This window comes from Streptomyces sp. NPDC031670 (genome assembly GCF_055580545.1).
The window spans coordinates 1-57,671 of record NZ_JBVILC010000023.1 but is presented as its reverse complement, the minus strand read 5'-3'; the positions used below and the strand labels follow the sequence as shown (position 1 = coordinate 57,671).

The window sequence follows — 57,671 nt, the reverse complement described above, 5'->3', positions numbered from 1 at the left end:
TGAAGGGGTAGAGCGAGAACGGCAGGTAGTACGGGTACTTGCCCGGGTAGGTCCAGCCCGCGATGCCCTGCTTCTTCGCCTTCGCGCACAGGGCGAGCATCTCGTCCCAGGTCTCGGGGTACTTCGCGTCGAGCTTGTCGAGCGCGGTCTGCGAGTACCAGACGCCGTACACCGTGTACGCGTAGTAGAAGACCCAGCACTGGTCGCCGTCGAACTGGCCCATCTCGACGATGCCCGGCCGCAGCGTGTCGCGGACCTTCTTGTTCGGGTCATCGATGGAGGGCGCGTCCAGGAGCGGGGTCAGATCGGTGAGCTGGCTCTTTCCGACCAGGACACCCATGTCCATCTGCTCGGCGCCCGAGTTGTCGATCAGGTCCGGCGGGGTGCCGCCGTTGAACTTCGGCTGGAGCTCCGACTGGATCTTCTGTGTCTTGTGGAAACTGATCTTCGCCTTCGGGAACGCCTTCTGGTAGACGGCGTTCGCGTCGGTGGCGTACTTGGTGCCGAAACCGCCGTCGAAGATGACGACGTCGAGAGGGGCCGACTCATTCACCGCGAGCGGGTTCTTGTCGGATTTGGTGCCCTTCTCTACCTTCTTGTCGCCGCCGCTGTCACCGCTCGCGCAGGCGGACAGGAAGCCCATCGCCGGAACGGTGATCAGACCGAGCGCCGCGGAACGCTTGATCAGATCGCGACGGCCCAGGCCCTCATTGCTCTCGTGGGCGGAGGTGGATCCCATGCTCAAGTCCTCGCCTTCTCCAGGACTCAGGCGGTGTACCGGTCGCCCGTACCGAATCGCCTGCCGGCGAAGGGCCCCGCCACCGCGGTCAGTTGTGCTGAAGCTTGGGTAGTGCAGGGTACGCAGCGGATACGCCGGATGTGCGGAGGATGACGTGCCGTTGCTTCCCCGACGTCCCCCGTCCCCGAGCACGCCGGTTTCCCGGCGGAGCGGACGCCGACAGGTATAGTCCACTTTCCGTCAACTGAGCAAGATCGAAAGCATGGTTGGACGGCATCCTTTCCCGAGTTGAGACCTCTTGGATATCTGATGGCGGAGCGCGGTGGGCCGGACCCCCGCGAGCCTCTCGCGGCGTCCCGAAACGCCCGGGCCATTTGCCCTCAACGCCCTTGACAGCACCGTCGACTTGCCTTCCTACTGGATCCTGCATTTTCCGTCTGACAACGTTGTCCAGATCGTATGACCGATGTCCGCCCGGCCCCCGCCGGGCGTCGCTCTGTCATGCGCCCGCCAATGGAAAGGCCCCGTATGCTGCCCAGATCCCGGCTCCGCCAAGGGCCCGCGGTCGCCCTCGCGGCGGCCTCCCTCCTCCTCGTGGTCACCGCCCAGGGGGCCGCGACGGCCCAGCCCGCCGCCGCCCGGCCCCCGGGAGCGGGCCAGGAGTTCCGTACCTCGTTCGAGACCGGCCAGCCGCAGCCCGACTGGCGCGACACCGTGGACCGGGGGCCGGACGGGAGCAAGCGCGCCTCGGGCGTCGACGGCGGCTTCGCCGCCGGTATACCGGGCGGCGTCACCGACCGGGTGACGACCGTGCGGGCGAGCGCCGAGAACGACGGCTCCGGCGAGGTGAAGGAGAACCTCGTCGACGGCCAGCCGAGCACCAAATGGCTCGCCTTCCAGCCCACCGCCTGGCTGGAGTTCGACCTCGACAGCCCGGTCAAGGTCGTCACCTACGCGCTGACCTCGGCCAATGACGCGGCCCCGCGCGACCCGCGGGACTGGACGCTGAAGGGCTCGGCGGACGGCGCCACCTGGACCACGCTGGACACTCGCTCGGGTGAGACGTTCGCCTCGCGCTTCCAGACCAAGGCGTACGACTTCACCAACTCCACGGCGTACGCGCACTACCGCCTGGAGATCACCCACAACAGCGGCGCCGACCTCACCCAGCTGGCCGACGTGCAGTTCTCCGACGGCGACACCGGCACCCCGGTCCCCCCGGACATGCGGACGCTGCCGGACCGCGGCCCCGGCGGCTCCCCCACCGCCAAGGCCAACGCCGGATTCACCGGAAAGAGGGCCCTGCGTTACGCCGGTACGCACAAGGCGCGGGGCCGGGCCTACTCGTACAACAAGATCTTCGACGTGGACACCCGGATCGGCCGGGACACCGTGCTCGACTACAAGATCTTCCCGTCGATGCCGGAGACCGACCTCGGCTACCCCGCCACCAACGTGTCGGTGGACCTCGCCTTCACCGACGGCACCTGTCTGAGTGACCTCAAGGCCCTCGACGCGCAGGGCGGACAGCTCACCCCCCAGGGCCAGGGCGCGGCGAAGACGCTCTACGTCAACCAGTGGAACGAGGTGTCCTCGCGCATCGGCGCGGTGGCCGCAGGCAGGACCGTGGACCGGATCCTGGTGGCGTACGACTCGCCCACGGGTCCGGCGAAGTTCCAGGGCTGGATCGACGACCTCTCGATCGCCCCGAAGAAGCCGGAGAAGCGCCTCGCACACCTCTCCGACTACGCGCTGACCACCCGGGGCACCAACTCCAGCGGCTCCTTCTCGCGCGGCAACACCTTCCCGGCCACGGCCGTACCCAACGGGTTCAACTTCTGGACCCCGGTGACCAACGCGGCTTCGCAGGACTGGCTGTACGACTACGCGCGGCGCAACAACGCCGACAACCTGCCCACCCTCCAGGCGTTCTCCGCCAGCCACGAACCGAGTCCGTGGATGGGCGACCGGCAGACCTTCCAGCTGATGCCGTCGGCGGCGGCCGGGACCCCGGACGCCTCGCGGACCGCGCGCGCCCTGCCGTTCCGGCACGAGAACGAGAGCGCCAAGCCGTACTACTACGGCGTCACCTTCGAGAACGGCCTCAAGGCCGAGATGGCGCCCACCGACCACGCGGCGGTCATGCGGTTCACCTATCCCGGTGACGACGCGAGCGTGCTCCTCGACAACGTCAACAACAACGGCGGTCTCACCCTCGACCCGTCGACCTCGTCCTTCACCGGCTACTCCGACGTCAGGAGCGGCCTCTCCCAGGGCGCCACCCGGCTCTTCGTGTACGGCGTCTTCGACGTACCGGCCACCGCCGGCGGCAAGCTGCCCGGGGGTGGCGGCGCCGATGTCACCGGCTATCTGCGGCTGAAGCCCGGCGAGGACCGCACGGTCACCCTGCGCCTGGCGACCTCGCTCATCAGCGTGGACCAGGCGAAGGCGAACCTGGCCGCGGAGATCCCGGCGGGCTCGTCCTTCGACCGGGTGAAGCGGCAGGCCCAGCGCGCCTGGGACCGGATCCTGGGCCGGGTCGAGGTCGAGGGCGCGAGCCACGACCAGCTGACCACCCTCTACTCCTCGCTCTACCGGCTCTACCTCTACCCGAACTCCGGCTTCGAGAAGGTGGGATCGAAGGACGTCTACGCCAGCCCCTTCTCCCCCGGCACCGGCCAGGACACCCCCACCCGCACCGGCGCGAAGATCGTCGACGGGAAGGTGTACGTCAACAACGGCTTCTGGGACACCTACCGCACGACCTGGCCCGCGTACTCGCTGCTCACCCCGGGGCGGGCGGGCGAGATGGTCGACGGGTTCGTCCAGCAGTACAAGGACGGCGGCTGGATCTCGCGCTGGTCCTCGCCCGGCTACGCGGACCTGATGACCGGGACCAGCTCGGACGTGGCCTTCGCCGACGCGTATGTGAAGGGCGTGAAGTTCGACGGCGAGGCCGCCTACGAGGCCGCGCTCAAGAACGCCACCGTCGCCCCGCCGTCCGCGGGGGTCGGCCGCAAGGGCATGGACACCTCGCCCTTCCTCGGCTACACCCCGACCTCCACGCACGAGGGCCTGTCGTGGTCGCTGGAGGGCTACCTCAACGACTACGGCCTCGCCAGGATGGGCCAGGCGCTGTACGACCGGACCCACAAGTCCCGCTACAAGGAGGAGGCGGCGTACTTCCTGGGCCGGGCCCGCAACTACGTGAAGCTCTTCGACCCCGAGGCGGCGAGCGCCGGCGCGGGCGCGCCCGGCTTCTTCCAGGGCCGGGACACCAAGGGCCAGTGGCGCGTGCCCAGCACCTCCTACGACCCGCGGGTCTGGGGCTACGACTACACCGAGACCAACGGCTGGGGTTACGCGTTCACCGCCCCGCAGGACTCACGGGGCCTGGCCAACCTCTACGGCGGGCGCGCGGGCCTGGCGAAGAAGCTCGACGCGTTCTTCGCGACCCCGGAGACGGCCTCCCCCGACCTCGCCGGTTCGTACGGCTCCGTCATCCACGAGATGACCGAGGCCCGTGACGTCCGGATGGGCATGTACGGCCACTCCAACCAGGTCGCCCACCATGTGACGTACATGTACGACGCTGCCGGGCAGCCCTGGAAGACGCAGGAGAAGGTCCGCGAGGTGATGAACCGCCTCTACACGGGCAGCGCCATCGGGCAGGGCTACCACGGCGACGAGGACAACGGCGAGCAGTCGGCCTGGTACCTGTTCTCCGCGCTCGGGTTCTACCCGCTGGTCATGGGCAGCGGCGAGTACGCCGTCGGATCGCCCCAGTTCACCAAGGCGACCGTGCACCTGGAGAACGGCCGCGACCTGGTGGTCAGGGCTCCCCGGAACAGCTCGCGCAACCTCTACGTCCAGTCGCTGAAGGTCGACGGCAAGGCGTGGACGTCCACGGCGCTCCCGCATTCCCTGCTGGCCCGGGGCGGCACGCTGGACTTCGCGATGGGGCCGCGTCCGTCGGCCTGGGGCACGGGTGAGAAGGCGGCGCCGGTGTCGATCACGCACGACGAGAAGGTGCCGGTGCCGCCCGCCGACGCGGTCGCGGGCAGCGGTCCGCTCTTCGACGACACCTCGGCGACGTCCGCCTCCTTCGACTCGGTCGAACTGCCGGTGAAGTCGGCCACGCGCGCGGTGCAGTACACCCTGACGTCCGCCGACCGGGCCAAGGCCCCCAAGGGGTGGGTCCTCCAGGGCTCTTCGGACGGGACGAAGTGGGTCGATCTGGACAGGCGCTCGGGCGAGTCGTTCACCTGGGACCAGCAGACCCGGGTGTTCACGGTGGCCCGGCCCGGCGCCTACGGGCACTACCGGCTGGTGCCGGCGGGCGGACCGGCGACGCTGGCCGAGATCGAGTTGCTGCGCTGACGGCCTCATCGGGGCGGCGCGCGTATCGAGTTGGCTGCTTTTACCTCAAGCCGATTGACATGTAAAGGAGTCATGGCAGGATTCCGGTGAAACCCGTGGCGCGTCTCGTCTGCTGAGGCGCGCCACGTCGCATCTGAGCCTCATGGATCATGGAGAACTACGTGGCCGAGAATCTGGCCAAGGATTCCGGGACTCCCGGGACTTCCGGCAGCAAGCGCGGCCGGATAGCCGCGCGGCTCGGCGCCGCCGTGGCCGCCGCCGCCCTCGTCGGCGCCGGTGCGACGGCAGCCGTGGCGGTCGACCCGCCGAAGCCGTTCAAGGCCGCCCCGAAGCCGTCCGCGCCGTCACTCACGCGCTCCGGCGCGATGACCGCCGCGCCCAGCCCCGAGGCCCCCCAGTTCGACCTGTTCGCCGCGGACCGCGCCAACACGCTCTACGGCTACATCCGCGACGGCGGCGGCGCCCTCAGCCCGCGGGCGAGGATCGACACGGGCTGGGACCCCATCAAGTGGTCGGCCCAGGTCGACCACGACGCCGACGGCTACGCCGACGGCTGGTGGGAGTGGGACAAGAACGGCACGATGTACTTCGCCGCGGACGACTCCGAGACCCCGTGGACCGTCGGCGGCGGCTGGAACACCTACAACCTGGTGCTCTCCCCCGGCAACCTGGGCGGCGCCGCCGCGGGCGACCTGCTCGCCCGCGACACCACCGGCACGCTGTACCTGTACCTGGGCTACGGCAACGGCAAGGTGGCGAGCCGCTACAAGGTCGGCGGCGGCTGGAACACCTACAACCAGATCGCCGGCAACGGCGACCTGACCGGCGACGGCAAGAACGACCTCGTCGCGCGCGACGCCTCGGGCACGCTGTGGCTCTACAAGGGCACCGGCGACTACAAGGCCCCGTTCGAGGGCCGCACCCGGATCGGCGGCGGCTGGAACGCGTACAACGCGCTGTTCTCGATGGGCGACCTGGACCTGGACGGCACGACCGACCTCATCGCACGCGGCACCGACGGCTCCCTGTGGCGCTACTCGGGCACGGGCAACGCGGCGGCGCCGTTCGCGGGGCGCAAGAACATCGGGACGAGCGGCTGGAACACGTACCGGCTGTTCTTCTGATCCGCCTCGGCGGATGACCCGACGGGTCCGGGGCCGCACTCCCGCAAGGGGGTGCGGCCCTTTCGTCTCCGCAGTCAAACAGGTTGACACGTAAGGGAGTTGTGTAAGGATCTCGCTGATCACGTGACGTGTTCGGCGCACGGTTCCACAGGGGTGCCCGGTGCCGCGTCATGGCTCATCGACCCCATGGAGAGACACGTGGCCAAGTCTTCAGGCCGTACGCCCGGGCGGACGGCTTCCCGTCTCGCCGCCGCGGCCGTCGCCGCCGCCCTCGTCGGCACCGGCGCAACCGCCTTCGCGGCCGACGGGGCGACCCCCTCGCCCAAGGCCGCGGTGAAGGCCGGCGCCGCGCGGGCCACCGCGCACGCGCACGCCGCCCAGGGCGCCGGGCACGGTGTCACCAAGTCCGGTGACCCCAACGGCGCCTACCCGGTCTTCCCGCTGATCGGCGTGGACCGCTCCGGTGACAGCTACTCCTATCTGCCGGACTACGAGGGCGCCTTCGCCCCCAAGGTGCACTTCGAGGAGGGCCAGGGCGGTGTGAAGAACGGCGCCCAGGTCGACAACGACGCCGACGGCGTCGCGGACGGCATCTGGAAGTGGGACACCAACGGGACGATGACGTACGAGCCGTACCTCGAGCTCGAGACGACCACCGTCGGCGGCGGCTGGAACATCTACAACACCCTGCTCTCCCCGGGCAACCTCGGCGGCGCGGACGGCGGCGACCTGCTGGGCCGCGATGCCTCGGGCACGCTCTATCTGTACCTGGGCTACGGCAACGGCAAGCTGACCTCGCGTTACAAGGTGGGCGGCGGCTGGGGCCAGTACACCGCGCTGGCCGGCAACGGCGACCTGACCGGGGACGGCAAGGCCGACATCGTGGCGCGCGGCGCCGACGGCACCCTGTGGCTCTACAAGGGCACCGGCGACTACAAGGCACCCTTCGAGCCGCGCACGAAGATAGGCGGCGGCTGGAACATCTTCAACGCCATCGTCTCCTCCGGCGACGTGGACCTCGACGGCACCACGGACCTGCTCGGCCGCGACGCGGCGGGAGCGCTGTGGCTCTACAAGGGCACCGGCGACGCCGCGGACCCGTACAAGTCGCGCGTGAAGATCGGGAACGGCGGCTGGAACACGTACCGGCTGCTGTTCTGACGCCGTCCCGGCGGCTTCGAGCCACGCACGATAACCGGAGGGCCGCATTCCTGTAGGGGAATTGCGGCCCTTTTGGGCGTTTTCGGGATACGCGTGGTGAACGAGAGGCGAGAAATAGCTGTTGTCTTGATCCCCTTTGTCGCCAAGCGGGTTGACAGGTAAAGGAGTCGTGAAACGATTCCGCTGAACTCGTGACGCGACTCGACACCCGAGTCGCACCACGTCTCATTCACGACCAATGGAGACATACGTGGCCAATATCTCTGGCCGTAAGCGTGGACGCATAGCTTCGCGTCTCGCTGCCGCGGCGGTCACCGCCGCCCTCGTCGGCACCGGCGCCACCGCCTTCGCCGCCGACAACCCCTCGGCGAAGCCGTTCAAGGCTCCGACGGCGAAGCCGGCCAAGCGCGCGCTGACCGGCGCCCAGGCGTCGAACCCGGGCGACGCGCCGATGTTCGGCCTCTACGGCATCGACAAGTCGAACACCGTCTACTACTACGCCCCGGACGGCAACGGCGGCCTCGAGTCGCGTTCGGGCTTCGAGGGCAACACCGGCTGGAACTTCAAGTGGGTCGGCCAGGTCGACCAGAACGCCGACAACCTCGTGGACGGCGTCTGGGAGGCCGACTACAACGGCAACCTGTACTACGCGCCGGGCGACGGCTCCAACCCGGTCACCATCGGGGGCGGCTGGAACACGTACAACGCCATGCTCTCCCCGGGCAACCTGGGCGGCGCCGGCGCCGGTGACCTCCTGGGCCGCGACTCCTCGGGCACGCTGTACCTGTACCTGGGGTACGGCACCGGCCAGATGACGTCCCGCTACACCGTCGGTGGCGGCTGGGGCCAGTACACGGCCCTCGCCGGCAACGGCGACCTGACCGGGGACGGCAAGGCCGACATCGTGGCGCGCGGCGGCGACGGCACCCTGTGGCTCTACAAGGGCACCGGCAACTACAAGGCGCCCTTCGAGGGCCGCACGAAGATCGGCGGTGGGTGGAACACCTACAACGCCATCTTCGCGCCGGGCGACATCGACCTCGACGGCAAGGCCGACCTCGTCGGCCGTGACGCCTCGGGCGCGCTGTACCTGTACAAGGGCACCGGCAACGCCGCGGACCCGTACAAGTCCCGCGTGCAGATCGGCACGGCCGGCTGGAACACCTACCGGCTGTTCTTCTGATCCGACCCGGTCTGATCCGACCTGACGGAGGGCCGTACCGCTTCGGCGGTACGGCCCTTCGGCGTTGCGGGGGCCGGGCCAAGCGGTCGTGACGATTCCCGCACATATCTGTTTGGAGGATGTGAGAAAGCCGTGAAACGATCTCACTGAACCTATGGCGAGCCCCCCCTGGTGGGGCGCGCCATGTCTCAACAACTCCATGGAGAAATACGTGGCCAACACTTCTGGCCGTAAGGGCGGGCGCATAGCCGCCCGTCTCGCCGCCGCGGCGATCACCGCGGCGCTCGTCGCGACCGGCGCGTCCGCGGTCGCGGCGGAGCACCCCGCCAAGAGCTCCAAGACCGCGTCCGCGTCCAGCAAGGCGCACGCCCCGGCTGGTCTGCGCTCGTCCGCCGTCGCGGAGGCGAACCGGTTCGCGCTGTACGGCTTCGCCGGCAACGGCTACCTCTACAGCTACTCGCCGGACGGCAAGGGTGGTCTTGACTCCCGTGTGAAGTCCGGTGAGAACTGGAGCAACGAAAAGGACCTCACCCAGGTCGACCACAACGGTGACGGCCACTCGGAAGGCATCTGGTACCGCAGCACGGACGGCTACCTGCGTTACTTCATGTGGGACGTCGGCGAGTTCACCGTCGGTGGCGGCTGGAACACCTACAACCACATCTGGTCCGTGGGCGACCTCGGCGGCGCCGGTGCGGGCGACCTGCTCGCCCGTGACGGCAGCGGCAACCTGTACATCTACCTCGGTTACGGCGACGGCAAGCTGACGTCCCGCTACAAGGTCGGCGCCGGCTGGGGCCAGTACACGCAGATCGCCGGCAACGGCGACCTGACCGGTGACGGAAAGAACGACATCGTCGCCCGCGACGGTTCCGGCAACCTGTGGCTCTACAAGGGCACCGGCAACTACAAGGCCCCCTTCGAGGGCCGCACGAAGATCGGCGGTGGGTGGAACACCTACAACACCCTGATCTCCACGGGCGACCTCGACTTCGACGGCAAGACCGACCTGGTCGCGCGCGGCAACGACGGCACCCTGTGGCGCTACTCGGGCACGGGCAACGCCTCGTCCCCGTACAAGTCCCGCGTCCAGATCGGCAGCGGCGGCTGGAACACGTACCGCCTGCTCTTCTGATCTTCGGGATTCCTGAAGTCCTGAGCACGTGATTGGGCCGCACTCATGACGAGAGTGCGGCCCAATTTACTGTCTTGGCGAGGATTCAGAGGTCAGGAAGTCTGCGGCCACAGAGAGACACCTTCAGCGAAAGCTGACTTGCCGCTCCCCTTATACATCCTCAGCGCCTGCGAACCGGTCCACAGACCTACCAGGTCGAACTTGCCGTCGCCACTCACATCTCCACTGAGAAGTGCGTTCGTATTGCTCCACGATTTGTCGCCCCACAAGGAGACACCGTCATCGAACAGCCCTTGAGCGTTTCCATGATAGCCCTTCAATCCGCCGTCTCCAGAGATGGCAGCGATGTCGTCGCGACCGTCACCGTTGAAGTCTCCGGCAGTGATCTGCTTCATTGGCTTCCAAGTACTGTCACGCCACATCTGTCGCCTCTGCCCGAGGACACCTTCCGAATTAGTGGAGTACGAGTACAGTGAGCCGTCCCCCCAGACCGCGAGCAAACCGTCTCGGCTGGATTTGTCCGCCTTGTACCGGGCGACGTGCAGCATGGTCTTCCAGGAGTTATCCGACCACATCTGCTTACCGTCGGCGAGACTGCCGTCCCGCTTTCCAAGGTACAGACGCAGGCTCCCGTCACTGGCAACAGCTGCGATGTCCGTCAGACCATCGCCATTGTAATCACCGGCGATAATCTTCTTCATGGACCTCCAGGAGTCGTCATACGCCCAGAGAAGGCGGCCGTACTGGAGCGCCCCATCCCCGTTGGCGTAGAACACGTTCAGAGAACCGTCTGCAAGCACAGCCGCTACGTCCGCATGACCGTCGCGATTGAAGTCAGCCACCGTCGAGAGCTCGCTGAGAGCCGGAGGTTTAAGGGGCAGACGCGTCTTCTGTATCCAGCCATTCAAGTCATCGACGCGCGTCTCCTGCGCACCAGTGCGAGTCTCATCCTCACCGAAGCAACCTCCCTGCCAGGAGCGGCTGTTGATACCTATGAGCTCGACCTTGCCGTCCCTCTCCCGGAAGGTAGGTGCGCCTGCATCTCCCTTACACAAGCTAGCATTGGATTCGGATTTCCGATCGATGGCGAAGGTTTCGTCCCCAACGGAACCAACAGCGAAATCTCCTGTGTGGGGATTCTCCGGCACCCACTCGTCCTGAGTGCGACCAAATCCCACAACTCGGAGACTCTCACCGCCACTTGGCGGCGTGGTGGCAATCTGGATAGGCACGGCCGGCACCGGTGACCGGAACGCGGGCTCCACCCCCGTCGGCACATAATGGGTACCGTTGGTAAACCCGCTCTCAATCTTGGCCATCACGAGATCGCGCCCCTTGGCGGGAACCAGCCACGTAACCGATCGGTTTTTAGAAAAGGGAACAGGGGTAGCATCCAAGCTGCCCCCTGGCGTCACCAGTGCCTTCATCTTTGGTGTGCCAGTGGGGATATCAAACCCCTGCTGAGGATTGTCGGCGAAGCAACTCGCAGCAGTCAGGACCCACTGCGGATCTACCAGCGCACCCGAGCAAGTCCGGTCACCATCTCCGATATGAATCTTCACGGCGAACGAGTACGCGCCTTCATCGACCGAGGCCCCAACCACCGCCTCTGCTTGCGGGGCCATGACCGTCCCGGCAAAAACAACGGCACTGGACAGGCCGGTTACCCAAGCCCAGCGCGAACGTCTGTCAGTCATCTTCGTCTTTCTCATCGAACGCTCACTCCTGCTGCCCGCAGCTACCAGTAGGCTCACGGACGAGTTCAGCCAACCCGAACCCGCCCACGGACTGGGCGCAGGACTCTGCCATGTCAGCCGGTCACTCGCAGCTCAAGGAGAGCCGTGGGTTCAGAACCGGCCCCTTCGCCCACGGACTTGAAGTGTCCGGGCTCTACATCGACGGTCTGATGTGTCTTACCGCCGTCCGCCGTCAGGTCGGCCGTGACGGAGCGATCCTTCGTCTCCACGGCCCAGACCTCGGCTATCTTCATGGTCAGGTAGCCGCTCTTTCCGATGACGCGGAAACAGACATCCTTGTTGCCATTGGCGCGCGTCCATACCTTGATCTGCTGCGGCGAACCGTCACAGAAATCGGACAGCACAATATGGCCGTCCCCCTTGATCAACGTGATTTTCCTGTCCGCCTCGATCCCCGCCGCGCCAGGGTAAGCGAAGTCCTCGACCCCGGAAGGCGGAACATCGTTTGCACTGACCGTCACCGCGGAAGCAGTGGAGGAATCAGCTGCGGCCAGGGCCAGAACGCCGATAACGGCCCCCAGCGCAATGGCGCTTCCAGTCAAAATCACCTTACGAATGAGAGAAATCACCGACATCCTTCCCGGCACGGGTGACTGCGAGTCGCATCCCTATGCACAGCCAATCAAGCCAGTCTCCAGGCCTCGATTTCGACGCCCAGCACAGGCCGTCAACGTACTGGCTTCACAAGGAGTTCACAAGTTGACAGTCGCGCCAATTACCGGAAGATGACGCTCCGCCCGGCGTGACGCAGCATCCCCTGGAATTCAAGCCAATCTGGTTCCGCATTCCGCCAAGGCGTAGCACTTGGCGAAGGCGGTGAGGAATCGACAGCTACACTCCCGAGGCCGAAATGCGGCAACTGGCGAGGTCAGTAATCGAGATGAGTGTCGCTTTGAGACGAAGAGCAGGCTGGAAAACTATAAGGCGGAGGGCATCCGGCGTGGCACGCACGCTGGGACTGAGCCTGTTGCCGACAGTGCTGATGACCGGCCTCCTGGGATCACCCGAATCGGCCGCAGCAGCAGAACCGGCAGTCGCTGCCACAGAGACCGGGGTTGTCGCTCCCACGGCACGCGGACAGGTTCTGGAGCTGTGGAAGGCCGGCGGTACCGGCACGAAGGCCGCAGCGGAAGCTGCGCTGCTCGGTAGCGACGCCGAGGTCAAGTACTTCCTTGAACAAGTCAAGGACAAAGAAGAGTTCGGTGACAACCGAGTCGCAGCAGGTCAGCTCATCAACGTGGGCGGGCGAGGAGTTCAGGAGGCAGCCCTCAAGGCCCTCGGGGGCACTCCAGAGGAACTCAAGTCCTTCCTGAAGGATGGCTGGAAGGCTCCGTTGGAGCAGGACCAGCGGGTCCGGGTTGCCCAGGTCATCAACGCGGGTGGCCGTGGGGTCCAAGAAGCCGGTCGCAAGGCACTCAATGGCACGCCGGAGGACGTCAACGCCTTCCTGGAGCAAGGTCAGTACTCCCAGCGTGATCAGGACGACCGCGTAGAGCTGGCGCAGATTCTGAGTACCGGCGGCACCAACGTCGTGGCCGCAGGCCGAATCGCCTTGAACGGATCACCGGAGGACATCCGGGAGTTCCTCCAGGTCGGCCAGTACGTGGCACGATCGCGTGACCAGGAGTTCGCGACGGTTGCCCAACTCGCGGCCCAGGCACGCGAGGCGGGCCGTCAGGCCGCAGCGGAGACGGAGGCCGCCAAGGACGCGTCGGCGCGTGCTGTCACCGCTTCGAAGCAGGCCAAGAAGGACGCCGAGAAGGCGGCGGCCGAGACCGCGCTTGCCAAGAACGACGCCGACACAGCGGCTGCGAAGGCCAAGGAGGCGGCTACGGCCGCCAATCAGGCTGCGACTGCGGCGCAGCAGGCGATCGACGCGGCCCGTGCGGCCAACAACTCGGCGCGCATCGCAGCCAACGCCGCTTCCCAGGCCGCCGCTGCCGCCGCCGGCGCTGCCCAGGCGGCGTCCCGCGCACAGAGTGCGTCCGCCGCTGCCGCCCTGGACAAGAACAAGGCGTCGGCGGCACGGCAGGCAGCCGAAGGGGCGCGGACCGCTGCCAAGGGTGCTCATCTGGCCGCGGACGCCGCCGGCCAGGCCAGTGTCGCGGCATCCGCCGCGGGAGACGCCGCGCTCGCTGCCTTGAGTGCCGGGGGTAATGCGAACGCCGCCGCTGCGGCTGCTGAGGAGGCCAGCACCTACGTCGACCAGGCAGACGGTCGCGCCGCCGAGGCCCGCGAGGCCGCAGCCGCAGCTCGCAGACACGCGAGGGAAGCGAACCGCGCGGCTCTCGCGGCCGAAGCCCTGGCCCGGAAGGCGGCGACCGCCGCAGGTCAATCCCGGGATGCGGCCAATTCCGCCGCGGGACACGCGGAGAAGGCAGCCGAGGCCGCCGACAACGCAGCCGCCCATGCGGGTGAGGCCGATACCGCCGCGACCCAGTCCGAAGCCCGCGCCAAGGCCGCCACCGAGGCGGCAGACGCGGCGAGCAGTGCTGCTGCCAAGGCTCAGTCCACCCATGACCTGGCCCGCCAGGTCGAGGCGGAAGCCCTCACCACTCGTACGAACGAGAGCATCGCGCGCGCTCAGGACCTGAAAGCCAAGGACGAGCTCGACCAGAGGAACAAGGCCAAGGCGGCCCAGCAGACCAAGGACCTCCAGGCCGAGGCCGAACGCCTGGCCACCGAGGTGTCCCAGCCCGGCTCGGATCCCGCTGCTGTCGATGCCAAGGGCCGCAAGCTTGCCCTGCTGACCCTCAAGACAGGTCCGCCGTGGAGCCAGGCCGCCGCCGAGTCAGCGCTCGCCGGCACGAGCCAGGCAGTCGCCGACTACGTGCGCAGTGGCCGGGTGGAAGCCGCCCGGCAGGATGACCGCGACCGTGTCGAGGAACTTGCCTCGGAGAGTCCTTCGAGCTTGGTACGCACTGCCGCGGAGGCAGCCCTTAAGGGGGATGCCGCGCAGATCACCGCATTCTTGGCCAACGGCCAGTACGAGGCGTCAGCCCCGGACCTGCGTGTCCACATCGCCCAGATCATCGACAAGGGCGGCCGCGGCGTGGTGGAGGCAGGCCGAGCCGCACTCGATTCGGCGAGTGTCGACAGGTACCGGGAATTCATCGGCGTCACTCAGTACACGGCCCGGACCGAGGACGAACGCGTCCGCGCCGCCCAGCTGTTCGACAGCGGGGGCCCCCAGCTCAAGGCGGAGGCCCGGATCGCTCTGGAAGGCCCGGCCCGACAGCTGCACGCGTTTATCGAGGTCGGTCAGTACAAAGCACAGCAGCAGGACCTCCTCGCCGCGACGCATGTATCGCAAGTTCAGCAGGTGATCGCCGAGGCCGCCAAGGTCGCCGCTACCGCGCAGCAGAACGCCGCAGAGGCGCGTTACGCCGCCTTCTGGGCACGCCACGCATCCAACGAGGCCCAGCAAGCAGCCGCAGAAGCCGAGGCAAAGAAACGCGAAGCCCAGTACCACGCCGCCCGAGCCGACCAATCCGCCCGGGAAGCCGAGGCTTCCGCGGCCCAGGCCGCAGCTTCCGCCAAGGTTGCCCGCAACGCCGCCAACAACGCCCAGGCGGCAGCCAACGAGGCGTCTGCTTCGGCCGATCAGGCACAGCTGTCGGCGGCATCGGCGCACTTCTCCGCGTCAGCCGCGTGGGCCGCCGCCGATGACGCCCGGGCCTCCGCCACTGCCGCGGGTAAGGACGCGGACACGGCGGCCAAGGCGGCCAAGGACGCCTTCAACGCGGCCGTGACCAAGATGAGGGCAGAAGAGGAAGCGCGGAGGAAGGCCGCCCAGGATCCGGGGGCCGAGGCCCGCGAGCGGTACCGATGCGGGTTCGCCGGCTGCCAGGAAGCACGCGACAACCCTGCCCGATGGTGCCAGCACAACGAAATCGCCTGCGACATCCTCTCCATGGCGCCCGCCTTCGAGGCCGCCATGAACAAGCTGTACGGGTACATGAATTACGCCCTGCACATGAGCTCGCTGGTTAGCTGCGCGGACTACGACCTCTGGGCCTGCGGGGACTTGGCACAGCAGCTCGCGTTCAAGAATAAAGTGATGCTTTTCGCCCAGCTTCTACGCGCGGTCGACGATGCCGAGGGGAGCCCGAACGACAAGGGGAGAGATCCGAATTGCAAGGTTTTCTCCATAGTCGGCAACAGCGGCCTGTTTGGGAGAAGTCTTGCAAATCCTGACCGCCATGCCGCCTCCAGCCGGACCACGACGGCCGCCGTTCGCCTCGTCCAGCGTGGAGACTGTGGACCCGAATTCAACTCGGCGCGTTCTGCACTGAACCACTGGCTGAAGCACACGTTTGGCATCGACCTCAACAAAAATGGAAACTACAAGTTCCCCAAGGACGGGAACGCCCCGCCAAGGCCGGACATGCCCGAGTTCAACGGACATAATGGATTCAACGAGTACAAAAAAGCGGCGCGTGATTTCCTCGCCGGCCCCCCGAGGTCCGGCGATTACGTTACGGAGGCGGGCAGCCTCTTCCGTTTTGACCCCAAGACCGGATACTTCGGCATCAGGAACAGTAGCGGGACCATTTCCACATTCTTTCGCCCCGATAACGGTCCAGAATATTGGCGAAAGCAGATGGCTGACTGGCCAGGAAAACTGATCCCATAGCCTGTGGCGGTTTACCGTACCGCCGTCTAGCATCAGACGTTCCGGGTGGACGCCACTGAGATCATGGTGGCGTCCACCCGGCAACCAACGGAGAGAGTAAATTGAGCCTCAGTCGACAGTTCCTGGACAGGTACGTGGAGATCCAGCTCGAATGCGCAAGGACGAGAGTTCATCAAGCCGCAGTAGATCTCGGCCTCTGGCGTACGTTTGTCGCAACGTGCGAGAACGGCTACGACGACTCCCTGTATGAGTATTTTTATGACCTGCAGGTCAGGGATGCCCTGGAGATCGCGCTCAACGACAGGGAGCTTTCTCGGCTCGACGGGTACGCCCATTTCCGCGATAAGGTAACCGCCATTGATGGCGACTTCCGCCGAATCGCGACCCTGCCTCTCCCGGTCAAAGACCCAACTGGCAGCGATTGGTGGCACCTGATCATTCCTGACAAAGGCTCTCAAGAATTCGCAACCGACCTACGAGAAGAATTTGGCGTGATCGTCGCGGTCACACCCGAGGTCGATTAGTTGGATTTTTGAAAACCAGAAGGGGCCGCCTCCGTTTCCGGAGAGCAGCCCCTTCCGCGTACTGGCGAAGCCAGATCCCTAGCCGCGGATCAGGTTCCGCAGCACGTACTGCATGATGCCGCCGTTGCGGTAGTAGTCCGCCTCACCGGGGGTGTCGATGCGGACCACCGCGTCGAACTCCACGCCTGTGTCGGTGGTGACCTTCACCGTGCGCGGGGTCGTGCCGTTGTTCAGCTCGGTGACGCCCGTGATGGAGAAGGTCTCCTCGCCGGTCAGGCCCAGGGAGGCGGCCGTGGTGCCCTCCGGGAACTGGAGCGGCAGGACGCCCATGCCGATGAGGTTCGAGCGGTGGATGCGCTCGTAGGACTCGGCGACGACGGCCTTGACGCCGAGCAGCGCCGTGCCCTTGGCGGCCCAGTCGCGGGACGAGCCCGAGCCGTACTCCTTGCCCGCCAGGATGACCAGCGGGATGCCGGCGGCCTGGTAGTTCTGCGAGGCGTCGTAGATGAAGGAGACGGGGGCGTCGGCCTGGGTGAAGTCGCGGGTGAAGCCGCCCTCGGTGCCCGGCGCGATCTGGTTGCGCAGGCGGATGTTGGCGAACGTACCGCGGATCATGACCTCGTGGTTGCCACGGCGCGAGCCGTAGGAGTTGAAGTCGCGGCGGTTCACGCCGTGCTCCGTGAGGTACTTGCCGGCCGGGGTGTCGGCCTTGATCGCACCGGCCGGGGAGATGTGGTCGGTGGTGACCGAGTCGCCCAGCTTGGCCAGGACGCGCGCGTCCGTGATGTCGGCGACCGGGGTCGTCTCCATCTGCATGCCCTCGAAGTAGGGGGGCTTGCGGACGTAGGTGGACTGCGGGTCCCACTCGAAGGTGTTGCCGGTCGGGATCGGCAGCGCCTGCCACTGGGCGTCGCCCGCGAAGACGTCCTGGTAGGACTTGTTGAACATGTCCTCGCCGATGGCGTTGGCCACGACGTCGTTGACCTCGGCCTCGGTCGGCCAGATGTCCTTCAGGAAGACCGGGTTGCCGTCGGCGTCGGTGGCGATGGCGTCCCGCGTGATGTCGACCTTCATCGAGCCCGCGATGGCGTACGCGACGACCAGCGGCGGGGACGCCAGGTAGTTCATCTTGACGTCGGGGTTGATCCGGCCCTCGAAGTTGCGGTTGCCGGAGAGCACCGAGGTGACGGCGAGGTCGTGCTCGTTGACCGCCTTCGAGATCTCCTCGTCGAGGGGGCCCGAGTTGCCGATGCAGGTGGTGCAGCCGTACCCGACGAGGTTGAAGCCCATCTTGTCGAGGTAGGGCGTCAGACCGGCCTTGTCGAAGTAGTCCGTGACGACCTTCGAGCCCGGGGCGAGGGTGGTCTTGACCCACGGCTTGCGGGTCAGACCCTTCTCCACGGCCTTCTTCGCGACGAGCGCCGCGGCGACCATCACGTACGGGTTCGAGGTGTTGGTGCAGGAGGTGATCGCGGCGACGGTGACGGCGCCGTGGTCGATCTCGTAGGTCGAGCCGTCGGCGGCGGTGACCGTGACCGGGTTCGACGGGACCGCGGCACCGGTGCCCTCGGCGTGCTGCGGGGCGCCCGCGCCGTTCTCCTGGCTGCCGTAGGCCGGGGCGTCGGAGGCCGGGAAGGACTCGTCGCTCGCCTCGTCCACCGGGGAGGCGGCGGTGCCGGCCTCGGTGGTGGGCGCCTCGACGTAGTTGAGGATGTCCTTGGCGAACTGCTCGGCGGCGTTGGCGAGGACGATGCGGTCCTGCGGGCGCTTGGGGCCGGCGATGGAGGGGACGACCGTGGAGAGGTCGAGCTCCAGCTTCTCGGAGAAGTCGGGCTCGGCGGCCGGGTCGAGCCAGAGGCCCTGCTCCTTGGCGTACGCCTCGACGAGCGCGACCTGCTGCTCGGAGCGGCCGGTCAGACGGAGGTACTTCAGCGTCTCGCCGTCGATCGGGAAGATCGCGGCGGTGGAGCCGAACTCCGGCGACATGTTGCCGATGGTGGCGCGGTTGGCGAGCGAGGTGGCGGCGACGCCCTCACCGTAGAACTCGACGAACTTGCCGACGACGCCGTGCTTGCGCAGCATCTCGGTGATCGTGAGGACCAGGTCGGTGGCGGTGGTGCCGGGGTTCAGCTCGCCGGTCAGCTTGAAGCCGACGACACGCGGGATGAGCATCGAGACCGGCTGGCCGAGCATCGCGGCCTCGGCCTCGATGCCGCCGACGCCCCAGCCCAGCACACCGAGGCCGTTGACCATGGTGGTGTGCGAGTCGGTGCCGACGAGGGTGTCGGGGTACGCCTGGCCACCCCGGACCATGACGGTGCGGGCCAGGTGCTCGATGTTGACCTGGTGGACGATGCCGGTGCCCGGGGGGACGACCTTGAACTCGTCGAAGGCGGTCTGGCCCCAGCGCAGGAACTGGTAGCGCTCCTTGTTTCGGCCGTACTCCAGCTCGACGTTCTGCGCGAAGGAGTCCTTCGTGCCGAACTTGTCGGCGATCACCGAGTGGTCGATGACCAGCTCGGCGGGGGCCAGCGGGTTGATCTTCGCCGGGTCGCCGCCGAGCTCCTTGACGGCCTCACGCATGGTGGCGAGGTCGACGACACAGGGCACGCCGGTGAAGTCCTGCATGATCACGCGGGCCGGCGTGAACTGGATCTCCTGGCTGGGCTGCGCCTGGGAGTCCCAGCCGCCGAGCGCCCGGATGTGGTCGGCGGTGATGTTCGCGCCGTCCTCGGTACGGAGCAGGTTCTCCAGCAGCACCTTCAGGCTGTAAGGGAGGCGCGCGGAGCCCTCGACCTTGTCCAGCCGGAAGATCTCGTACGACTCGTCGCCCACCTGCAGCGTGCTGCGGGCGTCGAAGCTGTTCGCCGACACGACAGTCTCCTTCATATATGTGCGCGTTCCACCGCATCCTGCCGCCACACTGGATAGCCAATCCGCTAAGGTAAGGCTAAGTTAGGTCACCCTTACCGCCGCAGGGGCGATATGCGTACGGCCGCGGTGCGCCTCGGCAGATATCTCGATGTCGAGATAACTCTAGTACATGGGCGAGCGCTGGTCATGTGTGGGCACGCGGTCCGGCATGCCCCGGACAGCCGGGGCGCGCCTCCACGTGCGCCGGGACTCGGCCGGCCTCGTGGGCGATGGTGACAGCCGTCCGGCACTACTGACCGGCATCGCGACGAACATCACGTACGGACAGATGGCGCAGAGCGGGATGAGCGCGGCGAACCGGACCGGCTTCCGTACAGGAAGGGCCGGACCTGCGGCTCCACGCGCGTGACGCGGGCGCGCGTCACCTGCGGACTGGGTCGCGTGAACATGGGTACCCGCACCCGGGTGGAGTCGGACGCGCGCCCTCCGGTTGCCGGACAGCGGCTCGCGCCGCAGCATCGGAACTGACGGCGTTTCACCGGGGTCGCCCACGGGGTCTTCACTTCAGCCCCACCCGTACGGCGCACCCCAACAGCACTCTCATCTCATATGTGAGATAACCTGGCGCCATGTCAGACGACTACCTCGTACGCATCGGCAAGCTCATCCGTGACGCCCGGCAGCATCGGGGCTGGACACAGACGCAGTTGGCCGAGGCTCTGGGCACGAGCCAGAGCGCCGTGAACCGTATCGAGCGCGGCAACCAGAACATCAGCCTTGAGATGATCGCCCGCATCGGTGAAGCACTCGACAGCGAGATCGTCTCACTCGGCTACGCCGGGCCCATGCATCTGCGGGTCGTCGGCCGGCGCCGGCTCTCCGGCTCCATCGACGTCAAGACGAGCAAGAACGCGTGTGTGGCGCTGCTCTGCGGCTCGCTCCTCAACAAGGGCCGTACGGTCCTGCGCCGGGTGGCGCGTATCGAGGAGGTCTTCCGGCTCCTGGAGGTCCTCAACTCCATCGGGGTGCGCACCCGCTGGATCAACGACGGCGTCGACCTGGAGATCGTGCCCCCGGCCGACCTCGACATGGACGGCATGGACGCCGAGGCCGCCCGCCGGACCCGGTCCATCATCATGTTCCTCGGCCCGCTGCTGCACCGTATGGACCACTTCCGGCTGCCGTACGCGGGCGGCTGCGACCTCGGTACGCGCACCATCGAGCCGCACATGATCGCCCTGCGCCGCTTCGGCCTGGACATCACGGCCACCGAGGGCATCTACCACGCCGAGGTGACGCGGACCGCCCCGGACCGCCCGATCGTCCTGACCGAGCGCGGCGACACGGTGACCGAGAACGCGCTGCTGGCCGCCGCCCGCCACGACGGCGTCACGGTCATCCGCAACGCCTCCTCCAACTACATGGTCCAGGACCTCTGCTTCTTCCTGGAGGCGCTGGGCGTACGGGTCGACGGCGTCGGCACCACCACGCTGACCGTGCACGGCGTGCCGAACATCGACGTCGACGTGGACTACTCGCCGTCCGAGGACCCGGTCGAGGCGATGAGCCTGCTCGCCGCCGCCGTGGTCACCGAGTCGGAGCTGACGATCCGTCGGGTGCCGATCGAGTTCCTGGAGATCGAGCTCGCGGTCCTGGAGGAGATGGGCCTGGACCACGACCGCTCGGCGGAGTACGCCGCCGACAACGGCCACACCCGGCTGATCGACCTCACGGTCCGCCCCTCCAAGCTGGAGGCGCCGATCGACAAGATCCACCCGATGCCGTTCCCCGGGCTCAACATCGACAACGTGCCGTTCTTCGCGGCGATCGCGGCGGTGGCCCAGGGCAAGACGCTCATCCACGACTGGGTCTACGACAACCGCGCGATCTACCTCACGGACCTCAACCGCCTCGGTGGCCGCCTCCAGCTGCTCGACCCGCACCGGGTGCTCGTCGAGGGCCCCACGCGCTGGCGCGCGGCCGAGATGATGTGCCCGCCGGCCCTGCGTCCGGCGGTGGTGGTCCTGCTCGCGATGATGGCGGCCGAGGGCACGTCCGTCCTGCGCAATGTGTACGTGATCAACCGCGGCTACGAGGACCTGGCGGAGCGCCTCAACTCGGTGGGCGCGCAGATCGAGATCTTCCGGGACATCTAGGAACAGCTCCGGCACATGGTCCCCGGTCCCTGAGCCCGTCCCCGCCGGGCGGCCTCAGGGGCCGGGGGTCGTTCCGCCCTGGAGGCGTTCCAGGTCCGCCGGGCGGACCTGGATGGCCAGCAGGGCGATCACCGCCGCCGCGATCGCGAAGACCGCGGCCACGATGAAGGCGGTGGAGACCCCGGAGGCGAGCACCTGGTCGCTCCAGGGGCGCGGGAGGTTGCCGGTGCGCCGGAACGCCAGCCGCTGGGCGGGGTCGGCCTGCCGCAGGAACTTCGGCACCTGGGAGCTCGCCTCGTTGTGGCTCGCCGTGCCGAAGACCGTGACCAGGATCGACAGCCCGAGCGAGCCGCCCACCTGCTGGGTGGCGTTGAGCATGCCGGAGGCGGCGCCGGTCTCGTGCACGGGCACACCGGAGACGGCCATCAGCGTCAGCGACACGAAGTTCAGGCCCATGCCGAGGCTGAAGACGAGCATCGGGCCCAGGATGCTGCCCGCGTACGTGGAGTGGATGTCGGTGAGCGTCAGCCAGGACAGGCCGGCCGCGGCCAGCACCGAGCCCGTCACCATGAACGGCTTGGGCCCGTACTTCGGCAGCAGTTGGGAGGCGATGCCCGCGCCCACCGCGATGACGGCGCTGACGGGCAGGAAGGCGAGCCCGGCCCGCAGCGGGCTGAAGCCCAGCACGTTCTGCACGAACAGGGTGAGGAAGAAGAACATGCCGAAGATCGCGGCGGCCAGGCTCAGCATGATGCCGTAGGTGCCCGCCCGGTTGCGGTCGGCGAACATGTGCAGCGGTGTGATGGGCCGCTCCGAGCGCCGCTCCACCAGGACGAACGTGAGGAGCAGCAGCACGGCGGCGCCGAACGAGCCCAGCGTGTACGGGTCGCGCCAGCCCTCCTGGGCGGCCCGGATGAAGCCGTAGACCAGCGCGCTCATGCCGAGGGTGGAGGTGAGCGCGCCCAGGAGGTCGAAGTGGCCGGGGTGGCGCTCGGACTCCTTGATGTGCCGGGGCGTGGCGAGCACGATCAGCGCCGCGATCGGCACGTTGACGAAGAACACCCAGCGCCAGTCGAGCCATTCGACGAGGATGCCGCCCATGAGCAGGCCGATCGCGCCGCCGCCCGCGGAGACCGCCGCGAAGACGCCGAACGCCCGGTTGCGCGCGGGCCCTTCGGTGAACGTGGTGGTGATCAGTGCCAGCGCGGTCGGCGAGGCGATGGCGCCGCCAACACCCTGGAAGGCGCGCGCGGCCAGCAACTGGCCGGAGTTCTGGGAGAGTCCGCCCAGCAGCGAGGCGACGGCGAAGATCACGACGCCGGCGAGGAAGACGCGGCGCCGGCCGAGGATGTCGCCGGTCCGGCCGCCGAGCAGCAGCAGCCCGCCGAAGGTGAGGGTGTAGGCGCTGACCACCCAGGCCAGGCCGGTCGTGGAGAAGTCCAGGGCCCGCTGGATGTGCGGGAGGGCGATGTTCACGATGGTGATGTCCAGCACCACCATCAACTGGCAGGAGGCGATGACCAGGAGCGCGATCCCGTTTCCGCCGCCCGTGCGGCCGTGGGCGGCGGTGTCGGTCGTGGGTGTCGGCTGCGAACTCGTCATGGCAGGCCTTGCCCTCGTACGAGGGACCCCTCGGAAAAGGGGCGGTGGACGGTCCCGTCCACTTTTCGACCGTAAACCCGGCGCTGGGCCGTCACCAGTCGATCAAGACCGCCGCGGGGTCGGCCGCGCGGGGGTCAAGGAGCGGTGCGGGCGCGGGCCTTCACCCCGGCGGAGCCGCTGCGTACGGCGTCACCGGGGCCTCGTCACCGTACGGACGTCACCGGTTGCCCAGCGTGCGCTTGGGGCGGGGCTCGACCGGCTCGTCGCGGGCCTGGGCCCACAGCGAGCGGACGTGGCCGAGGTGGCGGGCCATGCAGTCCTCGGCGCCGCGTTCGTCGCCGGCCACCATCAGGTCGAGGAGTTCGATGTGCTCCTCGGCGGAGGAGATGAGCTGGCCGCGCTCGTCGAGGCGGGTCAGGCCGTAGAGCCGGGAGCGCTTGCGCAGGTCGCCGACGGTCTCCACGAGCCGTTCGTTGCCCGCGAGGCCGAGGAGCTGGAGGTGGAAGCGGCGGTCGGCGTCGAGGTAGCCGATGAGGTTGTGCTCGCGCGCATGGGCGACGATCTCCTCCGCGACCGGCCGCAGGGCCTCCAGCTGCTCCACGCTCGCCAGCCGCGTCACCCTGCCCACGGTGGGCACCTCGATCATCGCCCGGAGTTCGGTGTACTGGTCGAGGTCGCGCTCGCTGACCTCGGTGATGCGAAAGCCCTTGTTGCGTACGGGTTCGACGAGCCCCTCGCGGGCCAGGTCCAGCATCGCCTCACGGACCGGGGTGGCCGAGATGCCGAAGTCGGCGGCCAGCCCCGGGGCGGAGTAGATGGCGCCGGGGCGCAGTTCACCGGCGACCAGGGCGGCGCGCAGGGCGTGGGCGACCTGGTCGCGCAGCCGTTCCTGGGCCGTGATGAGATTGCGCTGCTTCAGGTCGCCCATGGCACTTCCTCCGTGAATCCGCGGAGGCTCAGCGTACAATGTCACGTTGCCCGGCCGGGTTGCCCCGTGCGCGGTGCAGCGCCGCCGCCACGGCCAGATCCTCCCAGGCCATACCCACGCTTTTGAAGAGGCGGGGACGGTCGAAGGGGACGGTGACCCGCCCGTGGACGAGTTCGGCGAGGGTGCCGGCGATCCGGCCGGGCCCGATCACCCCCTCGTTCAGCGGGATCAGCAGGTCCCCCGCCTCGCGCAGCGCCGCCGCCCGTGACTCCACGTACACCGCCGAGCGCCGCACCAGCGCCGAGTCGGTCTCGCGGGCGTCCGGTTCGTGCGAGCCGACCGCGACGACGGTGGCCCCGTCCGGGACGAGCCGGCCGTCGAACAGCGGCTCGCGGGCGGTGGTGCAGCAGATGACGAGATCGGCGTCGCGGACGTCGTCGGCGGTGCCCGCGCACGCGTCCACGCCCAGCGTGCGGGCGTACGCCACCAGCGCCGCGCGCGCCTGGGGAGCGCGGGCGACCACGGTGACGGTCTTCACCTCGGCCACGGCCAGCGCCGCCCGCAGATGGCCGTACGCCTGCGGGCCCGCGCCGAACAGGACGAGGCGGCTCGCGTCCGGCGCCGTCAGGTGGGCGAGCGCGACGGCGGAAACGGCCGGGGTGCGCAGGGTCGTCAGGGCCGCGCCGTCCAGCAGGGCGAGGGGCAGCAGCGTCGCGCCGTCCAGGAGCAGATAGCTGCCGGTGATCCGGGGCAGGCCGTGCGCGGGGTTGGCCGGTGCCACCCCCGCGATCTTCACCCCCGCGTACGCCCCGGAGGCGGCGGGCATGAGCAGCAGCTCGCCCGCCGCGACCGGCAGGTTGACGCGCGGCGGGGCCGACTCGGGGTCGAAGCCGTCGCGCAGCGCGCCCGCCACCGCCTCGGCGGCGGCGGCGGGTGTGAGCAGCCGCGCGATCTCGTCGGCGCCGACGAGGGCGGGGGTCTCGGGTGGTGCGCCGGTCACAGCAGGAAGCCCGCCGGGAAGGGGTCGGACGGGTCCAGGAAGTACTGGGCCGTGCCGGTGATCCAGGCGCGGCCGGTCACCGTGGGCACCACCGCGGGCAGACCGCCGACCGTCGTCTCGTCGACGAGTCTGCCGGTGAACTCCGTACCGATGAAGGACTCGTTGACGAAGTCGCGGTGGAGCGGCAGTTCGCCCCGGGCGTGCAGCTGTGCCATCCGGGCGGAGGTGCCGGTGCCGCACGGGGAGCGGTCGAACCAGCCCGGGTGGATCGCCATCGCGTGCCGGGAGCGGACCGCGTCCGAGCCGGGCGCGGCGAGGTAGACGTGCTTGACCCCGCCGATCTCCGGGTTCTCCGGGTGCACCGGCCGGTCGGTGGCGTTGACGGCGTCCATGACGGCGAGCCCGGCGGCGAGCAGGTCGTCCTTGCGCGCCCGGTCGAAGGGCAGCCCCAGGTCGTCGAGGTGGACGAACGCGTAGAAGTTCCCGCCGTAGGCGATGTCGTAGGTGACCGTGCCGTATCCGGGCACCTCCACCTTGCGGTCGAGCCCGAGGCAGAAGGAGGGCACGTTGGTGAGGGTGACGGACTTCGCCTCGCCGTCCTCCACCCGTACGTCGACGCTCACCAGCCCGGCCGGGGTGTCGAGACGGACCGTGGTGACCGGTTCGCTCACCTCCACCATGCCGGTCTCGACCAGCACGGTGGCCACGCCGATCGTCCCGTGGCCGCACATCGGCAGCAGCCCGGACACCTCGATGTAGAGGACGCCGTAGTCGGCGTCGGGGCGGGTGGGGGGCTGGAGGATGGCGCCGCTCATGGAGGCGTGGCCGCGCGGCTCGTACATCAGCAGGGTGCGCAGGTCGTCGAGGTGGTCGAGGAAGTGGAGCCGCTTCTCGGCCATGGTGGCGCCGGGGACGATGCCGACGCCGCCGGTGATGACCCGGGTCGGCATGCCCTCGGTGTGCGAGTCGACCGCGTGGTAGACGTGACGGGTGCGCATGGTCAGCGGAGTCCTTCCGCGAGGGCCTTCTCGGTGGCGGCGCGGACGGCGGACTCCTGGTCCCCGAGGAGCGCCGCGCGCGGCGGGCGGACCGGGCCGCCGGGGCGGCCGGCGATGTCCATGGACAACTTGATGGCCTGGACGAACTCGGTCTTGGAGTCCCAGCGCAGCAGCGGGTGCAGCGACTTGTAGAGCGGCAGCGCGCTCTCCACGTCCCCGGCGACGGCCGCGCGGTAGAGCTCGGCGCAGGCGGCGGGCAGCGCGTTGGGGTATCCGGCGACCCAGCCGACCGCGCCCGCGAGGGCGAGTTCCAGCAGGACGTCGTCGGCACCGATCAGCAGGTCGAGTTCGGGGGCGAGTTCGGCGATCTCGTAGGCGCGGCGCACGTCCCCGCTGAACTCCTTGACGGCGACGATGCTCCCGTCGCGGTGGAGCCGGGCCAGCAGGCCGGGGGTGAGGTCGACCTTGGTGTCGATCGGGTTGTTGTACGCGACGACCGGCAGCCCGGCCCGGGCGACCTCGGCGTAGTGGGCGCGCACGGCGCTCTCGTCGGCGCGGTAGGCGTTGGGCGGCAGCAGCAGGACCGAGCCCGCGCCCGCTTCGGCGGCCTGTTCGGTCCAGCGGCGCGACTCGGCGCTGCCGTACGCGGCGACGCCCGGCATCACGCGGGCGCCGTCGCCGGCGGCCTCGACCGCGACTTCGACGACCCGGGCGCGCTCGTCGTCGGTGAGGGTCTGGTACTCGCCGAGGGAGCCGTTGGGCACGACCCCGTCGCAGCCGTTGTCGATCAGCCAGCGCACATGCGCGGCGAAGGCGTCGTAGTCGACGGACAGATCCTCGCGCAGGGGCAGGGCGGTGGCGACCATGATGCCGCGCCAGGGCTGCCGGACGGTGGCGGAGGGGGCGGACTCGGCGGTCTGGGCAGACGTCATCGGGGACTCCCTAGTGTGGTGTGTGACATTTTACTGAAAGACGTACGACGGCCACAAGAGCACGCGCACGGATCGGACGGTGGGCGTTGCGGGAGGGGCTGCGGTCAGCCCTCGGACGGGGGCAGTGCGGCCAGTTGGCCGAGCTCCACCGGGCAGGACAGCGGGCGCCGGTCCTCGCCGGGCCCGCCGCCCGCGAGGCAGGCCACGGCCTGGCCGCACATCCGGCCCTGGCACCAGCCCATCCCGGCCCTGGTCAGCAGTTTCACGGTCCGGGCGTCCTTCGCGCCGAACTCCGCCACGGCCTCCTTGATCCTGCCCGCCGGGACCTCCTCGCAGCGGCAGACCAGGGTCGCGTCGTCGAGCCACCCGCTCCAGCCGTCGCCGGGCCGGTGCGCGACCGCCATCGCCTCCGCGAACCGGCGCAGCCGCGCCCGCCTGCGCACCAGCGCGGCGGTTCCGGCCGGGCGCGGGACTCCCTTGAGCTCGTAGGCGATCGCCGCCGCCGCCAGTTCGCCTTCGGCGAGGGCCAGTTGGGCGCCGCCGATCCCGCCGGTCTCCCCCGCCGCCCAGATACCGGGGACGGAGGTGCGCTGCGCGGGATCGAGTTCCAGGGCGAGGGTGTCGTCGGCGGTGCGCCGGGTGGCGCAGCCGAGGCCCGTGGCCAGCTCCAGTTGGGGGACGAGCCCGTGGCCGACCGCCAGCGCGTCGCACGGCATCCGGCGTTCGCTGCCCGGGACGGGCCGCCAGTCGCGGTCGAGCCGGGAGACCGTCACGGCCTCGACGCGGTCGGTGCCGTGCGCGGCCGTCACCGCGTGCCGGGTCAGCAGCCGCACCCGGTGCCGCAGCAGCCCGCCGCCGTACAGCGCGCCCTCGCCCAGCTTGCCGGGATTGCTGACCAGCGCGGGCAGGCGCGTCGCGTACGAGGTGTACGAGGACGCCTCGACCACGGCCGGGACGGCGGCGCCGGCCGCCGCCAGCGAGGCGGCGACGGCGAGCAGCAGCGGACCGCTGCCCGCCACCACGACCCGCCGGCCCGGCAGCACCAGACCGGCCTTGAGCATGGCCTGCGCCCCGCCCGCGCCGACGACACCCGGCAAGGTCCAGCCGGGGAAGGGCAGTTGCCGCTCGTAGGCGCCGGTCGCCAGCAGCACGGCCCGCGCCCGGACCAGGGCCGGAGCCTCCTCGCCGCCGGGGCCGCTCGCCACGGCGTGCAGCAGCCACTCCCCCGAGGCCGCGTCCCGGACGACCGTCCAGACGTGGTGGGAGGCCAGGTGGGTGACACGGCCGGCGCGGCGGTGGGCGTCGAGACGGGACGCGCGCGTGGCGAACGCCTGCCAGTCGTGGTGCAGCGCCTCCGGCCGGGCGGCACGCAGACCGGGGGCGGGATGACGGTAGAACTGTCCGCCGGGACGCTCCCCGGCGTCCAGGAGCGTGACGCTCAGACCGAGGTCGGCGGCCAGCACGGCGGCGGCGAGCCCGGCGGGCCCGGCACCGACGACGGCGAGATCGCAGGGAGCGGAGGAGGCGGAGGGCGCCGAGGGTTCCGGCATCCGGGAAGACTCGGCCGGCCCGGAAGGCTCGACCGGTTCGCCGAACTCCGAGGGCTCAGAGGGTGAGGTCGGCATGGCCCGTGCCCTCCTGGGTGGTGATCACGTCGCCGGGGCGCGCCGCGACGAGGCAGGCGCGCTGGTTGGGGCGGCCGTTGACGGTGGCGAGGCAGTCGTAGCAGGCGCCGATCCCGCAGAAGGCGCCGCGCGGTTCGCCCTGTGCGCGGGTGGTGCGCCAGGAGAGGATCCCGGCGGCCCAGAGCGCCGCGGCGATGCTCTGCCCGGGCAGCGCGGTGAGCCCGCGGCCGTCGAAGGTGAGCGCGAAGGCCGGGTCGGGCGTCGCCCGGACCAGGCCGGCGGGCGAGGGGGCGGTCCGGCTCCGGGAGTCGCCTGCGGATGGGGCGCGCCCTGCCGGGTCGCGCGGGGCGGCCCCGGTGAACCTGCTCCACCGGCTTCGACGGGACGCGCCGGAACCCCCGGCCTCGTCCTGCGTTCCGTGCATCGCGCTCATCGGGCGCCTCCCCGCTCGTTCTCGTGCTGGTGCTCGTCCTCGCCCGGGTGCCGTCCGGTCGCGAACCGGTCGGGCCGGAAGGGCCGCAGGTCCAGGGCGGTCCGCTCGCCCCGCAGCGCCGAGGCGACGAGGAGGCCGGTGACCGGGGCGAGACCGATGCCGGCGCCCTCGTGCCCGCAGGCGTGCAGCAGGCCCGGCACCCGGGGATCGGGGCCGATCGCGGGCAGGTGGTCGGGGAGGTAGGGGCGGAAGCCCGCGTACGTACGGATCGCGCGGACACCCGCGAGGACCGGGAAGAGCGCGGCGGCCTGGGCGGCGAGACGGCGCAGCGCCTCGATGGACAGGGAGCGGTCGAAGCCGACCCGCTCGCGTGTCGCGCCGATCAGGACCGGGCCGGAGGGCGTCCCCTCGACCACCGCGGAGGACTGGAGCGCGGCCGAGCCGCTGGCGACGTCCGCGATGTAGTCGGCGGCGTACACCTTGTGCCGCACCAGGCGCGGCAGCGGCTCGGTGACCAGGACGAAACCGCGGCGGGGCAGCACCGGCAGGGTGGTACCCGCGAGGGCGGCGATCTCGCCGCCCCAGGTCCCCGCGGCGTTGACGACGGCCGGGGCCGACAGCTCGCCCTCCGGGGTACGGACGCCCCTGATGCGGCCGTCCGGCGCGGTGAGGACCTCGCGGACCTCCTGCTCCAGATGGACCTCGGCGCCGAACTGGCGGGCCGCGCGCAGCAGTTGGGCCGCCGCCTGGGCGGGCTGGACCTGGGCGTCCTGGGGGTAGTGGAAGCCGCCGGGGAGGCCGGGGGCGAGATGGGGCTCCAGCTCGTACAGCCGGTCGGCGGTGATCTCCCGCGCCTGGACGCCGGCCTTGCGCTGCCCCTCGGCGAAGGCGCGCAGCGCCGTCAGAGCGGTCTCGTCGGGCGCCACGACGAGACCGCCCTTGGGCTCGTACTCGATCTCCGGTGGGAGGACGTGGGCGAGGTCGCGCCAGAGTCGGGTGGACAGCAGCGCGAGGTCGAGCTCGGGGCCCGCCTCCTTGTCGGAGACGAGCAGATTGCCTTCCCCCGCACCCGTGGTGCCGCCCGCGACGGGACCGCGGTCGACCACCGCGACGCGGAGTCCGGCGCGCCCCGCGTAGTACGCGCAGGCCGCGCCGACGACTCCGGCGCCGACGATCACAGCGTCCAGGGGGTGTCTCTTGGGCACCACAGTAATATGTCACATTCTTCTAGAGGGGCCAAGGGCCGGACGGGGCGCCATGGGCTGGAAGTTGCCGGAGGGCTGGAAGTTGCCAGGGTCTGGACGTGACCAGGGTCCGGAGGTGACCAGGGGCCGGGGCGGTCGGAGTCGCCCCGGCCCCTGGAGTCGGGCGCGGAGGGTACGTCAGCTGCGCAGCGGACCCTCACAGGTGTAAGTGGAGGTGCCACCCGTCTTGTTGGCCCAGATGTCGACCGTCCCGAAGGAGCAGTTCATGTCGGCCAGGTTGTTGCCGCCGCGCACGGCCCGGTCCAGGAGGAAGGAGTCGACCGTTTCCGACATGTCCTGGAAGACCTTGTCCGCGTTGTTCGCGTCTCCGAGGCGCGCGGTGATCTTTCCGGTGCAGATGAAGCGGTGGGACTTGGGAGAGCCGTTGTCGACGCAGGACGGCTTGCTGTAGGTGCTCCTGGTGAAGGCCGCGCGGACGTCCGACACGCGGGAGTAGCGCAGTTTCGCGTTGGGCGTGTACGTGGTGTTCGGCACGTAGAGCGTGTCCACCTTGGCGATCTGCCGGTCCAGGAACGCGTCGTACGCCTTCTGCAGCTCCGCGTCCCGGCCCATCCGGTCGCGCCAGGCGTCGAAGCCGGCCGGGTCGTCGGCCCGCAGGCGCGCGTACATCTCGCGCAGCTGCGAGGGGTGTTCGTTCCACAGGAACTCGAAGAACGTGCCCGCGTAGTTGTAGAAGCGGAAGCCGTCGCCGTCGTAGGTGGCGTGCAGCAGCTGGTTGACCGTCATGCGCGGGCCGCCGCCGGTCGTGTCGTTGATGATGCCCTTGACGAGCGACTTGCGCACCGCGATGCCGTTGTCGCGGGTACCGCCGTCGAAGAACTCGGCGGTTCCCTCGTCCATGGCGGTGGTGCGGTCACCGGTGTACCAGGCGCCGCTGCCGAACGTCCCCGGCACCGCCCAGCGGCCGTTGAGGTAGTGCGTGTACTCGTGACGGAACAGCTCTTCGAGGGTGAGGGAGGAGTCCTGCGGCACCCGGCGCTGGTAGGTGTAGAAGGTCGCGCCCTCCTCGATGTACATCCCGCCGTTGTTGGTGGAGTACCCGGTCAGGAACGGCTGGTAGACCTCGTAGTCGGCGCGTGAGGCGTACAGGTGGATGTGGAGCGTGGTGTTGGGGTCGCCCGCGAGCGGCTTGTCGGTGCCGAGCACCCGGAGGAACTGCGACTTGACCTGCTTGCTCGCGTAGTAGAGCTGGTCGATGGTGGCCTTGTCGAGGGCGGTGCGGACCTGGATGGCGCCGTTGTCGTAGCTGTACGTGTGGGTGAAGAGCTGATTCTCGATCTGGTCCTTGCAGACGTTGTACGTGGCGCACTGGCCGTAGAAGTTGAGCCAGCTCGCGAGTGACAGCCAAGGGGCGCTCATCTTGCCGAAGTTGGTCTCGGCCGTCGGCAGCAGGGCGCCGAGGTCGGGGACGATCTGGCCCTTGACGGCGTCGATCTGACCGAAGCGGCCGTACTCCGACAGCGCGTCGCGGGCCGCCCAGGCGTTGGCCGTGCCCTTGAGGTGGGTGTAGCCGGAGAAGACGCGGAAGGCGGCGCGGTAGGCCGGGTCGGCGCCCGCGGCGGCCTGGAACGCGGTGTCCTTGTTGCCGGGGTAGACGCCCAGGTAGTTGACGGAGAGCGCGGCGAGCGCGGCGCCGCCCCAGTCCGCGCTGGTGGCGGTCCCGGCGCCGGGCGCCAGGGTCGCGAGCACGCGCTTGATCAGCGGCAGTTGGTGCTGGCGCAGGCCCGGGGCGCTCGCCGCGTAGAGCGCCTCGCGCAGGGTCTGGGCGTTCTGCGCGGTGGCGTCGAAGGTGTGCGCGGCCGAGCCGAGGGCGGCGACGGCCTCGGCCACCGCGTCGACCGTGGGCTGGTCGGTGGTGTCGATCTCGTCGTGCGAGTAGTCCTGGTACGCGACGGCGTGGAGGTAGGTGAACAGCTCCAGCAGATGGCTGCTGTTCTTGCCGTCGTGGGAGGCGGCGAGGCTGGTGGCCCGGTGGGCGACGGCCTGCACATGTGCGTCGGACATGACCGGCGCCAGGCGCGCGTCCCAGGTCCAGACGAGCCCGCGCAGACAGCCGTCGGCAGTGACGGCCGGGTCGGTGAGGAAGTCCGCGAGGCCCTGCGGGCTCAGCCCGGTGATGCCGTCGAGGGTGCACGGGACCCCGGCGGCGCGCGGCGCGGAGTGGGCGGCCGGGGCGACCGCGCGGGTCTGCGGGCCGGCTATTCGGCCGTCCTGGCCGCCGCCGGGGGCGGGCAGCTGACGGACCTTCTGCTGGGGGGCCTTGGCGAGGCGGTCCACCTGGTCGAACGGGTTGGCGCCGGTGTTCGGGGGCGGGGTGGGCCGCGCGGCGAAGGAGGCGGGGAGCGCCTGCGAGGCACCGGCCTTCGCGGGGTGCGAGGGCTGCGCGGCCTGGGCGACCTGCCCGGCGGTGGCGAGCAGGGTCGCCGCGACGGCGGCGGCGAGAAGCGGCTTGCGCGCGGATCTGAGCTGTGACACCGAAAGGCTCCTGTGTGGGAGGTGACTTGGGGGGTGGCGCTGCGGTGCTTGGACGCGTGCGGGTACTGCGGTCACGGCTCCCGGGGCCGGGCACGCCGAGCCGACCCCCCTGGGCGGGAGGTGGACCGGGGTGATTCGCCCTGTTCCGTACGGCACTTGGGGAACGGAGGAGCCGGAACTGTGAGCTGTAACATAGTAATGTGAAATTGCACTGACAAGACTTGTGCGACCTCTATTTCCCCGCTCGTCACCTGGGGGTGGTGTCGGAGGGGGTGGGGTCGGGGGTGAGACCGAGACCAGCGGGCCGGGTCGAGGCCGCTGTCAGTCCAGGACCGCGAACCCGTCCAGTTCCACCAGCGCCTGCTCGTCCCACAGCCGCACCACGCCGATCACCGCCATCGCGGGGTAGTCGCACCCGGCCAGCTCGCGCCAGATCAGGCCGAGTTCGCGGACCCGGGCGCGGTAGCCGGTGACGTCGGTGGTGTAGACGGTGACCCGGGCCAGGTCCGCCGGGGTGCCGCCGGTGGCGGCGAGCGCGGTCAGGAGGTTGGTGAGCGCGGTCCGGAACTGCTCGGCCAGTGTCTCCCCCACCACCTTGCCGTCGGCGTCGAGCGCGGTCTGACCCGCGAGGAATACCAGCCGGCCGCCGGTGGCGGTGACGGCGTGGCTGAAGCCGATGGGCGGGGAGAGTTCGGCGGGGTTAACCCGGTTCAGGCTCATCGGTACAGCTCCTTCGCGATGATCGTGCGCTGCACCTCGGTCGCGCCCTCGTAGATCCTCGGGGCGCGCACCTCGCGGTAGAGGTGTTCGAGCAGATGGCCGCGGCGCAGTGCCCGCGCGCCGTGCAGCTGGACGGCCGCGTCCACGACGTACTGAGCGGTCTCCGTGGCGAACAGCTTCGCCATCGCCGAGTACCGGGGGACCTCCGACGCCCCCCTGTCGTACGCGGCTGCCGCCCCGTAGACCAGCAGTCGCGCCGCCTCCGTGCGGGTCGCCATCTCCGCGACCTGGTGGGCGACCGCCTGGAGGTCCTTGAGCGGGCCGCCGAACGCGCTGCGGTGCGCGGTGTGCGCGACGGTCGCGTCCAGGGCCGCCTGCGCCATCCCGACCGCGAAGGCGCCGACGCTCGGCCGGAACAGGTTCAGCGTGCCCATGGCGACACGGAAGCCCCGGTCGGGCTCGCCCACCACGTCGTCCGGGCCGACGCGCACCCCGTCGAGGACGAGCGTGCCGACCGGGTGCGGGGAGAGCATGTCGAGGGCGGCGCCGCTCACTCCGGGCCGGTCGGCGGGGACCAGGAAGGCGGTGACGCCGCGGGCCCCGGCACCCTCGGTGGTCCGGGCGAACACGGTGCAGAAGTCGGCCTCGGGGGCGTTGGAGATCCAGCACTTCTCGCCGCTGAGGCGCCAACCGCCGTCCGCCGGTTCGGCCTTGAGGGCGAGGGCGGCGGCGTCGGAGCCCGCGTCCGGCTCACTGAGCGCGAACGCGGCCACGGCCCGCCCCGCGGTGACCTCGGGCAGCCAGCGGGCGCGCTGCGCGTCGGTGCCGAACGCGGCGACGGGGTGGGCGCCGAGCCCCTGGAGGGCGAGCGCGGTCTCCGCCTCGGTGCAGGCGTACGCCAGTGACTCGCGCATCAGGCACAGGTCGAGCGCGCCGGAGGTGAACAGCCGCTCCAGGAGCCCGAGCTCGCCGAGGGCGGCGACGAGTGGCCGGTTCACGCGTCCCGGGTCACCCTTGTCGGCAAGAGGACGCAGGCGTTCGGTGGCGGTGGCGCGCAGCCGCGCGCACCACTCCACCTGCTCCGGCTCCAGCGCGAATGCGGGCATGGCGGCCCCTCTCGTGTCGCGTCCAGTCTCGCTGTGCACCCGCCGTCCCGCGTCCACCGACCCGAGGTCCGGAACCCGGGTCCGGGGTCCGGGTCCGGGTCCGGGATCCGGGCCGAGCGGCTCACGGAACTCCCTCTTATCGCGAACCGTTGACTGCCGTCATCCAAACGATACGCTCCAGAGGCGACAAGGGGGCGATCCCGTATGGAGCTGAAGACCTCAGCGCATGCCGACACGTTTTCCCGCGACCATCTGCCGCCCGCCCACCAGTGGCCGGAACTGGTCTTCGACCTCCCCGAGCTGCGCTATCCCGAGCGGCTCAACTGCGGCGCCGAGCTGCTGGACCGCACGATCGAACGGTTCGGCGCGCACCGGCCCGTCTTCCGTACGGGAGAGGGGACCGTGTGGACGTACGGGGAGCTGCGCGCCCGGGTCGACGGGATCGCCCACACCCTCACCACCGACCTCGGCGTGGTCCCCGGCAACCGGGTGCTGCTCCGCGGGCCCACCACACCGTGGCTGGCCGCCTGCTGGCTGGCGGTGATGAAGGCCGGCGCGGTGGCCGTCACCGTACTGGCCCAGCAGCGCCCGCACGAGCTGGCCACCATCTGCGAACTCGGCCGGATCGGGCACGCCCTGTGCGACGCGCGCTCCCTGGCGGACCTGGAGAAGGCGGCGGTGCCCGGTCTGCGCGTCACCCCCTACGGAGGCGGGACGGCCGACGACCTGCTGCGCCTGGCGCAGGCACCGGCCGCCCGGGAGCCGTTCACGGCCGTGGCGACGGCGGCCGACGACGTCGCCCTGATCGCGTTCACCTCCGGCACCACCGGCCGCCCCAAGGGGTGTATGCACTTCCACCGGGACGTGCTGGCCATCGCGGACACCTTCGCCCGGCACGTCCTGCGCCCCCGGCCCGACGACGTCTTCGCGGGCAGCCCACCGCTCGGCTTCACCTTCGGCCTTGGCGGTCTGGTGATCTTCCCGATGCGGGCGGGCGCCTCCTCGCTGCTCCTCGAACAGGCGGGCCCCAAACAGTTGCTGCCCGCGCTGGCCCGGCACCGGGTCTCCGTCCTGTTCACCGCGCCGACCGCCTACCGGGCGATGCTGGACGAGCTCGACGGGTACGACGTGGGGGCGCTGCGGCGCTGTGTGTCCGCCGGGGAGAACCTGCCCGCCGCCACCTGGCGCGCCTGGCACGAGCGCACCGGTCTGCGCATCATCAACGGCATCGGCGCCACCGAGCTGCTGCACATCTTCATCTCGGCGGCCGACGACGAGATCAGACCGGGTGCCACCGGCAGGCCGGTGCCGGGCTGGCACGCGCGCGTGGTGGACGCCTCGGGCCGGCCGGTGGCGGACGGTGAACCCGGTCTGCTCGCGGTACGCGGGCCGGTCGGCTGCCGCTATCTGGCCGACCCCCGCCAGACGGAGTACGTCCAAGGAGGGTGGAACCTCACCGGCGACACCTATGTGCGCGAGAGCGACGGGTACTTCCGCTATGTCGCCCGCGCCGACGACATGATCATCTCGGCCGGGTACAACATCGCGGGCCCGGAGGTGGAGGACGCGCTGCTGCGCCACCCCGATGTCGTGGAGACCGCCGTGATCGGCCGCCCCGACGAGGCACGCGGCCAGGCCGTCGTCGCCTACTGCGTGCTGCGCGAGGGGGTGGCGGGCGGCGACGCCACGGCCGGGCTCCTCCGCGACCATGTGAAGGCCGAACTCGCCCCCTACAAGTGCCCGCGCGAGATCGTCTTCCTCGACGCCCTCCCCCGGACGCCGACCGGCAAGCTGCAACGCTTCCGGCTACGGGCCCTAGAGTGATCACGTGGCCGAGCAGCACACACCCCGATCCCTGATCGTCACCCTCTACGGCGCGTACGCGCGCGAGACGGCCGGCTCCCTCGCGGTCGCCGAGCTGATCCGCCTGCTCGCCGCCGTGGGCGTGGACGCGCCGTCCGTGCGGTCGTCGGTCTCCCGCCTCAAACGGCGCGGGCTCCTGGTGCCCGAGCGCACCGCGAGCGGCGCCGCCGGGTACGCCCTGTCACCCGACGCGCGCCAGCTGCTCGACGACGGCGACCGCCGCATCTACCCGCACGCCCGGCCGCGCGCGCGTGAGGGCTGGGTCCTGGCCGTCTTCTCGGTCCCCGAGTCCGAGCGGAACAAGCGCCATGTGCTGCGCTCCCGCCTCGCGGGGCTCGGCTTCGGCACGGCGGCGCCCGGGGTGTGGATCGCCCCGGCGCGCCTCTACGACGAGACCCGGCACACCCTGGAACGGCTCCAACTCGCCCCGTACGTGGACCTGTTCCAGGGCGAGCACCTGGGCTTCGCGCCGACGGCCGAGGCGGTGGGCCGGTGGTGGGACCTGACGGCGATCGCCAAGCAGCACGAGGAGTTCCTGGGGCTGCACGAGCCCGCCCTGCGGACCTGGGAGGCACGCGCGCGGACCTCGCCCGAGGTGCCGCCGGAGGAGGCCTACCGGGACTATCTGCTCGCCCTGGACTCCTGGCGCCGCCTGCCGTACGCGGACCCCGGCCTGCCCGCCGCCCTGCTGCCGCCGGACTGGCCGGGCGAGCGGTCCGCGGAGGTCTTCCGCCGTCTGCACGCCCGGCTGCGGGACGCGGGAGCGGCGTTCGTACGGGGGCCGGACGAGCGGGGGCCGGGCGAGCGGGGGCCGGGTGAGGCCTGAGAGCGGCGCCGCTCGCCTCAGTAGGATGACGAGGTGACGGATGAGGACGGGCGCGCCCGCAGGCGGGGGCAGGGCGAGCTGGAGGCCCAGGTCCTGGCCGCGCTGCGGAACGCGGCGGGCCCGGTGACCGCCGGCTGGGTGCGGGAGCGGATCGGCGGGGCGCTCGCGTACACCACCGTCGTGACCATCCTGTCGCGGCTGTACGCCAAGCAGTCGGTGACCCGGGAGCGCGCGGGGCGTTCGTTCGTGTGGACCCCGGCGGCCGACGAGGCCGGGCTCGCGGCGCTGCGGATGCGCAAGGTCCTGGACGGCGAGTCCGACCGGGGCGCGGTGCTGGCCAGCTTCGTCACCGCGCTCTCGCCCGACGACGAGCGGCTGCTGCGCGCGCTCCTCGACGGCGCGGAAGCGGAGAGCGGGGACTGACCCGGTGGGCATGTTCGTCTTCCTTCCGCTGGTCCTGCCCCTGACCGCCTGGCCGATCGCCCGACTGGCCGAGCAGCAGCTGCATCCCCGGACGGCGACCTGGCTGCTCGCGGCGGTCGGCGGCGTCCTCGCCCTGTGCAGCACCCTGTGCCTGGTGCTTCTGATGGTGGTGGGCACCGCCCAGTTGCCGGGCAATCCGCTGCCCGACGCGTGGGCCGACCCCGAGGTGCGGGCGGTGCTGCCCTACGACGAGGTGGTGGGCCGGGCGGCCATCCCCCTCCTGGGAGCGGTCGCGGGGGCGTGCGCGCACCTGGTGTGGCTGCACCGGCGGGTACGCACGCGCGCCTCCCGGGCACTGGCCGGACTGCCCGTGCCCCGGCGCGGGCTGGCCGTGCTGCCGGACGACGCGCGCGCCTACGCGTACGCGCTGCCGGGCGGGCGCGGCGCGGCCGGGTCGCACGGGCGGATCGTCGTGTCGCGCGCGATGCTGGCGAGTCTCGACGCGCGCGAACGGCAGGCGCTGATCGCGCACGAGGAGGCCCACCTGACGGCGGGACACCACCGCTTCCTGCTGGTGGCGGGGCTGGCGGCGCGCGCCAACCCGTTTCTGCGCCCGCTGCGCACCGCCGTGGCCTACACCGCCGAGCGCTGGGCGGACGAGGAGGCGGCGCGGGCGGTGGGCGACCGCCGGACGGTGGCGCGGGCCATCGGCAAGGCCGCCCTGGCGGCCGGCCCCGCGACGAAGGGCCGGGGCACCACGACCGCCCTGGTGGGGTTCGCGACGGCCGGCCCGGTGCCGCGCCGGGTGGCGGCGCTGCTCGGCCCGGTGCCGCCCGCTCCCGCGCTGCCGCCCGCGTGGACGGCGGCCGGGCTCGCGCTGTGGACCGCCGCGGGCGGCACGGCGGCCTCGGCCCTCGCGTCGGCGAACGCGACCGTGACCCTCTTCACGGTGCTGAGGGCCGCGACGGCGCTGTGACGGGCCACTGTGCCGGGGCCCTGTGCCGGGCCATTGTGCCGGGCCCCTGTGACAGGTCCCTGTGACGGGTCGCTGCGGAGGGTCGCTGCGGAGGGCGGCCCCGCGCACGCCGTCGGCCGCTCCTACAGGTCGAACTCGGCCGGTGCCAGCCCGAGCGCGAAGCAGGCCTCGCGCACGACGGCCTGCTCCTTCTTGTCGAAGTCGCCGTCCGCGCCGCCGATGACGATGCCTATCTGGACCACCGCGCGCGCCTCGGCGGGCTTCTTCCTGGCCTTGGCGACCTCCTGCAACACGCTGACCTTGCCGAAGTCGAAGTCGGCCGCCAGCTTGTCCAGATAGTCGTCGAAGCGGCGCTGGAGGTCGTCCGCGGGGAAGTTCTGGAGCACCTCGTTGGTGGAGATGAGCTGGGCGACGCGGCGCCGCTCGGACGGGTCCACGGTGCCGTCGGCCGCGGCGACCAGGGCGCACATGGCCATGGCGGCGTCCCGGAACGCACCGCTCTTCAGATCGTTCTTCTTGGCGAGCAACTGCGTCTGCATGGTCGACGCGGACTCCTTGAAGCGGTCCCACAGGGCCATGAGGTCTCCATCGGTTCTCGGTAGCAACTTCTACAACACTGTAGAAACTTACCGGCGGTCCCTATGGTTCCCATGGGGGCATCATTTTTTCCGCGAGCCGTGGCTCACGCCGACTCAGTTCAGTGTGAGCCGTGGCCGGGGCGCGTCCGTGCGGCCGGTGGGAGGTCTGCGGCTGCCCGCTCGGTACGGCGCCGGCCAGGGTGCCCCGGGTCCCGTGTAGTCCTGCTCGGCGGCGGCGTGCAGGGTCCAGTGCGGATCGTAGAGATGGGGCCGGGCGAGGGCGCAGAGGTCGGCGCGCCCCGCGAGCAGCAGCGAGTTCACGTCGTCCCAGGAGGAGATCGCCCCGACCGCGATGACGGGCACGCCGAGTGTGTTGCGGATCCGGTCGGCGTACGGGGTCTGGTAGGAGCGGCCGAACTCGGGCCGCTCGTCCGGGACGACCTGGCCGGTGGACACGTCGATGGCGTCGGCGCCGTGGGCGGCGAACGCCCGCGCGATCTCGACGGACTCCTCGGCGGTGGTGCCGCCGGGCGCCCAGTCGGTCGCGGAGATGCGGACGGTCATCGGCCGGTCGGGCGGCCAGATGTCCCGCAGCGTGTCGAAAACCTCCAGCGGGAAACGCAGCCGGTTGGCGAGGGAACCCCCGTAGGCGTCCGTGCGTTGGTTGGTGAGAGGGGACAGGAACCCCGACAGCAAGTAGCCGTGGGCGCAGTGGAGTTCGAGCAGGTCGAAACCGCAGCGGGCGGCCCGCCGGGCCGCCGCGGCGAACTGCTCGCGGATGTCGGTGAGACCCGCGCGGTCGAGCGCGTGCGGGACCTGGTTGACGCCGGGGCGGTAGGGCAGGGGCGAGGCGGCGGCGAGGGGCCAGTTACCGTCGTCGAGCGGCTCGTCGATGCCCTCCCACATGAGCTTGGTCGAGCCCTTGCGCCCGGAGTGGCCGAGCTGGACACCGATGGCGGTGCCGGGCGCCCGCCGGTGCACGAAGTCGGTGACCCGGCGCCAGGCCTTCGCCTGCTCGGGGGTGTAGAGACCGGTGCACCCCGGAGTGATGCGGCCCTCGGCGCTCACGCACACCATCTCGGTCATGACCAGGCCCGCGCCGCCGAGGGCCCGGGCGCCGAGGTGGACGAGGTGGAAGTCGCCGGGGAGTCCGTCCTCGGCGGAGTACATGTCCATGGCGGAGACGACGACACGGTTGCGCAGCTGAAGTCCGCGCAGCCGGAAGGGGGTGAACATCGGAGGCGTGCCGGGAGGGCAGGGGAAGTCGCGCTCGACGGCGCCGGTGAAGCCGGGGTCGCGCAGCCGGAGGTTGTCGTGGGTGACCCGGCGGCTGCGGGTGAGCAGGTTGAAGGCGAACTGCCGGGGCGGCTGGCCGAGGTAGAGCGCCAGCTCCTCGAACCAGCGCAGGCTGGCGGCTGCCGCGCGCTGGGTTGACTCGACGACGGGCCGGCGCTCCCGCTCGTACGCGGCGAGGGCGTCCGCCAGAAGGGGCTGCTCCTCCACGCAGGCGGCGAGCGCGAGGGCGTCCTCGACGGCGAGTTTGGTGCCGGAGCCGATGGAGAAGTGCGCGGTGTGGGCGGCGTCCCCGAGGAGCACGGTGCGGCCGTGGGACCAGTGGGCGTTGACGACGGTACGGAAGACGGTCCAGGAGGAGTTGTTGCTCCGTAGCGGCCGGTTGCCCAGGGCGTCCGCGAAGATCTTGGCGCAGCGGTCGACCGAGCCCTGCTCACCGAGCTCGTCGAACCCGGCGGTCCGCCACACCTCCTCGCGCATCTCGACGATGACCGTGGAGGAGCCGGCGGAGAACGGATAGCCGTGCAGTTGCATCACGCCGTGCTCGGTCTCGGCGATCTCGAAGCGGAAGGAGTCGAAGGCGAAGTCGGCGGCCAGCCAGATGTAGCGGCAGCGGTGGCCGGTGATACGGGGCGCGAAGTGCTCGGCGTGCGCCTGGCGGGTGGCGCTGTGCACGCCGTCGGCCGCGATGACCAGGTCGTACTCGGTGGCGAGTTCGGCGGCGGGCGGCGCCTCGGTACGGAAGCGCAGGTCCACGCCGAGCGCGCGGCAGCGCTGGTGCAGGATCTCCAGGAGTCTGCGTCGGCCGAGCGCGGCGAAGCCGTGCCCGCCGGAGGTGAGGGTGCGGCCCCGGTGGACGATGTCGATGTCGTCCCATCGGACGAACTCGGCCTTCAGCGCCTCGTACACCACCGGGTCGGCGTGTTCGATCCCGCCGAGGGTCTCGTCGGAGAGGACGACTCCGAAACCGAAGGTGTCATCGGGGGCGTTGCGCTCCCAGACGGTGATCTCGCGGTCGGGGCGGAGCCGTTTGAGCAGTGCTGCGGCGTACAGCCCGCCCGGGCCGCCGCCGATGACCGCGATCCGCTGCGGCCGTCCGACGGGGCCGGGGCCGCTGTCCCGGGGCCCGGGCACGGCTCAGCGCCCCTGCCACTTGGGGGGCCGCTTCTCGGTGAAGGCGGCGTGGAACTCGGCGTAGTCCTGCCCGTTCATCAGCAGGGCCTGAGTGGCGGCGTCGAGTTCGACGGCGGCGGCGAGCGGCATGTCGAGTTCGGCGGTCAGCAGCGCCTTGGTCTGGGCGTGCGCGAGGGCGGGCCCGGCAGCGAGGTGGCGGGCGAGCTCGGCGGCGCGCGCGTCGGCCTGCCCCTCGCCGGTGAGCTCACTGAGCAGACCGATGCGTTCGGCCTCGGGCGCGCGGACCGGCTCGCCGAGCATCAGCAACCGGGTGGCGTGACCGAGCCCGACGACACGAGGCAGCAGATAGGCCGCCCCCATGTCGCCGCCGGAGAGGCCGACCTTGGTGAAGAGGAAGGCGAACCGCGCGGTGGGGTCGGCGATCCGGAAGTCGGCGGCCAGCGCCAGGACCGCGCCCGCACCGGCGGCGACACCATGGATGGCCGCGATCACCGGGAAGGGGCATTCGCGCACGGCCCGTACGACCTGCCCGGTCATCCGGTTGAAGTCGAGCAGCTGGGCGGTGTCCATGGAGAGCGTCGCGCCGATGATCTCGTCGACATCGCCACCGGAGCAGAATCCGCGCCCCTCGCCCGCGAGCACCAGGGCGCGCACGGCCCGCTCCCGGGAGAGCTCGGCGAGCAGATCGCGGAGGTCGGCGTAGGCGCCGAAGGTGAGCGCGTTGAGCTTCTCGGGACGGGCCAGGGTGACGGTGGCCACCCCGTCCTCCACGGAAAGCCGCAGGTGGCGCCAGTTTTCGGTGCGGGGTGCGGAGCTGGGGAACGGGCTCATGGAGTGCGGCCTCCTCGGCGGGCTGCCAGATGCCTGCCCTTCGAAGGTATCACCCCTGTGTGACTGCCGTCACGAGAGCGCGATACGGAGAGCCGGCGCGAGGGATGCGAGGAGGGCGGCCGGAGGGACATACGAGCCCTCGACCCGCCCCGCCACCGGGGCAGGGAGGGGCGGCGCGCAGTGCGGACGCGGGACACGGCTCCGATCCGGCTTACATGTCCCTGTCACGACCGCCGTGGTCTCTATCCGCCGCTTGCCCGGGTTCGTAAAGTTGAAGGGAGTAGTAGCGTCCCGCGTTCCCCCGCGCCCCGGACGACTCCACGCGACCGAAACGGAAACCCCCGCCGTGCCCGACCCCCCCGGTGCCGCCCGCGAACCGGCCGGCGCCCCGACCTCCTGGCGTATCCCGCTCCCCCACACCAACGCCGCCGTCCCCATCGCCCGCGCCCTGATCCGTACCGCGCTCGCGGACATCGACGCCCCCGCCGACAGCGACACCGCCGAACTGCTCACCGCCGAACTGGTGGCCAACGCCGTCGAGCACACCGCCGCCGACCAGCCCATCGAGCTGGTCGTCGAGCTGGTCGAGGCGGGCTGCCATGTCGAGGTGCACGACCGCTCCCCGCTGCCGCCGGGCGACCTGGGCGCTCCGACGCCGCGCGACGAACCCGACCCTTGGCAGGAGCACGGCCGGGGTCTGCTGCTGATCCGCACCCTGAGTTCGGCCTGCGGCCACCGCCCCACCGCGCACGGCAAGGCGGTGTGGTTCACGCTCCCGGCGCGGCCACCGCTGCCGGAGCTTCCGCGAGGGTCGCGACCATGACCGCCTTGATGGTGTGCAGACGGTTCTCGGCCTCGTCGAAGACGACCGAGTGCGCGGACTCGAAGACCTCGTCGGTGACCTCCAGCTCGGCCAGCCCGTACCGCTCGTGAATCTCCCGGGCGACGGCCGTACCGAGGTCGTGGAAGGCGGGCAGGCAGTGCAGGAACTTCACGTCCGCGTTGCCGGTCGCCCGCAGCACGTCCATGGTCACGGCGTAGGGCGCCAGCGCCTTGATCCGCTCCGCCCAGATCTCCGCGGGCTCGCCCATCGACACCCAGACGTCGGTGGCGACGAAGTCCGCGCCCGCCACGCCTTGCGCGATGTCCTCGGTGAGGGTGACACGGGCCCCGCTCCGCTCGGCCGCCCGCCGCGCGAGGGCGACGACGTCCTCGGCCGGCCAGTACGCCCTGGGCGCCACGATCCGTACGTCCATCCCGAGCAGCGCGCCCGTGACCAGGTAGGAGTTGCCCATGTTGTACCGGGCGTCACCCAGATACGCGAAGGCCGTCCGCTCCAGGGGCTTGTCGGTGTGCTCGGTCATGGTGAGCACGTCCGCGAGCATCTGGGTGGGATGCCAGGCGTCGGTGAGGCCGTTGTAGACCGGCACGCCCGCGTGCGCGGCGAGGGTCTCGACCGTCTCCTGGGCGTCCCCGCGGAACTGGATCGCGTCGAACATCCGCCCGAGCACCCGCGCGGTGTCCCGGGCCGACTCCTTCTTGCCGATGTGCGATCCGGCGGGGTCGATGTACGTGGTGGAGGCGCCCTGGTCGGCAGCCGCCACCTCGAAGGAGCACCTCGTACGCGTCGACGGCTTCTCGAAGATCAACGCGATGTTCCGCCCACGCAGCCGCTGCACCTCGGCGCCCGCCTTCTTGGCGGCCTTGAGCTCGGCTGCCAGACCCACCAGAGCACGGAACTCCTCGGCGGTGAAGTCCAGCTCCTTGAGGAAGTGGCGGCCTGCGAGGTCTGTCGCCATGGTGACTGCTCCTGGGTGACGGAAGGCGGAAACACTGTAAGTCTATACGATGGAACGCATCACTATACGGCATCGCGCTCCACCGGACAGCTCATGCACCGCGGCCCGCCCCGCCCCCGCCCCAGCTCGCTGCCGGGGATCTCGATCACCTCGATGCCCTGCTTGCGCAGATGCGTGTTGGTGGTCACATTGCGCTCGTACGCCACCACCACACCCGGCTCGACCGCCAGCACGTTGCAGCCGTCGTCCCACTGCTCGCGCTCCGCGGCGTGCACGTCCTGGGTGGCCGTCAGCACCCGGATGCCGTCCAGCCCGAGGGCAGCCGCTATGGCCCGGTGCATGTGCTCCGGCGGATGGTCGGTCACCTTCAGGTCCTGCTCACCGGCGCCCGGCTCGATCGTGTACGAGCGGAGCATGCCGAGCCCGGCGTACTGAGTAAAGGTTTCTCCGTCGACCATCGTCATCACCGTATCGAGGTGCATGAACGCCCTGCGCTTGGGCATGTCCAGCGCCACGATCGTGCGGGCGGACCCGGCCGCGAACAGCCCGCGCGCCAGCATCTCCACGGCCTGCGGAGTCGTCCGCTCGCTCATCCCGATGAGCACCGCGCCATTGCCGATCACCAGCACGTCTCCGCCCTCGATGGTCGAGGGGTAGTCGCTCTGCCCCTCCGACCAGGTGTGGAAGGGCCCGGCCCCCGGGCCGGCGAAGAGCGGATGGTGGCGGTAGATCGCCTCGAAGTGAACCGTCTCGCGCTGCCGGGCCGGCCAGCGCATCGCGTTGATGGACACACCGTCGTAGATCCAGGCGGAGGTGTCACGGGTGAACAGGTGGTTGGGCAGCGGGCCCAGCAGGAAGTCGTCCAGGTCCATGGCATGGAACCGCACGGACACCGGCTCCGCGTGACGCTCCAGGAACTCCCGCTTGGTCATCCCGCCCACGAGTGCCTCCGCCAGCTCCGCGGCGGGCAGCTCCTCGAAGACCTCACGCAGATGCCCGGTGGCCAGCGGCCCGTACTCCTTCTCGTCGAAGACCCGGTCCAGGACCAGCCGTCTCGCCTGCGGGATGGCCAGCGACTCGCGCAGCAGATCGCCGAAGAGGTGCACCTTGACCCCGCGGTCGCGCAGCACGTCCGCGAAGCCGTCGTGCTCCTGGCGGGCCCTGCGCACCCAGAGCACGTCGTCGAAGAGGAGAGCGTCCTTGTTGCTCGGAGTGAGCCGCTTCAGCTCCAGATCGGGGCGGTGCAGGATGACGCGGCGCAGCCGCCCGGTCTCGGAGTCGACATGGAATCCCATGCTTCCATCCTGTCCCGCCGGCAGCGCCCTCACCCGGTGAACCGGCCGCTTGCGTCCCAGCCGGAAACGGCACCCGGCACCCGGGGGCGGAGCCGCGGAACCGCACGACTCCGCCCCCGGGGCGCCACGGCCTGGGCATCACGCTCGGGGCGTCACAGCCCGAGGCATTACAGCCTGGGGTCCACCGGCTCCGACTCCAGGGCCAGGACCGCGAAGACCGCCTCGTGGACCCGCCACAGCGGCTCTCTCGCCGCCAGCCGGTCGAGCGCCTCCAGACCCAGCGCGTACTCCCGCAGCGCCAGCGAACGCTTGTGGCCCAGCGACCGCTGCCGCAGCCGCTCCAGATTCTCCGGGCGCGTGTACTCCGGACCGTAGATGATCCGCAGATACTCGCGTCCGCGCACCTTGATACCGGGCTGCACCAGACGGCCCCGGCCGTCCCGCGCCAGCGCCTGCAACGGCTTGACCACCATGCCCTCGCCGCCCGCACCGGTCAGCTCCAGCCACCAGTCGACACCCGCCCGCACGGACGCCTCGTCGCCGGTGTCGACGACCAGACGCCGGGTGACCTGAAGCAGACCCGTCGGGTCGTGCTCCACCAGACGGTCCAGCCACGCCAACTGCTCGTCGTGCGGCACCCCGGCCAGGCTGCGCCCCTGGACGGCCAACAGCTGGAACGGAGCGAGCCGTACCCCCTCCAGTCCGTCCGTGGTCCAGCAGTAGCGCCGGTACGCCTCGGTGAACGCCGCCGCGTCCCGCGCCCGCTCACGCTGACGCGACAGCAGCCCCGCCACCTCCACACCGCGCTCCGCCGCCGCCTCCAGAGCCCCGAGGGCACCCGGGAAGACCGCCCCGGACGCGGCACCCACCGCCGCGTACTGCGACCGCAGCAGCCCCGCGGCCTTCAGCGACCACGGCATCAGCTCGGCGTCGAGCAGCAGCCAGTCCGTACCGAACTCGTCCCACAGCCCGGCCGCGGACACGGCCGCCCGCAGCCGGCCTAGGACCTCCTCGGTGACAGCCGCGTCGTCGAAGAACGGGCGACCTGTGCGGGTGTGCAGAGCGCCCGTCGGCCCCTCCACCCCGAACCGCTCACGCGCTGCCTCGGCGTCACGGCACACCAGAGCGACCGCCCGCGAGCCCATGTGCTTCTCCTCGCACACGACCCGCCCGACGCCGTCCGCCGCGTACTGCGCGAACGCCTCCGCCGGATGCTCCAGGAAGGGCTCGTCACCGCCGCTGCCACGGGCCGCCGCGCGCGAGGTCGCCGTCGGCGCCATCGTCGGCGGCAGATACGCCAGCAGCCGCGGATCGACGGCGAAACGGCTCATGACCTCAAGCGCGGCTGCCGCGTTCTCCTCGCGGACGGCCACATTGCCCAGCTGACGGGTCTCCACGACCCGACGGCCGTGCACATCGGCCAGGTCGAGCGGGCGTCCGTCATGGCCACCGGGCGCCTCGGTGGCCAGCGGACGGACCGGCTCGTACCAGACCTTCTCGGCAGGCACGTCGACGAGCTCGCGCTCGGGCCAGCGCAGCGCGGTCATCCTTCCGCCGAACACCGCACCCGTGTCCAGACAGATGGTGTTGTTGATCCACGATGTGTTCGGGACGGGCGTGTGGCCGTAGACGACCGCCGCACGACCCCGGTACTCCTCGGCCCAGGGGTAGCGCACGGGCAGGCCGAACTCATCCGTCTCGCCGGTCGTCTCCCCGTACAGAGCGTGTGAGCGGACACGCCCCGACGTACGCCCGTGGTACTTCTCGGGCAGACCCGCGTGACAGACGACCAGCTTGCCGCCGTCGAGCACATAGTGGCTGACGAGCCCGTCGATGAACTCCTTCACCTGTTCCTTGAATCCATCGTCCTCCCTGTCCAACTGCTCGATGGTCTCCGCCAGTCCATGGGTGCGCTGGACCTTCTTGCCACCCAGATAACGTCCGAGCTTGTTCTCATGGTTCCCGGCAACACACAGAGCGTTACCATCGGCCACCATTTTCATCACGCGCCGCAACACGCCCGGGCTGTCGGGCCCGCGGTCGACGAGGTCGCCGACGAAGACCGCCGTACGGCCCTCGGGGTGCGCGCCATCCACGTAACCCAGCTTGACCAGCAGCGTCTCCAACTCGGAGCGGCAGCCGTGGATGTCACCGATGATGTCGAAAGGACCGGTGAGGTGGGTGAGGTCGTTGTAGCGCCGCTCGATGGCGATCTCGACGCTGTCCACCTCGGCCTCGGAGCGCAGCACATGGACCTTGCGGAACCCCTCACGCTCCAGTCCCCGCAGCGAACGCCGCAGCTCACGGCGGTGGCGCGCGATGACCTGACGGGGCATGCCGGCACGGTCGGGCCGAGCCGCGTTGCGGGCGGCGCAGACCTCCTCGGGCAGGTCCAGAACGATGGCCACCGGCAGCACGTCGTGCTCCCTGGCCAGCTGGACCAGTTGCCTGCGGCTCTCCACCTGCACGCTGGTGGCGTCCACCACCGTCAGCCGCCCGGCCGCGAGCCGCTTGCACGCGATGTAGTGGAGGACGTCGAACGCGTCACCGCTGGCGCCCTGGTCGTTCTCGTCGTCGGCCACCAGACCGCGGCAGAAGTCGGACGAGAGGACCTCGGTGGGCTTGAAGTGCCGACGGGCGAAAGTGGACTTGCCCGATCCGGTGGCGCCGATGAGGACGACGAGGGAGAGGTCGGGGACGGGGAGGGTGCGCTTGGGGGCCGGGGGCTGGATCGGGGCGGGAGGCCGGACCGCGGCGGGAGGCTGGGCTGCGGTGGGAGGCTGGGCTGCGGCCGGGGTTCCCTCCTCGGTCCGCGGGACGCTTACGGTCTCCGGGTCCGTCTCGGCGCTGGTGGCACCGGCCGCGGTGTGGGTGCGGTTCGCGGGCCCGGAGCGGTTTGTGGGCTCGGAGCTGATCGTGGGCTCGGAGGCGTTCGTGGACTCGAAGGCGTTCGTGGGCTCGGCGCTGATGGCACCGGACGCGGTGTGGGTGCGGTTCGTGGACTCGGAGCGGTTCGTTGGTTCGGAGGCATTCGTGGGCTCGTCCTCGGTGTTCATGCGGCGTTCGCCTCCTTCGCGGTCTTGGTCATCTCGAACACGGCCATCTGCGTGGGCGGCCCCACCTCGGCGTCGTCCGGCCCCACGGGCACGAACTCGACCCCGTACCCATGCCGTTCGGCCACCGACACGGCCCAGTCGCGGAACTCCGCGCGCGTCCACTCGAAGCGGTGGTCACCGTGGCGCACATGCCCGGCCGGCAGCGACTCCCAGCGCACGTTGTACTCCACGTTCGGCGTCGTCACGATCACCGTTCGCGGGCGCGCCGCGCCGAACACCGCGTACTCCAGTGCGGGCAGCCTGGGCAGGTCGAGATGCTCGATCACCTCGCTGAGCACGGCCGCGTCGTACCCCTTGAGCCGCTTGTCCGTGTACGCGAGCGAGCCCTGCGTCAGCGTGATCCGCCCGGCCTGCCGCTCGCCCATCCGCTCCAGGCGAAGCCGGCGCGCGGCGATCGTCAAAGCGCGCATCGACACGTCCACACCCACGATCTCGGTGAACCGGACGTCCTTCAGCAGCTCCTGCAGCAACTGGCCCTGGCCGCAGCCCAGGTCGAGCACCCGGCTCGCCCCGGCCTCGGCCAGCGCCGTCAGGATGGCCTCACGCCGCATCACGGCCAGCGGCACGGGGCGTTCCTCGGTGTCGCTCATCTCGTCCACCGCGTTGTCGATCGCCTCGACCGCGATGTCGTCGGCCTCGGCCAGCCGCACCAGTTCGAGCCGCTCCATCGCCTGCCGGGTCAGCCCCCAGCGCCGGGACAGATACCGGCTGGTGATCAACTTCTGCTCGGGGTGGTCGGCCAGCCAGCCGTCGCCCGCGCGCAGCAGCTTGTCGACCTCATCCGGCGCGACCCAGTAGTGCTTGGCGTCGTCCAGCACCGGCAGCAGTACGTACAACTGCCGCAGTGCGTCGGCGAGCCGCAGCTCCCCTTCCAGTACGAGCCGTACGTAACGGGACTCGCCCCACTCCGGGAACTCCTCGTCCAGCACGACGGGCTCCGCCGCGACCGAGGTCCAGCCCAGCGGCCCGAACAGCTTGTGCACGAGCTCGGCACCGCCGCGCGCGGGCAGCGCGGGCACCTCGATCCGCAGCGGCAACGGCGCCTCGGCCCGCTCCGGCAGCACGTTGCACACCCCGCGCAGCGCACTCTTGAAGACGGTGCTCAGCGCGACGGACATCAGCGACGACGCCGCGTACGGGCGGTCGTTGACGTACTGCGCCAGCGCGGAATCGGGAGCTCCGCCACGGCCCTTGCCCTTGCCCCGCCGCACCAGCGCCACCGGATCCACCTCCAGGAGCAGCGCGGCCGTGCAGCGCTCGGCCGTCGCCTCGGGGTAGAGGACGTGCGCGGTGCCCTGCGCCGTGGAGAACGCCTGCGCCTTCCCGGGATGCTTGTGCAGCAGAAAACCGAGGTCGGTGGCGGGGCGTTCGGGGGTACCGGTCGTGGTGATTGTCAGGAACACGCGTTGAGTATCGCCCGGTATCTGTGGCTTCTACCAGGCATTTTCTGCTGGGGGGAGTGGGTAGTGGGGGCAGGGTTCCAGCTGGGTCGTCCTGAGGGGGCGCGGGGCGCAGAGCCCGAGCGGGGTGGTTCGCCCGGACCCCTCATTCCGTTTGCGACAGGAACCCCGCCAGCCGGGCGATCTCCGCCGGCCCCACCCGGCAGCAGCCGCCCACCAGACGGGCACCCCCGGCCTGCCAGGCCTGGACGCGGGACGGGTCGAACGTCGCGCCACCCCTCCACGACCGGGCCTGCGCGTCCCACTGCTCACCACTGTTGGGATAGGCCACCACAGGCTTGCCGGTGACGGACGCCGCGAGCTCCACGGCGTGGTCCGCGTCGGCGGGAGTACAGCAGTTCACCCCCACGGCAATCACCTGGTCCACACCCGCCGCCAGCGCGAACGCGTCCTCCAGCGGCTGGCCCGCCCTCGTCCGTTCCCCCTCCACGCTGTACGACAGCCACACCGGCACCCCGCACCCTTCGACCGCCCTCAGCAACGCCTCGGCCTCGTCGGTGTCGGGCACGGTTTCCAGTGCGAAGACGTCCGGGCCCGCCGCGGCCAAGGTCTCGACGCGGGGGCGGTGGAAGCGCTCCAGCTCCTTGACCGTCAGCCCGTACCGGCCCCGGTACTCGCTGCCGTCGGCCAGGAAGGCACCGTAGGGGCCGAGGGAGGCGGCGACCCAGACTTCGGCTTCGGGGGGCTCCCCCTCCCCTCCCCCCGCCCCCGCCCTCTCCCCTGCCCTTCTGGCCAGCTCCACGCTTCGGGCAAGCAGCGCCGTCGCCTCACGGCGGGGCACTCCCCGGTGCGCGAAGCCCTCGTAGGTCGCCTGATAGCTGGAGGTGATCAGTACCCGCGCGCCCGCCCGTACATACGCCTCGTGTGCGGCCTCGATCTGCCCGGGGGCATCGGCGAGCAGTCGTGCGGTCCAGAGCGGGTCGCTCAAGTCACAGCCCTGGGCCATCAGCTGGTTGGACAGGCCGCCGTCGAGGACCACCGTTCGCGTGGACAGCGCCTCGGCCAATGGACGGGCGGGCCGCACGGTCAGGCCCCGTTCAGCTGGGACTGGACCTGGGAGGAGATCAGTTCGAGGTGGTCGAGGTCGTCCAGATCCAGGACCTGCAGGTAGATCCGGGACGAGCCGATCGCCTCGTACGCGCCGATCTTCTCCACCACTTCGGCGGGTGAGCCCGCCAGTCCGTTCGCCTTGAGCTCTTCCACGTCCCTTCCGATGGCAGCCGCCCGGCGCGCCACTTCAGCGTCGTTCTTTCCTACGCAGACGACCAGGGCGTTGGAGTACACCAGGTCGTCGGGGTTGCGTCCGGCGCTCTGGGCGGCGGTGCGCACCCGGTTGAACTGCCGTTCGCTGTCGGCCAGGGAGGCGAACGGGATGTTGAACTCGTCGGCGTACTGTGCGGCCAGCCGTGGGGTGCGGACCGCGCCGTGGCCGCCGATCAGGACCGGCACCTTGGCCTGTGCGGGCTTGGGGAGCGCGGGTGAGTCGGTGAGCTGGTAGTAGGTGCCGTCGTAGGTGAAGGTCTTGCCGGTCTCGGTGGCCCAGAGTCCGGTGACGATGGCGAGTTGTTCCTCCAGGCGCGCGGACTTCTCCTTGGGGAAGGGGATGCCGTACGCCTTGTGCTCGTCCTCGAACCAACCCGCGCCGAGGCCGAGTTCGACGCGTCCGCCGGACATCTGGTCCACCTGGGCGACCTGGATGGCGAGGACGCCGGGGAGGCGGAAGGTGCCGGCGGTCATCAGGGTGCCGAGGCGGATGCGGCTGGTCTCGCGGGCGAGTCCGGCGAGGGTGATCCAGGCGTCGGTGGGGCCCGGGAGGCCGTCGGCGGAGCCCATGCGCAGATAGTGGTCGGAGCGGAAGAAGGCGTCGAATCCGAGGGCTTCGGTGGCCTTGGCGACGGTGAGGAGGGTGTCGTAGTCGGCGCCCTGCTGGGGCTCCGTGAAGATTCGAAGATCCATGCATCCATCCTGCACCTTCGAACTGTCGTCAACCCGGCCGTTGCCGCATGCTCGATGGCTGCCCTGTCGGGTGAAAATCGTCCACCTGACGGGCCGCGGGGGCTCTGACCAGTGACTGTGGCGCTGAGTGGTCGTTGGCTCGGGCGGAGCCGGACCGCCCGGCTCGCGCGCCGGCGGCCACTGCCGAGGCGTCTGCCGAACCGCCGCCCTCGCACCCGCACGGGAGGGCTCGGGCCGAGGAGGCCTTCATGTCCCAGGAAGCTGTGCCGGAGCAGGCCGTGCCACAGGAGCCGGACGGCCAGTCCATGCCCCAGCAGCAGGGCGCGCCGAAGGGGCTGTTGCAGCAGATGGAGGAGTTGATGGCGGCGCTGACCGCGGATCTGTCGCAGCTCGACGCCGATCTGCAGTCGTCGGCCGAGCGGGTGCCGGGTCAGGAGGCCGGTGGTCAGACGGAGGGCCACTCCCAGGGCGTGTGAGGCGTGTGAGTGGCGGCACGCTGCCTCCCGTCCGCTCATGACGGCCGCGCAGTCGAGTCGCGCAGGACGCCCGGCCGTCTCTCCTGCTCGCGCACGGTGAGCCTGCGGAGCATTCCGCGGACCCGGTCGCTCGATTCGTCGGCGGCGTCGATCGCTTCGATGCACTGCCAGTAGAGCCCTTCCTCGTCGGTGGCGCAGGCGACGCCGACGAGGGCCATGCCGACGTCTCCGAGCAGCCCGCCGAGGCCGGTCAGTGTCTGTCTGGCGTCGCTGATGCCGGAGAGCTGGGTGGCTCGGATGCCGCCGATGCGCAGCCCGGGGTGGTCGAGGACGCCGCAGCCCCGGCCACCGGTCTCGCTGAGGCCGCGGGCCTCGCCCCTGAGTTCGGGCGGTCCGGTGGCCGCGAGGTGACTTCCGATGGCCTGGGCGAGGGCTTGTGCCTGCCAGGCCTCGGTGACGATCTCCAGCGCCGCGGTGCTTTCCGCGAGCGCCAACCTGCTCATCCCGATGAGTCGTACCGCGTCCATGCGCCGCCCCCGTTCATACGACGATCCGTTTCCCCGTCACTACCTAGAGTGAGCTTCTTGGGCCAGGAAAGCCAGAGGAATTGGGAAATCTGTGGACGAGCAGGCAGTTTTGAATAACTTGCTCACTCCGAAGAGTGACGGTTTGGACTTTCGTCGGGGTTTTGCACAGGGGTGGAGGCGGTTTTGGCGTCGGCGGGGCGGTTCTGGGCCCGCTCCGGACCGGCCGGGGGTTGCGGGGCGGGCGGGACGACGGGGACGGGGAAGCGGAGTTCGTTGCGGTCGATCTTGGCGGAGAGCGCGGCCAGCGGGTCGATGCCGAGGACCTGGCAGAGCTGGAGGAGATAGGCGAGGACGTCGGCCACCTCGTCGGTCACCTGGTGGGCGCGCTCGGGGTCGTGCATGACCCGTTCGGACTGCTCGGGAGTCAGCCACTGGAAGATCTCGAGGAGTTCGGAGGCCTCGACGCTGAGGGCACAGACGAGGTTCTTGGGAGTGTGGAAGGGCTGCCAGTGGCGTACGGCCGCGAAGTCGGCCAGTCGGCGCTGGAGTCCCGCTACGTCGGGTTCGGTCACGGTTCCAGGTCTACCACTGCCACCCCCGGGACTCCCCGGGCGCATGCGGCGTCCGTGACGGTGCCGGTGAGGCGGATGTGGCCGCGTCGGCACATCTCGGCGGCCAGCGCCACGAGTTCGCGGGCCTGGCGTCCGTCGAGACCGCGGTCGAAGCCGTCGGTGAGGACGGTGAGGGTCTGCAGGGCGGAGGGGATCTCGGCGACGGTGTCGACGGCGAGCACGCCGGGGCCGGTGAGCAGGACGAGGGCGAGTGCGAGGTAGCGCAGTTCGCCCTCGCCCAGGCGGGCGACGGGCGTGGGGTTCCGCTCGCCCCGGCCCACCACCGCCCGTAAGGTGCCGTCGGCCAGTTCCTCCGCGGCGAGTGCGGTGACCGGGCCGGCGCAGCCCGCGCGGGCTGCGGTGACCAGTCGGGCGTGCCGGATGGTGCACTCCTCGGCGGTGCGGGAGAGGATCTCGGCGAGGTTGTCGCAGCCGCGCCGCAGTCTTCCCTGGCCGGGCAGGACGGGTTCGCGCATGCGCTGCGGCTGGGGGTCGCAGGCGAATACGGACCGCAGCGCGACCACGACCTGTTCGGCGGCGGCGAGGACCCGCAGCTGCCCTTCGGTCTTCCCGGCGACGCGGAGCGGCAGCAGGGCGGTGCCGAGCCGGTCGTCGGGGAGCGGGGCGCGGGTGACGGGAACGGTTCCGGCGGTGTGCCAGGCGGCCTGCACGGTGGAGCGGCCCGGGTCACGCAGGGCGGTGGACAGGAGGGTGTCGCCGTCACTGGTCAAACGTTCGCCGACGACGCGGAGTTCCGGCTCGGCCTGGACGGCCAGGTCGAGGCGGACGGGCCCGGCGGGTCCGTCGACGGTGCAGCCGATACGGAACCCCCGGCGGCCCTGGGCGTCCGCCTCGGCGCGTTCGGGTACGCACCCGGCGGGGTCGGGGAACGCCGTGGCGAGGGTGGCGCCGGCGCCGAGCCGGGCCAGTGCCTCGTACGCCTGGAGGACGCTGGACTTGCCGCTGCCGCTCGGTCCCGCCAGGAAGGTGAGCGGGCCGAGCGGGAAGACCGCGCCGCGGTGCGACTTGAAGGCGGAGAGCCGCAGTTCGGTGACGGTGGGCCGGTCACAGGTTCCGTTCATGGAACGGACCGTACGAGGACGAAATCTGACGAACCGTTACGCCTCGGTCACCTTCCTACGAACGAGGGACGGCTGCCCGCGGGGCTGCCACCGCCCTACGCGTGGGGGACGACGGCCTCGGCGATTCCCTCCACCTCCGTGCCCACGGGGGCCAGGAGGAAGACGTTGCGGTCGACGCGGTGCATTCCGCTGCCCAGGCCGAAGACCACTCCGCTGCTGAAGTCGAGGATGCGCTTGGCGACTTCGGTGTCCGCGCTCGTCAGATCGAGCAGGACGGGCGTCTGCGCCATCATGTACTCGGCTACCTCGCGCGCGTCCGCGAAGACCTGGACGCGCAGCACGACGAAGCGGCGCTGCTCGACGGTCGCGTACTCGTTGGGGAGGGTGCGGTGGTCCACGCGGGAGGGCCACTCGTTGCGACTGCGCAGCGGAACCACCTGGGCGAGCCCCTCCCACTGTTCATCGGTGACGTCGTACCTGCTCACCGGACCACCTCGCCCCTGTGCTGTATCTGCATCCGGCCATGATGACGCCGCTCACCCGTTCAGCCCAACTCCGACACGGCTGTGAGCTGTGAAGTTGTCCGGACCGGGGCGTACTAACGTGCGGTGGCCAGGTCCACGGCGTCGGCCACGCGGGCGAAGAACCGGGCGTGGGCCGGTGCGCTGCACGGCGCTTCGGGGTTCCAGGGCAGCACGCGCGCGCGGTCCTCGATGGCCTGCCAGTGGGCGTCGGCGCGCAGCCGCTCCACGGGGGTGGCGTTCACCCGTACGTCGCACAGCAGGATCTCGGCGGGCAGGGCGGCGGTCTCCTTCCAGGTGAGCGTGGTCCAGTTCGCGCCGCTCGCGGCGGGCGGCTCCACCAGGTGCACGCCGTGTTCGGTCAGGGCGCGCAGCTCCGGCCAGGCATGGGGACGGGCCACATGGACCTGGTCGGTTCCGGCGGGTGAGAGGGCGAGTACGCGGGGGCTGCCCGCGGGCTCCGTCCCCGCGCGCGTGGCGGCCGTCACCGCGCGCAGTCGGCGCTGGGCCGCTTCCAGGAGGCGGGCGTCGTCCTCGCGGCGGCGGTCGCCGCCCAGGGTGCGTGCGAGGTCGGCGAAGCGGTTCCTGATCTCCGCCAGCGAACGTGAGTGTCCGATGTCGATGACAACCACCGGAACGTGTTCCTCCAGGTGTTTGGCCGTCTCGGGGTCGAGGCCGTAGACCTGGCCGCCTCCATAGCTGACGGCCACGAAGAGGTCGGGTGTGCCCTGGAGCAGTGCGTCGAGGTCGAGGGTGGCGCCCGCACCCAGGTAGCGCAGGCGGTTCAGAGGCAGCCCGCCCGCTTTGGCGTGGTCGGGGGCGGGCCCGTCGTGGAAGGAGCCGAAGACGGCTCCGGGGCCGACGCCGTGGTCCCAGAGCGTGGCTCCGGCCTGGATGTAAGCGGTCACCCGGGAGGGGACCCGCGCCGCCGTCACCGTCTGCCCGCGGTCGTCCGAGAACTGCCAGACCGGCTTGTCCATGAGGTCACACGCCCCCTGTAGGTCGCTGTGCGCCAGCGTCGGGCCACGCTACGCCCGAGTCGTCCCGCCCCGCCAGGATCCGTGACCGCTTACCTGCCCGGCGTCCGGTCCCGTCACCCGCCCGGACCGCTCCCGTCGTCCGCGCTCCGGCGCGCGGAAGCACTCGGCGCGCGGGGTGGCGTACGCCTGGCTAGCGTGGCACAGGGGCCGTCGTCACACAGGAGAGAGCACAGTCATGGCCGCAGAACCAGAGGGCACTCCGTGCTGGGTCGATGCGATGTTCACCGATGTCGAGGGAGCGAAGAGCTTCTACGGTGACGTACTGGGCTGGACGTTCGGCGAGGCGGCGTCGCAGTACGGCGACTACACCCAGGCGTACGCGAACGGCAAGGCGGTGGCGGCCGTCGTACCGCCGATGCCGGGCCAGGAGGGGCAGTCGGCGTGGTGTCTCTACCTCGCGTCGCCCGATGTCGCCGCCACCGCGAAGAAGATCAAGGACAACGGCGGTGAGGTGCTGATGGAGCCGATGCAGGTCGGCGGCTTCGGGTCGTTGGCGATCGCCCGCGAGCCCAGCGGGGCGGTCTTCGGCGTCTGGCAGGCGGGCAGCCACGAGGGCTTCGAGGCCAAGGCGGTGCCCGGGGCGTACTGCTGGGCCGAGTTCTTCACCCGCGACCCGGCGAAGCTCGACACGTTCCTGCCCGCGGTGTTTCCGTACGGCGCCAAGCAGATGCAGGACGACGCGGCGGACTTCCGGGTCTTCAGCGTGGGTGACGAGATGGCCCTGGGCCGTATGAGGATGACGGACGATTTCCCGCCCGAGATCCCGTCGTACGTGAACGTGTACTTCACGGTCCCCGACTGCGACAGCGCGGTGGCGAAGGCGACCAAGCGGGGCGGGGTGCTGCGGTTCGGGCCGATGGACACGCCCTTCGGCAGGTTCGCGGCGCTCAGCGACCCGCAGGGGGCCGCGTTCTCGGTGATCGACCTCCAGAAGAAGCAGGGCGAGATGCCGCGGATGGCCGACGTGTAACAGGCGTCGCGCCCCGAGGCGGGGGGGGGGGGGGGGGGGGCCCCCCCCCCCCCCCCCCCCCCCCCTTTTTTCCCTACCCCCCCCCCCCACCCCCCCCCCCCCCAAACACGGGAGATACCGGAAACACCGGTGTACCCCTGA

General features: G+C 70.5%; 43 protein-coding genes and 1 pseudogene (1 of these 44 running past the window's edge). 15 read left to right on the top strand and 29 right to left on the bottom strand.

The window, feature by feature from the left end:
* Positions 1-739, bottom strand: partial view of an N-acetylglucosamine/diacetylchitobiose ABC transporter substrate-binding protein gene (gene ngcE, locus ACZ5ID_RS30885; protein WP_468904408.1) — the 5' portion only. The gene continues 713 nt to the left of window position 1, outside the view; only the first 739 of its 1,452 coding nucleotides appear in the window; the start codon lies at positions 737-739; its stop codon lies beyond the left edge, outside the window.
* A 528-nt stretch (positions 740-1,267) separates the two neighbouring features.
* Here ngcE and ACZ5ID_RS30880 point away from each other — a divergent pair.
* The 5 genes from ACZ5ID_RS30880 (at position 1,268) to ACZ5ID_RS30860 (ending at position 9,722) form a co-directional block, all read left to right on the top strand.
* Positions 1,268-5,119 carry a GH92 family glycosyl hydrolase gene (locus ACZ5ID_RS30880; RefSeq protein WP_468904405.1) on the top strand — a complete coding sequence of 1,284 codons (3,852 nt, stop codon included), beginning with the start codon at positions 1,268-1,270 and terminating at the stop codon, positions 5,117-5,119.
* Between the two features lie 149 nt (positions 5,120-5,268).
* Positions 5,269-6,243 (top strand): FG-GAP repeat domain-containing protein, encoded by a 975-nt coding sequence (locus ACZ5ID_RS30875; RefSeq protein WP_468904403.1) that lies wholly within the window; start codon positions 5,269-5,271, stop codon positions 6,241-6,243.
* A 198-nt stretch (positions 6,244-6,441) separates the two neighbouring features.
* A complete protein-coding gene (locus ACZ5ID_RS30870) occupies positions 6,442-7,404 on the top strand; it encodes an FG-GAP repeat domain-containing protein (RefSeq protein WP_468904401.1) in 963 nt (320 codons plus the stop codon).
* Positions 7,405-7,654: 250 nt separating this feature from the next.
* Entirely contained in the window at positions 7,655-8,587 is a 933-nt protein-coding gene (locus ACZ5ID_RS30865; RefSeq protein WP_468904399.1) for an FG-GAP repeat domain-containing protein, read from the top strand.
* Positions 8,588-8,798: 211 nt separating this feature from the next.
* Positions 8,799-9,722: an FG-GAP repeat domain-containing protein gene (locus ACZ5ID_RS30860; protein ID WP_468904396.1), complete on the top strand. Its 924-nt coding sequence runs from the start codon at positions 8,799-8,801 to the stop codon at positions 9,720-9,722.
* Positions 9,723-9,814: 92 nt separating this feature from the next.
* Here ACZ5ID_RS30860 and ACZ5ID_RS30855 read toward each other — a convergent pair whose 3' ends face one another.
* Positions 9,815-11,434 (bottom strand): FG-GAP-like repeat-containing protein, encoded by a 1,620-nt coding sequence (locus ACZ5ID_RS30855; protein ID WP_468904394.1) that lies wholly within the window; start codon positions 11,432-11,434, stop codon positions 9,815-9,817.
* A 98-nt stretch (positions 11,435-11,532) separates the two neighbouring features.
* Positions 11,533-12,048: a hypothetical protein gene (locus tag ACZ5ID_RS30850; RefSeq protein ID WP_468904392.1), complete on the bottom strand. Its 516-nt coding sequence runs from the start codon at positions 12,046-12,048 to the stop codon at positions 11,533-11,535.
* Between the two features lie 371 nt (positions 12,049-12,419).
* On the opposite strand from ACZ5ID_RS30850, the gene ACZ5ID_RS30845 reads away from it, so the two are divergent.
* Positions 12,420-16,115 carry a colicin E3/pyocin S6 family cytotoxin gene (locus ACZ5ID_RS30845; protein ID WP_468904390.1) on the top strand — a complete coding sequence of 1,232 codons (3,696 nt, stop codon included), beginning with the start codon at positions 12,420-12,422 and terminating at the stop codon, positions 16,113-16,115.
* A 134-nt stretch (positions 16,116-16,249) separates the two neighbouring features.
* Positions 16,250-16,639, top strand: a complete 390-nt coding sequence (locus ACZ5ID_RS30840; protein ID WP_468904388.1) for a hypothetical protein — start codon at positions 16,250-16,252, stop codon at positions 16,637-16,639.
* Positions 16,640-16,717: 78 nt separating this feature from the next.
* Here ACZ5ID_RS30840 and ACZ5ID_RS30835 read toward each other — a convergent pair whose 3' ends face one another.
* On the bottom strand, positions 16,718-19,513 hold the full coding sequence (locus ACZ5ID_RS30835) for an aconitate hydratase (protein WP_468904385.1): 2,796 nt from the start codon (positions 19,511-19,513) through the stop codon (positions 16,718-16,720).
* 629 nt (positions 19,514-20,142) lie between these two features.
* On the opposite strand from ACZ5ID_RS30835, the gene ACZ5ID_RS30830 reads away from it, so the two are divergent.
* Positions 20,143-21,669 carry a helix-turn-helix domain-containing protein gene (locus ACZ5ID_RS30830; RefSeq protein ID WP_468904383.1) on the top strand — a complete coding sequence of 509 codons (1,527 nt, stop codon included), beginning with the start codon at positions 20,143-20,145 and terminating at the stop codon, positions 21,667-21,669.
* A 54-nt stretch (positions 21,670-21,723) separates the two neighbouring features.
* On the opposite strand, the gene ACZ5ID_RS30825 is transcribed toward ACZ5ID_RS30830, so the two are convergent.
* The 11 genes from ACZ5ID_RS30825 to ACZ5ID_RS30775 form a co-directional block, all read right to left on the bottom strand.
* A complete protein-coding gene (locus tag ACZ5ID_RS30825; RefSeq protein ID WP_468904381.1) occupies positions 21,724-23,271 on the bottom strand; it encodes an MFS transporter in 1,548 nt (515 codons plus the stop codon).
* Between the two features lie 217 nt (positions 23,272-23,488).
* A complete protein-coding gene (locus ACZ5ID_RS30820) occupies positions 23,489-24,199 on the bottom strand; it encodes a GntR family transcriptional regulator (RefSeq protein WP_406551595.1) in 711 nt (236 codons plus the stop codon).
* Between the two features lie 28 nt (positions 24,200-24,227).
* Positions 24,228-25,199: an ornithine cyclodeaminase family protein gene (locus ACZ5ID_RS30815; protein ID WP_468904378.1), complete on the bottom strand. Its 972-nt coding sequence runs from the start codon at positions 25,197-25,199 to the stop codon at positions 24,228-24,230.
* Positions 25,196-26,197 (bottom strand): proline racemase family protein, encoded by a 1,002-nt coding sequence (locus ACZ5ID_RS30810; RefSeq protein ID WP_468904376.1) that lies wholly within the window; start codon positions 26,195-26,197, stop codon positions 25,196-25,198. The genes ACZ5ID_RS30815 and ACZ5ID_RS30810 overlap by 4 nt, the downstream gene beginning before the upstream one ends.
* 2 nt (positions 26,198-26,199) lie before the next feature.
* Complete coding sequence (locus ACZ5ID_RS30805; protein WP_468904374.1) at positions 26,200-27,129, bottom strand: dihydrodipicolinate synthase family protein; 930 nt, start codon at positions 27,127-27,129, stop codon at positions 26,200-26,202.
* Positions 27,130-27,233: 104 nt separating this feature from the next.
* Positions 27,234-28,679 (bottom strand): FAD-dependent oxidoreductase, encoded by a 1,446-nt coding sequence (locus ACZ5ID_RS30800; RefSeq protein WP_468904371.1) that lies wholly within the window; start codon positions 28,677-28,679, stop codon positions 27,234-27,236.
* Between the two features lie 55 nt (positions 28,680-28,734).
* Positions 28,735-29,028, bottom strand: coding sequence for a (2Fe-2S)-binding protein (locus ACZ5ID_RS30795; protein WP_468904494.1), 294 nt, complete (start codon positions 29,026-29,028; stop codon positions 28,735-28,737).
* Positions 29,029-29,183: 155 nt separating this feature from the next.
* Entirely contained in the window at positions 29,184-30,392 is a 1,209-nt protein-coding gene (locus tag ACZ5ID_RS30790; protein ID WP_468904369.1) for an NAD(P)/FAD-dependent oxidoreductase, read from the bottom strand.
* Positions 30,393-30,569: 177 nt separating this feature from the next.
* Positions 30,570-32,927 (bottom strand): collagenase, encoded by a 2,358-nt coding sequence (locus tag ACZ5ID_RS30785; RefSeq protein ID WP_468904367.1) that lies wholly within the window; start codon positions 32,925-32,927, stop codon positions 30,570-30,572.
* Positions 32,928-33,248: 321 nt separating this feature from the next.
* Positions 33,249-33,647 carry a RidA family protein gene (locus ACZ5ID_RS30780; RefSeq protein ID WP_468904364.1) on the bottom strand — a complete coding sequence of 133 codons (399 nt, stop codon included), beginning with the start codon at positions 33,645-33,647 and terminating at the stop codon, positions 33,249-33,251.
* Positions 33,644-34,753: an acyl-CoA dehydrogenase family protein gene (locus tag ACZ5ID_RS30775; protein ID WP_468904362.1), complete on the bottom strand. Its 1,110-nt coding sequence runs from the start codon at positions 34,751-34,753 to the stop codon at positions 33,644-33,646. Before ACZ5ID_RS30775 ends, ACZ5ID_RS30780 begins: the two co-directional genes overlap by 4 nt.
* Before the next feature lie 204 nt (positions 34,754-34,957).
* On the opposite strand from ACZ5ID_RS30775, the gene ACZ5ID_RS30770 reads away from it, so the two are divergent.
* From ACZ5ID_RS30770 to ACZ5ID_RS30755, 4 genes are read left to right on the top strand one after another with little or no spacing between them, the layout of a single operon-like run.
* Entirely contained in the window at positions 34,958-36,577 is a 1,620-nt protein-coding gene (locus tag ACZ5ID_RS30770; RefSeq protein WP_468904360.1) for an AMP-binding protein, read from the top strand.
* Positions 36,578-36,581: 4 nt separating this feature from the next.
* Positions 36,582-37,442, top strand: coding sequence for a PaaX family transcriptional regulator (locus ACZ5ID_RS30765; protein WP_468904358.1), 861 nt, complete (start codon positions 36,582-36,584; stop codon positions 37,440-37,442).
* 33 nt (positions 37,443-37,475) lie between these two features.
* Positions 37,476-37,865 carry a BlaI/MecI/CopY family transcriptional regulator gene (locus ACZ5ID_RS30760; RefSeq protein ID WP_406554432.1) on the top strand — a complete coding sequence of 130 codons (390 nt, stop codon included), beginning with the start codon at positions 37,476-37,478 and terminating at the stop codon, positions 37,863-37,865.
* Positions 37,866-37,869: 4 nt separating this feature from the next.
* Complete coding sequence (locus ACZ5ID_RS30755) at positions 37,870-38,841, top strand: M56 family metallopeptidase (RefSeq protein ID WP_468904354.1); 972 nt, start codon at positions 37,870-37,872, stop codon at positions 38,839-38,841.
* 122 nt (positions 38,842-38,963) lie between these two features.
* Here the strand turns inward: ACZ5ID_RS30755 and ACZ5ID_RS30750 are convergent, their stop codons facing one another.
* From ACZ5ID_RS30750 to ACZ5ID_RS30740, 3 genes are all read right to left on the bottom strand, one after another.
* Positions 38,964-39,419: a tellurite resistance TerB family protein gene (locus tag ACZ5ID_RS30750; protein WP_468904351.1), complete on the bottom strand. Its 456-nt coding sequence runs from the start codon at positions 39,417-39,419 to the stop codon at positions 38,964-38,966.
* A gap of 114 nt (positions 39,420-39,533) precedes the next feature.
* On the bottom strand, positions 39,534-41,846 hold the full coding sequence (locus tag ACZ5ID_RS30745) for a bifunctional salicylyl-CoA 5-hydroxylase/oxidoreductase (RefSeq protein ID WP_468904349.1): 2,313 nt from the start codon (positions 41,844-41,846) through the stop codon (positions 39,534-39,536).
* Between the two features lie 3 nt (positions 41,847-41,849).
* The gene (locus ACZ5ID_RS30740; RefSeq protein ID WP_468904347.1) at positions 41,850-42,677 is read right to left on the bottom strand and encodes an enoyl-CoA hydratase family protein; all 828 of its coding nucleotides are present in this window, start codon (positions 42,675-42,677) and stop codon (positions 41,850-41,852) included.
* Between the two features lie 346 nt (positions 42,678-43,023).
* Between ACZ5ID_RS30740 and ACZ5ID_RS30735 the strand changes: the two genes are divergently transcribed.
* Positions 43,024-43,500 (top strand): ATP-binding protein, encoded by a 477-nt coding sequence (locus ACZ5ID_RS30735; RefSeq protein ID WP_468904344.1) that lies wholly within the window; start codon positions 43,024-43,026, stop codon positions 43,498-43,500.
* Here ACZ5ID_RS30735 and argF read toward each other — a convergent pair.
* The 6 genes from argF to ACZ5ID_RS30705 form a co-directional block, all read right to left on the bottom strand.
* Positions 43,445-44,476 (bottom strand): ornithine carbamoyltransferase, encoded by a 1,032-nt coding sequence (gene argF / locus ACZ5ID_RS30730; protein WP_468904342.1) that lies wholly within the window; start codon positions 44,474-44,476, stop codon positions 43,445-43,447. The genes ACZ5ID_RS30735 and argF overlap by 56 nt on opposite strands.
* 62 nt (positions 44,477-44,538) lie before the next feature.
* Entirely contained in the window at positions 44,539-45,771 is a 1,233-nt protein-coding gene (locus ACZ5ID_RS30725) for an arginine deiminase (RefSeq protein WP_468904340.1), read from the bottom strand.
* A gap of 167 nt (positions 45,772-45,938) precedes the next feature.
* Entirely contained in the window at positions 45,939-48,827 is a 2,889-nt protein-coding gene (locus ACZ5ID_RS30720) for a polynucleotide kinase-phosphatase (RefSeq protein ID WP_468904337.1), read from the bottom strand.
* Entirely contained in the window at positions 48,824-50,290 is a 1,467-nt protein-coding gene (locus tag ACZ5ID_RS30715; protein WP_468904335.1) for a 3' terminal RNA ribose 2'-O-methyltransferase Hen1, read from the bottom strand. The genes ACZ5ID_RS30720 and ACZ5ID_RS30715 overlap by 4 nt, the downstream gene beginning before the upstream one ends.
* A gap of 142 nt (positions 50,291-50,432) precedes the next feature.
* Positions 50,433-51,371 carry a homocysteine S-methyltransferase gene (gene mmuM / locus ACZ5ID_RS30710; RefSeq protein WP_468904333.1) on the bottom strand — a complete coding sequence of 313 codons (939 nt, stop codon included), beginning with the start codon at positions 51,369-51,371 and terminating at the stop codon, positions 50,433-50,435.
* A gap of 2 nt (positions 51,372-51,373) precedes the next feature.
* The gene (locus tag ACZ5ID_RS30705) at positions 51,374-52,303 is read right to left on the bottom strand and encodes an LLM class F420-dependent oxidoreductase (protein WP_468904331.1); all 930 of its coding nucleotides are present in this window, start codon (positions 52,301-52,303) and stop codon (positions 51,374-51,376) included.
* A gap of 248 nt (positions 52,304-52,551) precedes the next feature.
* On the opposite strand from ACZ5ID_RS30705, the gene ACZ5ID_RS30700 reads away from it, so the two are divergent.
* Positions 52,552-52,779, top strand: a complete 228-nt coding sequence (locus ACZ5ID_RS30700) for a hypothetical protein (protein ID WP_468904329.1) — start codon at positions 52,552-52,554, stop codon at positions 52,777-52,779.
* A gap of 35 nt (positions 52,780-52,814) precedes the next feature.
* Here the strand turns inward: ACZ5ID_RS30700 and ACZ5ID_RS30695 are convergent, their stop codons facing one another.
* The 5 genes and pseudogenes from ACZ5ID_RS30695 to ACZ5ID_RS30675 all read right to left on the bottom strand — a co-directional run bounded on the left by ACZ5ID_RS30695 (position 52,815) and on the right by ACZ5ID_RS30675 (position 56,500).
* Positions 52,815-53,306: a DUF6099 family protein gene (locus ACZ5ID_RS30695; RefSeq protein ID WP_468904327.1), complete on the bottom strand. Its 492-nt coding sequence runs from the start codon at positions 53,304-53,306 to the stop codon at positions 52,815-52,817.
* A 251-nt stretch (positions 53,307-53,557) separates the two neighbouring features.
* A pseudogene (locus ACZ5ID_RS30690) lies at positions 53,558-53,878 on the bottom strand (nucleotide pyrophosphohydrolase); the annotation flags it as partial.
* Complete coding sequence (locus ACZ5ID_RS30685) at positions 53,875-54,999, bottom strand: AAA family ATPase (protein WP_468904325.1); 1,125 nt, start codon at positions 54,997-54,999, stop codon at positions 53,875-53,877. The gene ACZ5ID_RS30685 and the pseudogene ACZ5ID_RS30690, both read right to left, overlap by 4 nt.
* A 95-nt stretch (positions 55,000-55,094) precedes the next feature.
* Positions 55,095-55,484 carry a cell division protein SepF gene (locus tag ACZ5ID_RS30680; RefSeq protein WP_468904322.1) on the bottom strand — a complete coding sequence of 130 codons (390 nt, stop codon included), beginning with the start codon at positions 55,482-55,484 and terminating at the stop codon, positions 55,095-55,097.
* A gap of 113 nt (positions 55,485-55,597) precedes the next feature.
* Positions 55,598-56,500, bottom strand: coding sequence for an ABC transporter substrate-binding protein (locus ACZ5ID_RS30675; RefSeq protein WP_468904320.1), 903 nt, complete (start codon positions 56,498-56,500; stop codon positions 55,598-55,600).
* Between the two features lie 235 nt (positions 56,501-56,735).
* On the opposite strand from ACZ5ID_RS30675, the gene ACZ5ID_RS30670 reads away from it, so the two are divergent.
* Positions 56,736-57,530, top strand: a complete 795-nt coding sequence (locus ACZ5ID_RS30670; protein ID WP_468904318.1) for a VOC family protein — start codon at positions 56,736-56,738, stop codon at positions 57,528-57,530.
* Positions 57,531-57,671: the final 141 nt, after the last annotated feature.

Bases quoted from the DNA above. Each gene is read 5' to 3' on its own strand.
- ACZ5ID_RS30800 (WP_468904371.1), bottom strand. From the start codon at position 28,679: ATGCCGGAACCCTCGGCGCCCTCCGCCTCCTCCGCTCCCTGCGATCTC.
- ACZ5ID_RS30705 (WP_468904331.1), bottom strand. From the start codon at position 52,303: ATGGATCTTCGAATCTTCACGGAGCCCCAGCAGGGCGCCGACTACGAC.
- argF (WP_468904342.1), bottom strand. From the start codon at position 44,476: ATGGCGACAGACCTCGCAGGCCGCCACTTCCTCAAGGAGCTGGACTTC.
- ACZ5ID_RS30740 (WP_468904347.1), bottom strand. From the start codon at position 42,677: ATGAGCCCGTTCCCCAGCTCCGCACCCCGCACCGAAAACTGGCGCCAC.
- ACZ5ID_RS30775 (WP_468904362.1), bottom strand. From the start codon at position 34,753: ATGCCCGCATTCGCGCTGGAGCCGGAGCAGGTGGAGTGGTGCGCGCGG.
- ACZ5ID_RS30770 (WP_468904360.1), top strand. From the start codon at position 34,958: ATGGAGCTGAAGACCTCAGCGCATGCCGACACGTTTTCCCGCGACCAT.
- ACZ5ID_RS30820 (WP_406551595.1), bottom strand. From the start codon at position 24,199: ATGGGCGACCTGAAGCAGCGCAATCTCATCACGGCCCAGGAACGGCTG.
- ACZ5ID_RS30880 (WP_468904405.1), top strand. From the start codon at position 1,268: ATGCTGCCCAGATCCCGGCTCCGCCAAGGGCCCGCGGTCGCCCTCGCG.
- ACZ5ID_RS30805 (WP_468904374.1), bottom strand. From the start codon at position 27,129: ATGACGTCTGCCCAGACCGCCGAGTCCGCCCCCTCCGCCACCGTCCGG.
- ACZ5ID_RS30780 (WP_468904364.1), bottom strand. From the start codon at position 33,647: ATGAGCCTGAACCGGGTTAACCCCGCCGAACTCTCCCCGCCCATCGGC.
- ACZ5ID_RS30830 (WP_468904383.1), top strand. From the start codon at position 20,143: ATGTCAGACGACTACCTCGTACGCATCGGCAAGCTCATCCGTGACGCC.
- ACZ5ID_RS30670 (WP_468904318.1), top strand. From the start codon at position 56,736: ATGGCCGCAGAACCAGAGGGCACTCCGTGCTGGGTCGATGCGATGTTC.
- ACZ5ID_RS30750 (WP_468904351.1), bottom strand. From the start codon at position 39,419: ATGGCCCTGTGGGACCGCTTCAAGGAGTCCGCGTCGACCATGCAGACG.
- ACZ5ID_RS30810 (WP_468904376.1), bottom strand. From the start codon at position 26,197: ATGCGCACCCGTCACGTCTACCACGCGGTCGACTCGCACACCGAGGGC.
- ACZ5ID_RS30875 (WP_468904403.1), top strand. From the start codon at position 5,269: ATGGAGAACTACGTGGCCGAGAATCTGGCCAAGGATTCCGGGACTCCC.
- ACZ5ID_RS30725 (WP_468904340.1), bottom strand. From the start codon at position 45,771: ATGGGATTCCATGTCGACTCCGAGACCGGGCGGCTGCGCCGCGTCATC.
- ACZ5ID_RS30675 (WP_468904320.1), bottom strand. From the start codon at position 56,500: ATGGACAAGCCGGTCTGGCAGTTCTCGGACGACCGCGGGCAGACGGTG.
- ACZ5ID_RS30695 (WP_468904327.1), bottom strand. From the start codon at position 53,306: ATGGACGCGGTACGACTCATCGGGATGAGCAGGTTGGCGCTCGCGGAA.
- ACZ5ID_RS30685 (WP_468904325.1), bottom strand. From the start codon at position 54,999: ATGAACGGAACCTGTGACCGGCCCACCGTCACCGAACTGCGGCTCTCC.
- ACZ5ID_RS30700 (WP_468904329.1), top strand. From the start codon at position 52,552: ATGTCCCAGGAAGCTGTGCCGGAGCAGGCCGTGCCACAGGAGCCGGAC.
- ACZ5ID_RS30855 (WP_468904394.1), bottom strand. From the start codon at position 11,434: ATGAGAAAGACGAAGATGACTGACAGACGTTCGCGCTGGGCTTGGGTA.
- ACZ5ID_RS30825 (WP_468904381.1), bottom strand. From the start codon at position 23,271: ATGACGAGTTCGCAGCCGACACCCACGACCGACACCGCCGCCCACGGC.
- ACZ5ID_RS30720 (WP_468904337.1), bottom strand. From the start codon at position 48,827: ATGAACACCGAGGACGAGCCCACGAATGCCTCCGAACCAACGAACCGC.